The sequence below is a fragment of the Saccharothrix sp. HUAS TT1 genome (assembly GCF_040744945.1).
Lineage (GTDB): Bacteria > Actinomycetota > Actinomycetes > Mycobacteriales > Pseudonocardiaceae > Actinosynnema.
The window spans coordinates 1,303,714-1,360,767 of sequence record NZ_CP160453.1 but is presented as its reverse complement, the minus strand read 5'-3'; the positions used below and the strand labels follow the sequence as shown (position 1 = coordinate 1,360,767).

At 70.4% G+C, this 57,054-nt stretch carries 51 protein-coding genes and 1 tRNA gene (1 of these 52 only partly in view); 28 read left to right on the top strand and 24 right to left on the bottom strand.

What is annotated here, in order from left to right:
- Nucleotides 1-426, bottom strand: partial view of a hypothetical protein gene (locus AB0F89_RS06675; RefSeq protein WP_367133623.1) — the 5' portion only. Its footprint begins 339 nt before the window's first position; 426 of the gene's 765 nt are visible here — the first part of the coding sequence; its start codon is at nt 424-426; the stop codon falls past the left edge of the window.
- A gap of 95 nt (nt 427-521) precedes the next feature.
- On the opposite strand from AB0F89_RS06675, the gene AB0F89_RS06670 reads away from it, so the two are divergent.
- Nucleotides 522-1,367, top strand: coding sequence for a DUF5753 domain-containing protein (locus tag AB0F89_RS06670; RefSeq protein WP_367133622.1), 846 nt, complete (start codon nt 522-524; stop codon nt 1,365-1,367).
- Complete coding sequence (locus AB0F89_RS06665; RefSeq protein WP_367133620.1) at nt 1,364-1,555, top strand: DUF397 domain-containing protein; 192 nt, start codon at nt 1,364-1,366, stop codon at nt 1,553-1,555. The genes AB0F89_RS06670 and AB0F89_RS06665 overlap by 4 nt, the downstream gene beginning before the upstream one ends.
- On the opposite strand, the gene lhgO is transcribed toward AB0F89_RS06665, so the two are convergent.
- Both lhgO and AB0F89_RS06655 read right to left on the bottom strand, forming a co-directional pair.
- Nucleotides 1,542-2,729, bottom strand: coding sequence for an L-2-hydroxyglutarate oxidase (gene lhgO, locus AB0F89_RS06660; protein ID WP_367133618.1), 1,188 nt, complete (start codon nt 2,727-2,729; stop codon nt 1,542-1,544). The two genes, AB0F89_RS06665 and lhgO, sit on opposite strands and share 14 nt — an antisense overlap.
- A gap of 10 nt (nt 2,730-2,739) precedes the next feature.
- Entirely contained in the window at nt 2,740-3,615 is an 876-nt protein-coding gene (locus tag AB0F89_RS06655) for an LLM class flavin-dependent oxidoreductase (protein WP_367133616.1), read from the bottom strand.
- Nucleotides 3,616-3,663: 48 nt separating this feature from the next.
- Between AB0F89_RS06655 and AB0F89_RS06650 the strand changes: the two genes are divergently transcribed.
- From AB0F89_RS06650 to AB0F89_RS06635, 4 genes are all read left to right on the top strand, one after another.
- Nucleotides 3,664-4,482, top strand: a complete 819-nt coding sequence (locus tag AB0F89_RS06650) for an HAD family hydrolase (RefSeq protein ID WP_367133615.1) — start codon at nt 3,664-3,666, stop codon at nt 4,480-4,482.
- Nucleotides 4,483-4,567: 85 nt separating this feature from the next.
- Complete coding sequence (locus AB0F89_RS06645) at nt 4,568-5,503, top strand: NAD-dependent epimerase/dehydratase family protein (RefSeq protein ID WP_367133613.1); 936 nt, start codon at nt 4,568-4,570, stop codon at nt 5,501-5,503.
- Between the two features lie 88 nt (nt 5,504-5,591).
- A complete protein-coding gene (locus tag AB0F89_RS06640; RefSeq protein ID WP_367133611.1) occupies nt 5,592-8,240 on the top strand; it encodes an HAD family hydrolase in 2,649 nt (882 codons plus the stop codon).
- A complete protein-coding gene (locus AB0F89_RS06635) occupies nt 8,237-9,316 on the top strand; it encodes a class I SAM-dependent methyltransferase (RefSeq protein WP_367133609.1) in 1,080 nt (359 codons plus the stop codon). The genes AB0F89_RS06640 and AB0F89_RS06635 overlap by 4 nt, the downstream gene beginning before the upstream one ends.
- 86 nt (nt 9,317-9,402) lie before the next feature.
- On the opposite strand, the gene AB0F89_RS06630 is transcribed toward AB0F89_RS06635, so the two are convergent.
- The 7 genes from AB0F89_RS06630 to AB0F89_RS06600 form a co-directional block, all read right to left on the bottom strand.
- Nucleotides 9,403-10,887: a DUF2142 domain-containing protein gene (locus tag AB0F89_RS06630; RefSeq protein ID WP_367133607.1), complete on the bottom strand. Its 1,485-nt coding sequence runs from the start codon at nt 10,885-10,887 to the stop codon at nt 9,403-9,405.
- 88 nt (nt 10,888-10,975) lie between these two features.
- Entirely contained in the window at nt 10,976-11,551 is a 576-nt protein-coding gene (locus AB0F89_RS06625; protein WP_367133605.1) for an acyltransferase, read from the bottom strand.
- Nucleotides 11,548-12,663 (bottom strand): DegT/DnrJ/EryC1/StrS family aminotransferase, encoded by a 1,116-nt coding sequence (locus tag AB0F89_RS06620; protein ID WP_367133603.1) that lies wholly within the window; start codon nt 12,661-12,663, stop codon nt 11,548-11,550. The genes AB0F89_RS06625 and AB0F89_RS06620 overlap by 4 nt, the downstream gene beginning before the upstream one ends.
- 4 nt (nt 12,664-12,667) lie before the next feature.
- Nucleotides 12,668-13,390 carry a NeuD/PglB/VioB family sugar acetyltransferase gene (locus AB0F89_RS06615; RefSeq protein ID WP_367133601.1) on the bottom strand — a complete coding sequence of 241 codons (723 nt, stop codon included), beginning with the start codon at nt 13,388-13,390 and terminating at the stop codon, nt 12,668-12,670.
- Nucleotides 13,387-14,520 (bottom strand): DegT/DnrJ/EryC1/StrS family aminotransferase, encoded by a 1,134-nt coding sequence (locus tag AB0F89_RS06610; RefSeq protein ID WP_367133599.1) that lies wholly within the window; start codon nt 14,518-14,520, stop codon nt 13,387-13,389. Before AB0F89_RS06610 ends, AB0F89_RS06615 begins: the two co-directional genes overlap by 4 nt.
- A complete protein-coding gene (locus AB0F89_RS06605) occupies nt 14,517-15,479 on the bottom strand; it encodes an SDR family NAD(P)-dependent oxidoreductase (RefSeq protein ID WP_367133597.1) in 963 nt (320 codons plus the stop codon). Before AB0F89_RS06605 ends, AB0F89_RS06610 begins: the two co-directional genes overlap by 4 nt.
- The gene (locus AB0F89_RS06600; RefSeq protein ID WP_367133595.1) at nt 15,479-16,504 is read right to left on the bottom strand and encodes a Gfo/Idh/MocA family protein; all 1,026 of its coding nucleotides are present in this window, start codon (nt 16,502-16,504) and stop codon (nt 15,479-15,481) included. The genes AB0F89_RS06605 and AB0F89_RS06600 overlap by 1 nt, the downstream gene beginning before the upstream one ends.
- Nucleotides 16,505-16,674: 170 nt before the next feature.
- On the opposite strand from AB0F89_RS06600, the gene AB0F89_RS06595 reads away from it, so the two are divergent.
- From AB0F89_RS06595 to AB0F89_RS06585, 3 genes are read left to right on the top strand one after another with little or no spacing between them, the layout of a single operon-like run.
- Nucleotides 16,675-17,367 carry a glycosyltransferase family 2 protein gene (locus AB0F89_RS06595; protein WP_367133593.1) on the top strand — a complete coding sequence of 231 codons (693 nt, stop codon included), beginning with the start codon at nt 16,675-16,677 and terminating at the stop codon, nt 17,365-17,367.
- A gap of 2 nt (nt 17,368-17,369) precedes the next feature.
- On the top strand, nt 17,370-17,738 hold the full coding sequence (locus tag AB0F89_RS06590; protein ID WP_367133591.1) for a DUF2304 domain-containing protein: 369 nt from the start codon (nt 17,370-17,372) through the stop codon (nt 17,736-17,738).
- Nucleotides 17,735-18,622: a glycosyltransferase gene (locus AB0F89_RS06585; protein WP_367133589.1), complete on the top strand. Its 888-nt coding sequence runs from the start codon at nt 17,735-17,737 to the stop codon at nt 18,620-18,622. The genes AB0F89_RS06590 and AB0F89_RS06585 overlap by 4 nt, the downstream gene beginning before the upstream one ends.
- A 58-nt stretch (nt 18,623-18,680) precedes the next feature.
- On the opposite strand, the gene AB0F89_RS06580 is transcribed toward AB0F89_RS06585, so the two are convergent.
- Both AB0F89_RS06580 and AB0F89_RS06575 read right to left on the bottom strand, forming a co-directional pair.
- Nucleotides 18,681-19,985: a lipopolysaccharide biosynthesis protein gene (locus AB0F89_RS06580; protein ID WP_367133587.1), complete on the bottom strand. Its 1,305-nt coding sequence runs from the start codon at nt 19,983-19,985 to the stop codon at nt 18,681-18,683.
- Nucleotides 19,986-20,034: 49 nt separating this feature from the next.
- Nucleotides 20,035-22,095, bottom strand: coding sequence for a DUF6541 family protein (locus AB0F89_RS06575; protein WP_367133584.1), 2,061 nt, complete (start codon nt 22,093-22,095; stop codon nt 20,035-20,037).
- Between the two features lie 252 nt (nt 22,096-22,347).
- On the opposite strand from AB0F89_RS06575, the gene glf reads away from it, so the two are divergent.
- Both glf and AB0F89_RS06565 read left to right on the top strand, forming a co-directional pair.
- A complete protein-coding gene (glf, locus tag AB0F89_RS06570; RefSeq protein ID WP_367133582.1) occupies nt 22,348-23,532 on the top strand; it encodes a UDP-galactopyranose mutase in 1,185 nt (394 codons plus the stop codon).
- Nucleotides 23,533-23,672: 140 nt separating this feature from the next.
- Nucleotides 23,673-25,595, top strand: coding sequence for a glycosyltransferase (locus AB0F89_RS06565; protein ID WP_367133580.1), 1,923 nt, complete (start codon nt 23,673-23,675; stop codon nt 25,593-25,595).
- Nucleotides 25,596-25,646: 51 nt separating this feature from the next.
- On the opposite strand, the gene AB0F89_RS06560 is transcribed toward AB0F89_RS06565, so the two are convergent.
- From AB0F89_RS06560 to AB0F89_RS06540, 5 genes are all read right to left on the bottom strand, one after another.
- On the bottom strand, nt 25,647-25,859 hold the full coding sequence (locus tag AB0F89_RS06560; protein WP_367133578.1) for a hypothetical protein: 213 nt from the start codon (nt 25,857-25,859) through the stop codon (nt 25,647-25,649).
- An 82-nt stretch (nt 25,860-25,941) separates the two neighbouring features.
- Nucleotides 25,942-26,838 carry a glycosyltransferase gene (locus AB0F89_RS06555; protein ID WP_367133576.1) on the bottom strand — a complete coding sequence of 299 codons (897 nt, stop codon included), beginning with the start codon at nt 26,836-26,838 and terminating at the stop codon, nt 25,942-25,944.
- Between the two features lie 9 nt (nt 26,839-26,847).
- Entirely contained in the window at nt 26,848-27,663 is an 816-nt protein-coding gene (locus tag AB0F89_RS06550) for an ABC transporter ATP-binding protein (RefSeq protein ID WP_367133574.1), read from the bottom strand.
- A 19-nt stretch (nt 27,664-27,682) separates the two neighbouring features.
- Nucleotides 27,683-28,603, bottom strand: coding sequence for an ABC transporter permease (locus AB0F89_RS06545; protein WP_367133572.1), 921 nt, complete (start codon nt 28,601-28,603; stop codon nt 27,683-27,685).
- A 177-nt stretch (nt 28,604-28,780) separates the two neighbouring features.
- A complete protein-coding gene (locus AB0F89_RS06540; protein WP_367133570.1) occupies nt 28,781-29,329 on the bottom strand; it encodes a bacterial proteasome activator family protein in 549 nt (182 codons plus the stop codon).
- Between the two features lie 114 nt (nt 29,330-29,443).
- On the opposite strand from AB0F89_RS06540, the gene AB0F89_RS06535 reads away from it, so the two are divergent.
- Complete coding sequence (locus AB0F89_RS06535) at nt 29,444-30,643, top strand: cysteine desulfurase-like protein (protein WP_367133569.1); 1,200 nt, start codon at nt 29,444-29,446, stop codon at nt 30,641-30,643.
- A gap of 14 nt (nt 30,644-30,657) precedes the next feature.
- Nucleotides 30,658-31,308 (top strand): class I SAM-dependent methyltransferase, encoded by a 651-nt coding sequence (locus AB0F89_RS06530; protein WP_367133567.1) that lies wholly within the window; start codon nt 30,658-30,660, stop codon nt 31,306-31,308.
- A gap of 21 nt (nt 31,309-31,329) precedes the next feature.
- Here the strand turns inward: AB0F89_RS06530 and AB0F89_RS06525 are convergent, their stop codons facing one another.
- A complete protein-coding gene (locus AB0F89_RS06525; protein ID WP_367133565.1) occupies nt 31,330-32,298 on the bottom strand; it encodes an NAD(P)H-quinone oxidoreductase in 969 nt (322 codons plus the stop codon).
- 56 nt (nt 32,299-32,354) lie between these two features.
- Between AB0F89_RS06525 and AB0F89_RS06520 the strand changes: the two genes are divergently transcribed.
- The 4 genes from AB0F89_RS06520 (at nt 32,355) to AB0F89_RS06505 (ending at nt 37,338) form a co-directional block, all read left to right on the top strand.
- Nucleotides 32,355-33,002: a GNAT family N-acetyltransferase gene (locus tag AB0F89_RS06520; protein ID WP_367133563.1), complete on the top strand. Its 648-nt coding sequence runs from the start codon at nt 32,355-32,357 to the stop codon at nt 33,000-33,002.
- Between the two features lie 62 nt (nt 33,003-33,064).
- Nucleotides 33,065-34,591: a M28 family metallopeptidase gene (locus AB0F89_RS06515; protein ID WP_367133561.1), complete on the top strand. Its 1,527-nt coding sequence runs from the start codon at nt 33,065-33,067 to the stop codon at nt 34,589-34,591.
- A gap of 112 nt (nt 34,592-34,703) precedes the next feature.
- Nucleotides 34,704-36,638: a hypothetical protein gene (locus AB0F89_RS06510; protein ID WP_367133559.1), complete on the top strand. Its 1,935-nt coding sequence runs from the start codon at nt 34,704-34,706 to the stop codon at nt 36,636-36,638.
- Nucleotides 36,631-37,338 (top strand): hypothetical protein, encoded by a 708-nt coding sequence (locus tag AB0F89_RS06505; RefSeq protein WP_367133558.1) that lies wholly within the window; start codon nt 36,631-36,633, stop codon nt 37,336-37,338. Before AB0F89_RS06510 ends, AB0F89_RS06505 begins: the two co-directional genes overlap by 8 nt.
- A 916-nt stretch (nt 37,339-38,254) precedes the next feature.
- On the opposite strand, the gene AB0F89_RS06500 is transcribed toward AB0F89_RS06505, so the two are convergent.
- Genes AB0F89_RS06500 through AB0F89_RS06490 form a run of 3 tightly spaced genes read right to left on the bottom strand, consistent with a single transcriptional unit; the run spans nt 38,255 to nt 41,944 of the window.
- On the bottom strand, nt 38,255-40,375 hold the full coding sequence (locus AB0F89_RS06500; protein WP_367133556.1) for a P-loop NTPase fold protein: 2,121 nt from the start codon (nt 40,373-40,375) through the stop codon (nt 38,255-38,257).
- Between the two features lie 13 nt (nt 40,376-40,388).
- Nucleotides 40,389-41,105, bottom strand: coding sequence for an HAD family hydrolase (locus AB0F89_RS06495; RefSeq protein WP_367133554.1), 717 nt, complete (start codon nt 41,103-41,105; stop codon nt 40,389-40,391).
- Nucleotides 41,102-41,944, bottom strand: coding sequence for a GntR family transcriptional regulator (locus AB0F89_RS06490; protein ID WP_367133552.1), 843 nt, complete (start codon nt 41,942-41,944; stop codon nt 41,102-41,104). Before AB0F89_RS06490 ends, AB0F89_RS06495 begins: the two co-directional genes overlap by 4 nt.
- Nucleotides 41,945-42,191: 247 nt before the next feature.
- Here AB0F89_RS06490 and AB0F89_RS06485 point away from each other — a divergent pair, with 247 nt between their 5' ends.
- The 3 genes from AB0F89_RS06485 (at nt 42,192) to AB0F89_RS06475 (ending at nt 44,957) form a co-directional block, all read left to right on the top strand.
- On the top strand, nt 42,192-42,650 hold the full coding sequence (locus AB0F89_RS06485; protein ID WP_367133550.1) for a hypothetical protein: 459 nt from the start codon (nt 42,192-42,194) through the stop codon (nt 42,648-42,650).
- 623 nt (nt 42,651-43,273) lie between these two features.
- Complete coding sequence (locus AB0F89_RS06480; protein ID WP_367133548.1) at nt 43,274-44,113, top strand: helix-turn-helix domain-containing protein; 840 nt, start codon at nt 43,274-43,276, stop codon at nt 44,111-44,113.
- Between the two features lie 550 nt (nt 44,114-44,663).
- A complete protein-coding gene (locus tag AB0F89_RS06475) occupies nt 44,664-44,957 on the top strand; it encodes a hypothetical protein (protein WP_367133546.1) in 294 nt (97 codons plus the stop codon).
- Between the two features lie 166 nt (nt 44,958-45,123).
- Here AB0F89_RS06475 and AB0F89_RS06470 read toward each other — a convergent pair.
- Nucleotides 45,124-45,208, bottom strand: a tRNA-Ser gene (locus tag AB0F89_RS06470).
- Between the two features lie 17 nt (nt 45,209-45,225).
- Nucleotides 45,226-45,696: a MarR family winged helix-turn-helix transcriptional regulator gene (locus AB0F89_RS06465; RefSeq protein WP_367133544.1), complete on the bottom strand. Its 471-nt coding sequence runs from the start codon at nt 45,694-45,696 to the stop codon at nt 45,226-45,228.
- Between the two features lie 133 nt (nt 45,697-45,829).
- On the opposite strand from AB0F89_RS06465, the gene AB0F89_RS06460 reads away from it, so the two are divergent.
- The 3 genes from AB0F89_RS06460 to AB0F89_RS06450 all read left to right on the top strand — a co-directional run bounded on the left by AB0F89_RS06460 (nt 45,830) and on the right by AB0F89_RS06450 (nt 49,881).
- Nucleotides 45,830-47,560, top strand: a complete 1,731-nt coding sequence (locus AB0F89_RS06460; RefSeq protein WP_367133542.1) for a bifunctional UDP-sugar hydrolase/5'-nucleotidase — start codon at nt 45,830-45,832, stop codon at nt 47,558-47,560.
- 551 nt (nt 47,561-48,111) lie between these two features.
- The gene (locus AB0F89_RS06455; protein ID WP_367133540.1) at nt 48,112-49,014 is read left to right on the top strand and encodes a neutral zinc metallopeptidase; all 903 of its coding nucleotides are present in this window, start codon (nt 48,112-48,114) and stop codon (nt 49,012-49,014) included.
- 117 nt (nt 49,015-49,131) lie between these two features.
- Nucleotides 49,132-49,881 (top strand): sulfite exporter TauE/SafE family protein, encoded by a 750-nt coding sequence (locus AB0F89_RS06450; protein ID WP_367133538.1) that lies wholly within the window; start codon nt 49,132-49,134, stop codon nt 49,879-49,881.
- Here AB0F89_RS06450 and hisC read toward each other — a convergent pair.
- Nucleotides 49,871-50,938, bottom strand: a complete 1,068-nt coding sequence (gene hisC / locus AB0F89_RS06445) for a histidinol-phosphate transaminase (protein WP_367133536.1) — start codon at nt 50,936-50,938, stop codon at nt 49,871-49,873. The two genes, AB0F89_RS06450 and hisC, sit on opposite strands and share 11 nt — an antisense overlap.
- Nucleotides 50,939-51,059: 121 nt before the next feature.
- Between hisC and AB0F89_RS06440 the strand changes: the two genes are divergently transcribed.
- The 5 genes from AB0F89_RS06440 (at nt 51,060) to AB0F89_RS06420 (ending at nt 56,981) form a co-directional block, all read left to right on the top strand.
- On the top strand, nt 51,060-51,737 hold the full coding sequence (locus AB0F89_RS06440; RefSeq protein WP_367133534.1) for a dienelactone hydrolase family protein: 678 nt from the start codon (nt 51,060-51,062) through the stop codon (nt 51,735-51,737).
- Nucleotides 51,738-52,208: 471 nt separating this feature from the next.
- The gene (locus tag AB0F89_RS06435) at nt 52,209-52,886 is read left to right on the top strand and encodes a hypothetical protein (RefSeq protein ID WP_367133532.1); all 678 of its coding nucleotides are present in this window, start codon (nt 52,209-52,211) and stop codon (nt 52,884-52,886) included.
- Nucleotides 52,886-54,163, top strand: coding sequence for a PPE domain-containing protein (locus AB0F89_RS06430; protein WP_367133530.1), 1,278 nt, complete (start codon nt 52,886-52,888; stop codon nt 54,161-54,163). Before AB0F89_RS06435 ends, AB0F89_RS06430 begins: the two co-directional genes overlap by 1 nt.
- Nucleotides 54,160-54,924 carry an ESX secretion-associated protein EspG gene (locus AB0F89_RS06425; protein ID WP_367133528.1) on the top strand — a complete coding sequence of 255 codons (765 nt, stop codon included), beginning with the start codon at nt 54,160-54,162 and terminating at the stop codon, nt 54,922-54,924. The genes AB0F89_RS06430 and AB0F89_RS06425 overlap by 4 nt, the downstream gene beginning before the upstream one ends.
- 59 nt (nt 54,925-54,983) lie before the next feature.
- A complete protein-coding gene (locus AB0F89_RS06420; protein ID WP_367133526.1) occupies nt 54,984-56,981 on the top strand; it encodes an acetoacetate--CoA ligase in 1,998 nt (665 codons plus the stop codon).
- The last annotated feature ends 73 nt before the right edge of the window (nt 56,982-57,054 follow it).

Below are 57,054 nucleotides of genomic sequence, written 5' to 3'. Positions count from 1 at the left end.
CGCCACCCCGGCCCGGTCGCCGTGGTCGTACTGCCACTCGACCACCTCGGCCAGGAACGCGGCGGCGGTGTCCTCCTCGCCGAGGGCGCGTTGGACGCTCGCCAGCACGTCCAGGGCGGCGACGTGCCCGGACAGCGACTCGGGCGTCGGGTCGGCCTGGCACCGGGCCCGCCGGACGCCCACCTCCCGCTTGGCCAGCTCCACGGCCGCCGGCAGCCAATCGCGTTCGGCGCTGGTCACGGTCGCGCAGCGCAGCACCTCGGCCGCCGATTCGGACAGCGGGAACCGGTCCGCCAGTTCCACGCTCGTCTCGCGGAGCCCCGGCGTGGCCGGTTCCTCCGACCACAGGTGGAGCAGCAACGTCGCCGCGTCGTCCACCGCGCCCCGAGCCATGCAGGTCCGCACACCCTTCAACACCCTGTTCATCGGTACACAGTACCGTTTGCGTGACGCGAAACTGCGTTTACCAATTGGGTGAAACCGAACTAGGTTTGATTACAGAGAGTCGCTAAGGTGATCGAATGGCGGTAGGCACCACGCGCGGCAAGCGGAAGCTCGGCGCCCTCATGGAGGGCTACCTCGCGCAATCCGGGATCAAGGCAGACAAGGTCATCAAGGAAGTGCGCACCTCGCGCTCGACCTGGAACCGCATGATCGCCGGCGAGGCCCGGCCGAGGTGGGCGACCTTCATCGCGATACTCGCAGTGATGAAGGTGGGCGACGAGGAGCGCGACCGCGCCCTGGCGCTCTGGGAGGTGGCCGACGACGAGGCCGCGCCCATCGAGCACGCCGCCCTGCTGCCCAAGAGCTACCTGCGCTTCCGCCGCGACGAGGCGGAAGCCGTCACCGAGCGGTCGGTGGATGTCGTGCTGATCCCCGGGATGCTCCAGACCGCCGATTACGCGGCGGCCTTGGCGCTCGGCAACCAGGTGTTGCTGCCTGGTGAGAACTGGGAGGAGCGGGCCGCGCCGGAACGCCGCAACCGGCAGGAGCTGCTGCGCCGGCAACCCCGCCCGCTCACGCTGCACGCGCTGGTGGACGAAGCGGCGCTGCGGCGGGAGATCGGTGGCCCGGGGGTCATGCGGGCCCAGTGGGACCACCTGCTCGACGCGGCCCGGTTGCCGAACGTCACCATCCAGGTCATCCCGAACGGCATCGGCGCCTACGGCGCGCTTTCCGGCAACATGATCATCCTCGACTTCGCCGACGACCTCGGATCGGTCTACGTGGAGAACCTGATCGGCGGCAACTCGGTGGAAGATGAAGAGGGCGTCGCGAAACTGCGCGCCGTGTGGGACGACACCGCCGCCCGCGCACTCCCGGCCGGCGAGTCGGTCGAGTTCATCCGAGCGATGAGGGGATCATGAAGAAGCGACTGGTCCGTGACGGACGGGTGTTCGTCACTTCGAGTGCCAGCAACACCGCCAACGCCTGCGTCGGGGTGGCGGTCGGGGAGCGGGCCGGGGTCTTGGACACCAAGAACCCCGGCGGCGACGTGCTGGACTTCAGCAGGACCGCGTTCACCGCGTTCCTGCACGTCCTCAGGTCCAGCTGAGCTCGACCTCGCCGGCCACGTGCCGGCCGATCTCCAACGCCGACGTCGCGGCGGGTGAGGGTGCGTTGAGCACGTGCACCTGCCGCGGCGCGGTGTCGATCAGGAAGTCGTCCACCAGCGAGCCGTCGGCCCGCATGGCCTGCGCCCGCACGCCCGCCCCGGCCTTCACCAGGTCGTCCTCCCGGATCGCGGGCACCAGCCGCGCCAGGCTCGCCGCGAACCGCTTGCGCGACAGCGACCGCAGCACCTCCTCGGCCCCCGTCCGGGCGAACCGCCGCGCCAGCCGCCACGTGCCCGGGAACCGGGCCACGTCGAGCACGTCCGCCGCCGAGAAGTCACGCCACCGGTACCCCTCGCGCCGCAGCGCGAGCACGGCGTTCGGCCCCGCGTGCACGCTCCCGTCCAGCATCCGGGTCAGGTGCACCCCGAGGAACGGCAGCTCCGGGTCCGGCACCGGGTAGATCAGCCCGCGCACCAGGTGCCGCCGGTCGTCCCGCAGCTCGTAGTACTCCCCGCGGAACGGCACGATCGTCGCCGACGGCGCCACGCCCGCCAGCCGCGCCACCCGGTCGCTGTGCAGGCCCGCGCAGTTCACCAGCGCGTCCGCCCGCACCACCCCGCCCTCGGTGGCCACCTCGACCCCGCCGCCGCTCAACGCCCGCCGGATCGCCAGCGCGGACGTGCCCAGCCGCAGGTCGTGGCCGTCCAGGTCGCGCACCAGCGCCTCGCACACGGCCGGGAAGTCGATGATGCCGGTGCTCTCCACCCGCAGCGCCGCCACCGTCGCGACCTCGGGCTCGTACTCGCGGGCCTCGTCCACGCCGATCCGGCGCGCCGGCACCCCGTTCGCCTCGGCCCGCGCGGCCAGCGCCTCCAGGCGCGGCACCTCCTCGGCCGAGGTGGCGACGACGAGCTTGCCGCACACCTCCACCGGCACGCCGTTGTCCTTGGCGTAGGCGACGATCGAGGCGTTGCCCGCCACCGACATCCGCGCCTTCAGCGAGCCCGGCTTGTAGTACAGCCCCGCGTGCACGACGTTGCTGTTGTGCCCGGTCTGGTGGGCCGCCCAGCGCGGCTCCTTCTCCAGCACAACCACGTCGTGCCCGCGCCGCGCCAGCTCGCGCGCGGTCGCCAGGCCCACGATCCCGCCACCGATCACCACAACTCGTCGCACGGCGGGAACGCTAGCTGCCGACCAACTCCGGCAGCACGTCGGCCGCCACCTGCTCCAGCACCGCCTCGCTGCCCGCGTACACGCCGTCGGCGCGCGGCCAGTGCACGACCAGGTCGGTGAACCCGAGCGCCCGCGCCCGGCCGGCCACGTCCCGGAAGTGCTCGACGCTGGTCAGCGAGTACACCGGGCACGAGTCGGCGTTGAGGTGGAAGTCGATCGACCCCTTGGCCCGGCCGATGCCCTCCAGCACCTCGCGGAACCGCGCGGTCATCCGGGCGACGCCCTCCCACCAGGCCGCCTCGTCGTCGGTCTCCGGCCCGGTGGTGACCCAGCCGGTGCCGTACCGGGCCGCGACCGCCATCGCCTTCGGCCCGTTCGCCGCCACCACGAACGGCAGCCTGGGCCGCTGCACGCAGCCGGGCGCGCTGCGGGCGTCCCTGACCTGGTAGTACTCGCCGTCGAACGTGGTGCGCTCCTGCGCCAGCAGCATGTCCAGCGCGGCCACGAACTCCTCGAACCGCCGCTGCCTGCTGCGCGGGGGAGTGGTGCCCATCACCTCTGTGTCGTATCCCATACCGCCGGCGCCGACACCGAGCGTGAAGCGGCCGTCGGAGACGTCGTCCAGGGCGAGCAGGTCGCGGGCGAACGGCACCGGGTGGCGGAAGTTCGGCGACGCGACCAGCGTGCCGAGCCGGATCTTGGTGGTCGCCGAAGCCGCTGCTGCCAGCGTGGGAACGGCCCCGAACCACGGCCCGTCGACCAGCGACCGCCAGCCCATGTGGTCGTAGGTCCAGGCGTGGTGGAAGCCGTACTCCTCGGCGGCCTTCCACTTGTGTTCAGCCATCCACCAGCGGTGTTCGGGCAGGATCACAATCCCAGTGCGCACCCCGGCGACGTTAGCCGAGAACGTCCCCGGGGAGTGCACGATGGGGGTGTGCAGAGACCAACCCTGGTGGCATCCGACGTCGACGGCACCCTGCTCACACCCCTGGGGCGGGTGAGCCCGCGCACGGCGGGCATGGTCGGCCGGGTGCTGGCCGCCGACGTCCCGTTCGTGCTGGCCACCGGCCGCCCGCCGCGCTGGGTGCCGGACGTGGCCGAGGCCGCGGGCCTGTCCGGTTACGCCGTGTGCTCCAACGGGGCGGTGCTCTACGACATCGGCGCGGACCGGATCGTCTCGGCCGAACTGCTCTCGCCCCGGCAGCTGACCGACCTGGCCTCGGTGCTGGACGAGGCGCTGCCCGGCTGCGCGATGGCGTCCGAGCGGGTCGGCGAGTCCGGCCGCGACCCGGACGAGGCCGAGTTCATCGCCGACGAGCACTACCTGCACCCGTGGGACGAGGGCGCGCAGCCGCTGCCCGGCCACCAGCGGGCCCAGCTGCTGGGCAGGCCGGCGGTGAAGCTGCTGGTCCGGCACCCCGGCATGACCTCGGACGAGATGGCGCGGGCGGCCGGGCCGCTGGTCGGCGACTCGGTGGCGCTGACCTGGTCGACCAACGAGGGCCTGCTGGAGTTCGCCGCCCCCGGCGTGACCAAGGCGTCCGGCCTGGCCGCCGTCGCCGACCTGCTCGGCGTGCCCGCGAGCGGCGTGCTGGCGTTCGGCGACATGCCCAACGACGTGCCCATGCTCACCTGGGCGGGTCACGGCGTGGCGATGGCCAACGCCCACCAGGACGCCCTGGACGCGGCCGACGAGGTCACCGCGGCCAACGCCGACGACGGGGTGGCGCTGGTCCTGGAACGCTGGTTCTGAGCCGGGTTCTAGGCTGGCGGTGACCGATCGTGGTCGTCGCGTCCCGGTTCGTCCCGAATTTCCGCAGGTTGAGGAGAAGGCTCTCGTGCGCGCACTTGTGACCGGCGGCGCCGGTTTCATCGGTTCCACCCTGGTCGACCGCCTGCTGGGCGACGGGCACGAGGTGCACGTCGTGGACGACCTGAGCCGCGGCGCCCGGACCGCGCCCGCCGACCCGGCCCACGCCGACCGGTTCTCGTTCTCCCGGGTGGACATCACCTCGCCGGAGCTGGCCGACGTGGTCGCCGGGTTCGCCCCCGAGGTCGTCTACCACCTGGCCGCGCAGATCGACGTGCGGGTGTCGGTGGCCGAGCCGCTGCTGGACGCCACCAAGAACGTGCTGGGCACGGTCAACGTGGCCGAGGCGGCCCGCCGCGCGGGCGTGCGCAAGGTGCTGTTCGCGTCGTCGGGCGGCTCGATCTACGGCACCCCCGACGAGCTGCCGGTGGCCGAGACGACCCCCATCAACCCCAAGTCGCCGTACGCGGCGTCCAAGGTGTCCGGCGAGGTGTACCTGAACACCTACCGGCAGCTGTACGGCGTGGAGTGCACCCACCTGGCGCTGGCCAACGTCTACGGGCCGCGGCAGGACCCGCACGGCGAGGCGGGCGTGGTGGCCATCTTCGCGTCCGCGCTGCTCGCGGGCCGCCCGACGAAGGTGTTCGGCGACGGCGGCAACACCCGCGACTACGTGTTCGTCGAGGACGTCGTGTCGGCGTTCGTCGCGGCCTCCGGCGAGGCGGGCGGCGGGCGGCGCTACAACATCGGCACCGGGCACCAGGTGTCCGACCGCGAGCTGCACGCCCTGGTCGCCAAGGCGGCGGGCGCGGCGGACGCGCCCGAGCTCGCGCCCGCCCGGCTCGGCGACCTGCGCGCCTCCGCGCTCGACCCCGGCGCCGCCCGGCGCGACCTCGGCTGGGAGCCGCGGGTGGACATCGAGACCGGTGTCGCGCGCACCGTCGAGTACTTCCGCGGTCTCTGAGACAAGACGTCCGAGAGGGGAACCCCGGAAGTGGGTCCCCCGGTATGGTGATGCGGCCATCACGGCCGCGGAGCGGGAAAGAAGACTAATGACTGAGGTCGCGGACACGGGTCGTCACCCACTGCTCGAAGACGTCCACCGGATGCTGGCGGACCGGTCGTGCGCGGTGCTGTCCCTCGACATCTTCGACACCGTCCTCTGGCGCCGGGTGCCCCGCCCCGCGGACGTGTTCGGCATCCTCGGCGCCCGCCTGCGCGCGGCCGGGATGGCGCCCGGGTGGGTCACCGACGCCACCTTCCGGCGGATGCGGATCACCGCGGAGGACAAGGCGCGGCGCGGGCGCGACGCGCTGGGCACCGAGGTCTCGCTGTTCGACATCTGGCGGGCCATGCCCGCGAAGGTGTTCGACCCCTCCCGGCTGGAGGAGTTCGTCAAGGCCGAGATCGACGTCGAGCGCGAGTTCCTGGTGGTCGACCTCGACATCGCCGAGCTGATCCGGATGGCCCACAAGCACGACGTGCCGGTGGTGCTGGTGTCGGACACCTACTTCACCGAGGAGCACCTGGCGCACCTGCTGGACCGCCCCGAGCTGGGCTCCATGCGGGACGTGCGGGTGTTCCGCTCGCACCAGCACGGCCTGGACAAGGCCAACGGCCTGTTCGAGATCGTGCTGCGCGACCTCGGCCGCAGCCCCGAGCAGGTCGTGCACGTCGGCGACAACCTCGTCGCCGACCACGAGACGCCGTCCGAGCTGGGCGTGCGGACCGTGCACTACGTGCGGCTGGACGACTGGTACACCGAGGTGCTGGAGCGCGAGGACGACACCCCGGAGCCGTTCGCGGCGTACGCGCCGAACCTGGACGACGCCCAGGGCGACTTCGGCCTCACCAGCCTGCGCGCCAAGGCGCTCCAGTCGGCCAAGCCGCGCAAGGTCGCGAGCCAGGACACCGCGTGGCGCTACGGCGTCGCGGTGCTCGGCCCGGTGCTGACCGGCTTCGCCGAGTGGGTGGCCCGCAAGGCGCACGACGCCGGCACCAAGGTGCTGTGGTGCCCGATGCGCGAGGGCGAGCTGCTGTCCGCCCTGGTCAACAACGCCGCCCGGGCCCGCGGCTGGGACGTCACGGCCAAGCCGGTCTGGCTGTCCCGGCACGTCACCTCGCTGGCCGGGCTGACCGACTTCGACACCGACTCGGTGCACGAGTTCATCCGCCGCGGCTACCGGCTCAGCGTCCGCGAGCTGCTGTCCGTGCTGCACCTGCGCGCGGGCGACGTGCCGAGCCTGGCCGCCGAGCTGAACACGGTGATCGACAACGGCGGCATCGCCGAGCGGGTCGCGCTCGCGCTGACCGAGACGCCGCACCTGCGCAACCGGCTCAAGGTGACCGTCACCGCGGCCCGCGAGCGGCTGATCAAGTCGCTGACCGACGCGGGCGCGCTGAAGGGCCCCGACCTGACCCTGGTCGACCTCGGCTGGGGCGGCACCATCCAGTACCAGCTGGCGAAGGTGCTGGAGATCGTCGGCGTCGACCTGACCCCGTCGGGCCTGTACCTGGCCACCGACGACCGCACCGCCCGCGCCTACCTGGCCGGGTTGCGCTGCGAGGGCTACCTGGCGCAGGCCGGGCACCCGCGGGACATCGCCGCGACGCTCGTGCGCAGCCCCGAGGTGATCGAGCAGTGCGTGAACGCGCTGTGCGGGTCGCTCGTCGGCTTCGACGCGGACGGCTCGCCGGTGCTCGGCCGGGTGTCGGAGTCGCCGTCGCAGAACGCGGAGCGGCTGGCCGCCCAGGAGGGCGTGCTGGCGTTCCAGAGCACCTGGAACCGGTACGTGGACCACGCCGACGGCGCGTGGGCCGACCTCACCGACTCGCCGGCGGCCATCGCGCGGCTGGCGAACATCGCGGTCAGCGCCCTGAAGGCGCCCACGGCCGACGAGGCGGCGGTGTTCGGCAACTGGGTGCACGAGGACAACTTCGGCTCCACCGTCGTCACCAAGATCGTTCCCGAGGACCTGAGCACCGCGCTGCCGTACCTGTCGCCGGGCGACCTGGACGACCTGTCCATGCGCGACTCGTTCTGGCCCGCGCTGCTGGCCGCGTCCGACACCGGCCTCGGCGCGGCGGCCCGCGCGCTGGCCTCCGGCGCGGTGGACCGGGCCGCGTTCGAGCCCGCGGGCGAGCGGTTCGACACCTGGCTGCGCTACCGCACGGTGGACGACGAGTGGCACGAGGCCGACAACAAGCGGGTCCGGATCAACCACAACGGCCTGTCGTTCGCGCGGCTCACGTTCGAGCACCACGACACGGTCGACCTGACGCTGGCGCTGCCCGGCCGGCCCGCGATCGTGCGGGTCGACTGGATCGAGGCGCGGGTGATCGCGAACGGCAGGCGCCTGGAGCACCCGATCCGCTGGGAGACCGCGGACGACTTCGCGGGCATGACCTACCGGGACTGCCGCTGGCTGGGCGGCAACGTGGTCGAGTTCGACAACACGCACTCGGCCCTGGTGCTGCCCATCGCGCAGCTCGCCGGCGGGCTGGTGTCCTCGGGCCAGGTGACCGTGGCGTTCGCCGTGCTGCCGCAGTCGCTGTCCCACCTCTCCGGCCACCTGCCGCCGGCCCGTAGGATCGCGCGGATCTCGGGCCGCCTGCGGCAGGAGTACAGGACCCGCGGCGCCACGGGTGTCGCCGCGGGTGCGGTCCGGATCGCCATCCGGAAGCTGGGAGGCAACACGTGAACGTCGACGCGGAGATGACGGGCAGCAGGCAGGACCCGCACGCCCAGGCCAGGGCCGCCCGGCAGCAGCCGCTGCTGCTGCACTCGATGTCGGTGTTCCGCGAGATGTTCACGGTCGTGTTCGCGCACCGGCCGATCAAGACCGTGGTCGAGGTCGGCGTCGAGTCCGGCCAGGTCAGCTCGATCTACACCGAGCTCGGCGCGGAGCGGGTCTACTGCGTGGACCCGTACCCGAGCGACGAGCTGCGCGCGACGCTGGCGAAGAACCCGAAGCTGGAGCTGGTCGAGAAGCCCGCGCCCGCGGTGCTCGCCGACCTGCCGCCCGCCGACCTGTACGTGCTCGACGGCGACCACAACTACGCGGTGCTGCACGGCGAGCTGTCCTGGATCACCCGCAACGCGCCGGACGCGGTGATCGCGTTCCACGACGTGCTGTGGCCGTGGTCGCGCCGCGACCTGTACTACGAGCCGTCGCTGCTGGCCGACGACCAGCGCCACCCGCACTCCGACGACGGCCCGACGATCTGGCACGACGAGCTGACCCCGGCCGGCTTCGTCGGCCTCGGCTCGTTCACCGTGGCCGAGGAGGCGGGCGGCGAGCGCAACGGCGTGCTCACCGCGATCGAGGACGTGCTCGCCGAGGCGGGCGACGACTGGCTGTTCGACATCGTGCCCGCGGTGTTCGGCATGGGCGTGATGGCCCGCAAGGGCTCGCCCGGCGCGGCGAAGGTGTTCAACGGCCTCAAGCCGTTCACGTCGTCCAAGCTGCTCGCGAAGCTGGAGAACAACCGCATCGCGCTGTACACGCACGTGCTGCGGATGCAGTACGAGGCGGTCGCGGCGGCCGACAACGCCGACCGGATGGCCGAGGCCATCAGCGGCCAGCGGCACGAGATCGAGGAGCTGCGGGCCGAGCTGGCGCGCCGCGACGAGGCCATCGCCGCGCTGACCCACGAGAAGGAGCAGCTGGCGCGCGAGCTGCGCGACCCGCTGTCGGTGCAGCAGCCGAACATGGGCATCGTGCTGCACCAGCTGGGCCGGGTCGCGGCCAAGCAGCTGCGCAAGGCCAAGAACTAGCGCTGCCGAGAACCAGCGCTGCCCAGAACGCCGACGCGGGCCGTCGACACCACCCGGTGTCGGCGGCCCGCGTCCGTTCGCGGTGCTCAGGCGGCGGTGGTCGCCAGCTCCTGGGGCGCCTGCTCGCGCTCCGGCCCGGCCCCGACCTCGACCCGCGACGCCCGCCAGTACATGACCAGCAGCACGAGGACGCCGAGCGTCGCGGCGACCAGCGGCAGCAGCGGGCCGTAGGGCGGCATCCAGCTGCCGTTGAACGGGTTGACGCTCTGCAGCCCGGACTGCCAGCGGGTCATCGTGTAGGCCAGGCAGACCAGCTGGACCGGCAGCAGCAGCACGGCCAGCATCCTGGTCATCGTGCGCGTCTGAGGGCCGGTGAGCACGTGCTTGCCCATGATCAGCGCGCCCAGCATCGGGATCGCCACCGCGCCGGTGAGGTAGTAGCGGCCCTGGTTGAACCAGCCGGTCGTGTTCACCGTGATCAGCTCCATCGCGGTGAGCGGCACGGCCGTGCCGAGGAACAGGACGAGCGTGCGCCACTTGTCCACCCGGCCGCCGAACGCGAACCCGCCCAGCAGCAGCAGGCCGACGGCCATGAACCACACCACGTAGACCAGCCGCGGCATCAGGGTCTCGGCCCAGCCCATGACGCCGACCATCTGGTTGGCCATGTTCGGCCACGTGTCCAGGAACGCGGCGCGGAGGACGTCCTTGACCGCCCACCCGCGGTCCGCGCCGCTCAGGTCGGCGGTGCCGATCAGCAGCGTCCAGGCGACCGAGGCGACCGCGGCCACCACGACCAGCGCCGACCACCCGCGCACCGCGGGCGACTTCACCAGCTCGCGCAGCCGTGCCCGGGACGAGGGCACGAGCACCACGCCGAGGATGACGAACAGCCACATGATCCCGATGAAGCGCGGCGTGACCATGACGGCCGCGGACACGCCGGCCAGCGCCACGGCGGCCCGGTTCACGCCCTGCCGCTGCTCGTGCACGACCGCCACCAGCGCGGCGAACAGCGAGACGCCGGCCGCGATCTCCACCCCGTTCGGGTTCACCGCGCCGCCGAGGTGGGCGATCATCGGCGTGGCCGCGACCACCACGCCCGCGACCATCGCCCGGTGCCTGGTCCAGCGGGCCGCCACCACCACCGCGCACGCCAGCAGCGCCGCCATGGCCGCGCCGTTGAGCAGCCGGGACAGGACGATGCCGTGCCAGTTCGGCCAGACGCCGACCGGCCACGCGGTGACCAGGTAGTAGACCGGGTTGTAGCGCCCGGCGGTGGTGCCGACCGTCTTCTCGGTGTCCTCGTCACCGCCCGGCTGCCGGGAGCAGTCCGCCGCCACGGTCACCTTCTGCGGGAAGCACAGCCCGGTGTCCAGGCTCAGCGGCACGTCCTGGTAGGCGCCCCGGGGCGCCTCCCTGGCCACGATCTCGCCGTTCATCACGCCGGCGGCGCGGTGCACGTGCGCCTGCTCGTCCGGCGGTCCGTCGTACGGTGCGGCCAGGGCCCAGCCCGCGTGCAGCAGGCAGAACCCGACGAAGGCGAGGAGCCAGAGGCTACGGCTGGACATGGGTGCCATCCCGGGTGGAGGGAGCGGTCTGTGGGGGTGGAGCACGCCGGGGGAGGACGTCGGGGGGAGGACGTCCCCCCGACGCCGCCTAACCGGTGACCGCGGGCTTCGCCGCGAGCCCGGCGCCGTCCGGCTCGTGCTCGGCGCCGCACGCGGGACAGCGCAGGTCGTCGTCCAGCCGGGTCGCGCAGCGGCACACCCAGCCCTTCTGCCTGGCGGGGTTGCCCACCACGAACGCGTGCGCGGGCACGTCCCGCGCGACCACCGAGCCCGCGCCGACGAACGCGTTGCGGCCGATCGTCGTGCCGCACACGACGACCACGCCCGCGCCCAGGGTCGCGCCCTCGCGCACCAGCGTCGGCAGCAGCTGGTCGCCGCCGAGCTTCTGGTGCGCCCGCGGCCGCATGTCGTTGGTGAACACCGCGTTGGGCCCGAGGAAGACGTTGTCCTCGCACGTGACGCCGTTGTACACGAGGACGTTGTTCTTCACCGTGACGTTGTCGCCGAGCACGGCCTCGTTCTCGACGAACGCGCCGTCGCAGATGTTGCAGTCCCGGCCGACCTTCGCGCCCTTGAGCACGTGCGCGAACGCCCAGACGCGGGTGCCCGCGCCGACGGTGTCGCTCTCGCACAGGCCCATCGGGTGGACGAAGACCCCGCTCAACGGACGGCCTCGGCCAGCACCTCGACCACCCGCTCCTGCTGGGCGCGGGTGATGCCGGGGAACATCGGCAGGCTCAGGATCTCGCCCGCGACCCGCTCGGCGTTCGGGAACGAGCCGACGCCGTGCGCGTCCGAGGCGAACGGCGCGGTCAGGTGGATCGGCGTGGGGTAGTGGATCGCGCCGCCGACGCCGTTGTCCTGGAGGTGCTTGAGCACCCGGTCGCGCTCGGCGACCCGCACCACGTACAGGTGCCACACGTGGTCGTTGCCGTCGAGCGTCCTCGGCGCCACCACGCCCTCGACGCCTGCCAGCAGCTCGGCGTAGTGCTCGGCGGCGGCGACGCGCAGCCCGTTCCACGCCTCCAGCCGGCGCAGCTTGGCGTGCAGCACCACGGCCTGCAGCGTGTCCAGCCTGCTGTTGAAGCCCAGCGTGCTGTGCACGTACTTCTGCTGCGAGCCGTGCTGGCTCAGCAGCCGGACCCGGTTGGCCAGCTCCTCGTCCTGCGTGGTCACCGCGCCCGCGTCACCGTAGGCGCCGAGGTTCTTGCCGGGGTAGAAGCTGGTGCCCGCGAGGTGGCCGAGCGAGCCGGACGCCGCGCCGTTGCGCCGCGCGCCCTGCGACTGGGCCGCGTCCTCGACCAGGAACACGCCCTGCTCGTCGCACGCCGCCTTCAGCTCCTCGACCGGCGCCATCTGGCCGTAGAGGTGGACCGGCAGCACGGCCTTGGTGCGCTCGGTGAACGCCGACAGCGCCGCCTTGGTGTCGATCAGGTAGGTGTCCGGGTCGCAGTCCACGAACACCGGCGTCGCGCCCGTGCGGGCCACGGCCTCGGCGGTCGCGATGAACGAGTTCGTCGGCACCACGCACTCGTCGCCGACGCCGACGCCGACCGCGCGCAGCGCCAGCTCCAGCGCGTCGGTGCCGTTCGCGACGCCGACGCAGTGCGCGACGTCGCTGTACTCGGCGTACGCGCGCTCGAACTCGCCGACGGCGGGACCGCCGACGAACGCGGTCCTGGCGAGCACCGCGGCCCAGCCCTCGGCGACCTCGTCGGCCACTTCGGCGTGCTGGAACTTCAGGTCGACGGGCGGGATGGGGGCCGGGATCGTCATCTGCTCATCCTCGTGAGATCGCTTCACCAGCGGTGCTGGTCTCGCTGGGCTTGGTCTGACCGGGCGTGGTCTGGTCGAGCGCCCGCAGGCGCCGGGCGGGGGTGCCCGCCCACACCTCGAAGGGCGGAACGTCGGAGAGCACCACGGCGCCCATGCCGACCAGGGCGCCCGCGCCGATGGCGAGCCCCTCCCGGACCAGCGCGCCGCTGCCCAGGTAGGCGGCTTCGCCCACGGTCACGCCACCGGCCAGGGCGACCCGGGCGGCGAACGTGACGTGATCGGCGACGGAGTCGTCGTGGGTGATGGTCACGTGCGGCATGACCACCACGTGCGACCCGATCACCTGCGGCGCGGTGACCGCGACGAACGCGAGCAGCACCGAGCCGGAGCCGATCTCGACACCGGGCGCGACACTGGCCATCGGGTGCACGACGGTGGCGTAGCGCTCCGCGGGCAGGCCGAGCCGCGCGGCGATCTGCCGGCGGCTGGCCTGGTTGCGGGTGCTGGCCGTGCACAGCACGACCCGCGCGTCCGGGTGGTCGGCGACGGCGGCCGACGGCCCGAGCACGGGCACGCCGTCCACCAGCTCGCCGTGCCGCGCCTCGTTGTCGTCGAGCAGGCCGAGCACGGACCAGCGCGGGCTGACGGCGTTGACCGCGGCGACCGCGGCCAGCACCTCCCTGGCCAGTCCGCCCGCGCCGACGAGCAGCAGTGGCGCAGCGGTCACTTCGACCCTCGGAGCACCGCGCCCAGCGCGCCGACCACGGTGTCCTGCTCCGCCTCGGTCATCTGGTGGAACAGCGGCAGGATCACCGAGCGCCTGGTCAGGTGCTCGGTGACGGGCAGGTCGACGTCGCGCTGGGCGGCGTAGGCCGGTTCCAGGTGCGAGGCCATGATGCCCCGCCGGGCCGACACGCCCCGCTCGGCCAGACCGGCCAGCACGTCCACCGAGGCGCCGGCGAAGTCGTCCGGCAGCACCACCCAGAACGACTGGTAGTTGGTCGTGCCGTGGTCCGGGTCGCCGACGCAGCGCAGGCCGTCCAGCTCGCCCAGCAGCTTGTGGTAACGCCCGGCCAGCTCGCGCCGCTTGGCGATCACGTCGGCCAGCTTGCGCAGCTGGATCAGGCCGACCGCGGCCTGCATGTCGGTCATCCGGAAGTTGAAGCCGACCTCTTCGTACTCCTCCAGCTTCACGCCGCCGGCCGCGTGCCGGTCCGCGGCGGACATGCTCATGCCGTGCTCGCGCAGCTTGCGCAGCCGGGCCGCCCACTCGGCGTTCTCGGTGGTGACCATGCCGCCCTCACCGGTGGTGAGCAGCTTGCGCGGGTGGAACGACCAGGCGGCGAGCCCGGCGCCGGAGCTGACCGGCCGGCCGCGGTAGGTCGAGCCCGCCGCGCACGCCGAGTCGTGCACCAGCGCGATGCCGCGCTTGTCGCACAGCGCCTGCACCGAGTCCACGTCGAACGGCACGCCGCCCTGGTGCACCGCGATGACGGCGGCCGTGCGCGGCGTGACCACCGCGTCCACGGTCTCCGCCGTGACGTTGCCGGTCAGCGGGTCGACGTCGGCGAACACCGGGGTGGCGCCCACGTACTTCACCGCGTTCGCGGTCGCGATGAACGAGAACGACGGCACCACGACCTCGTCGCCGGGGCCGACGCCGAGCAGGTGCATCGACAGGTGCAGGCCGGTGGTGCAGTTCGACACCGCGACGCCGTGCGCGGCGCCCGCCGACTCGGCGAACGCCTGCTCGAACGCGGCGACCCGCGGTCCCTGCGCCACCCAGCCGGAGCGGACGACCTCGGCCGCGGCCAGGGCCTCCTCCTCGCCGAGGAACGGCCGGATCACCGGGATCATCGCTGCGCCTTCCACCACGTGACCAGGTCCGCCAGGCCCTCGTCCAGCGAGATGGTCGGCTTCCAGCCGAGGTCGCGCTCGGCGGCGGAGATGTCGGCCAGCCTGCGGGTGACGGAGTTCACCGACCGGGCCGGGCCGAACTCCAGCGGCACCGTGGAGCCCATCACCCGCTGCAGCGCCTCGGCCAGTTCCAGCAGCGAGGTCTCGGTGGCGGTGGCGATGTTGTAGACGGTGTCGGTGACGTCGGCCTCCGCGGCCAGGATGTTGGCGCGGGCGATGTCGCGCACGTCCACGAAGTCCATGGTCTGCTGGCCGTCGCCCAGGATCAGCGGCGGCTCACCGGCCTCGATCTTCTCCATCCACCGGATCAGCACCTCGGTGTACTTGCCGTGCGCGTCCATCCGCGGGCCGTACACGTTGAAGTAGCGCAGCGCCACGTAGTCGAGGTCGCTCATCGCCTTGAAGCTGCGCAGCATGCCCTCGTTGAACGCCTTGGCCGCGCCGTAGAACGTGTCGTTGTTGTACGGGTGGTGGCGCTCCGTGGTCGGGAACTCCTCGGCCAGCCCGTACACCGACGCCGTGGACGACGCGATGACCTTCTTCACTCCCGCCTCGACCGAGGCTTCGACGATGTTGAAGGTGCCGTCGACCAGCACCTCCAGCGCGACGCGCGGCTCGGCGGCGCAGCGGGTGATGCGCAGCGCGGCGAGGTGGAACACCAGGTCGGCGCCCGCGATCGTCGACTTGACGAGCGGGATGTCGCGGATGTCGCCCTCGACGAGCTTGACCCTGTCCGGCGCCTGCTCCAAGGCGGTGGCCAGGTTCTCCACCCGGCCCCGGCTCAGGTCGTCGATCACGACGACCTCGCGCGCGCCCGCGGCCAACAACTGGTCGACCACGTGCGAGCCGATCGTGCCCGCGCCGCCGGTCACCACGGCCCGCTGGTCGGTCAGGTCCATCAGAGAACTCCTCCGTTCACGTCCGACAGCGGCACGAACGTGCCACCGGCGGCAAGGCTGGCCGACGCGGCCTCCAACTGGGCCAGGACCCGCAGTCCCGAGCGCCCGTCGGTCAGCGGCGCCCGCTTCTCCAGGATCGACGCGGCGAACTCGGCCATTACTCCGCGCAGCGCCTCGCCGCCGGGGAGGGCGGGCGCGACCATGTCGCCGATGCGGTAGGAGACGCGCACGCTCTCGTCGTCGGGCCGCTCGATGCCGCGGTCGTAGACGGCCAGCGGCTGCGTCGGGTCGAGGTCGTTCCACACGGCCGTGCGGTTGGAGCCGCCGACGATCATCGTGCGGATCTTGGTGGGGGACAGCCAGTTCACGTGGGCGTGCGCGATGGAGCCGTTGGACAGCTGCACCGACAGGTACGCCACGCAGGCGCGGCCGACGCCCGCCGGGTCCGAGCCGTGCGCGGCCACGGCCACCGGGCGCACGCCCTCGGGCAGGATCGTGTCCAGGATGGACAGGTCGTGCGGCGCGAGGTCCCACAGCACGTCGATGTCGGGCTGGACCAGGCCGAGGTTGATGCGCACCGAGTCGATGTACTGGATGTCGCCCAGCTCGCCGCCGCGCACCAGCTCGCGCAGCCTGCGCACCACCGGCGTGTAGCAGAACGTGTGGTCGAGCATCAGCGTCAGGCCGCGCTCCTCGGCGGCCGTGACCAGCCGCAGCCCGTCGGCGTAGGACGAGGCCAGCGGCTTCTCCACCAGCACGTGCTTGCCCGCTTCCAGCGCGGCGAGCGCGACCCGGAGGTGGGTCGCCGCGGGGGTGGCCACCGCCACCGCCTCGACCTCGGGGTCGGCCAGCACCTCGTCGAGGGAGGCCGTCACCCGCACGGTGCTGTAGCCGCCCAGGACGCTGCGGGCGCGCTCGACGTCGAGGTCGCACAGCGTGACCAGGCGTAGCTCAGGGGTCGCCTGAACGTTGCGCACCAGGTTCGGGCCCCAGTAACCGGCGCCGATGACGGCCACACCAACCATCGAAATCCTTCCCGAGTTCGAGGATCACCAGCACGACCGCGGTCGGCGAAGACGCCGGGCACCTGTCCGTGCGGCGGCTGGGAGTACCCGAGGCAGTGTAGATGCCCGGCGTTGCAGTACTCTCCGAGCCATCTCGTCCACCCCCCTGCTGCGGTAACTGGAGACCTCTTGTGACCGACTGGTCGGAAGTGTGGCTCGTCGTCCCGGTCTACAACGAGGGACAGGTCATCGAGGACGTCGTCAGGCACGCGCGGCAGACGTTCCCGAACGTGGTGTGCGTGGACGACGGCAGCAAGGACGACTCCGCGGCGGGCATCCGGGCCGGTGGCGCGCACCTCGTGCAGCACCCGGTGAACCTGGGCCAGGGCGCGGCCATCCAGACGGGCGTCGAGTACGCCCGCAAGCAGCCGGGCGCCGAGTACTTCGTCACCTTCGACGCCGACGGCCAGCACCGCGTCGAGGACGTGCTGGCGATGCTGGAGCGCCTGCGCTCGGAGCCGGTCGACATCGTCGTCGGCACCCGGTTCCACGTGGACAGCGAGACCGCGCACATCCCGTGGATCAAGCGGGTGGTGCTGAAGACGGTGGTGATGCTCAGCCGCCGCACGCGCAGGCTCGGGCTGACCGACGCGCACAACGGCCTGCGGGTGTTCAACCGCACGGTCGCCGAGCAGATGAACATCACGCTGAACGGCATGGGCCACGCGTCGGAGATCGTGGAGATGATCGACCACCGCAAGTGGCGCGTGGTCGAGGAGCCGGTGACGATCCTGTACACCGAGTACTCGATGGCCAAGGGCCAGTCGCTCATCAACGGTGTGAACATCCTGTTCGACACCATGCTCAAGAGCAAGGCGCACTGATCATGCTGATCCAGTACATCCTGGTCCTGTTCTCGATCGCCCTCCTGCTGCTGTTCCTGCGCAAGAGGGGCACGTCGAAGTCGGCCGCGGGCGTGAAGCTCGCGTTCATGCTCTTCGTGGTGTTCGGGGTCTACGCGGTGCTGCGCCCCCAGGACGTGACCGTGGTGGCGGGTTGGCTCGGCGTCGGCCGCGGCACCGACCTGCTGCTGTACGCGCTGGTCGTGGTCTTCACCTTCGCCACCCTGAACGCCTACCTGCGGTTCAAGGAGCTGGAGCTGCGGTACGCGCGGCTCGCCCGTGCGATCGCCCTGCGCCAAGCCGAGCCCCCGGTGGCTGTCGGTGACAGCCCTGCGTCCGCGGAGAAGCCGTGAGCGTCCACTTCGTCGTCCCCTACTACCTCGACCCGCGGTTCCTGATCGAGCTGGTCGACAGCGTCCGCGCGCAGACCAGCGACCGGTGGCGGCTGACCATCGCCGACGACCGGTACCCGGACACCACGGCCGAGGAGTACGTGCGCGCGCTGGGTGACGAGCGCATCGAGTACACCCGCAACGAGCGCAACCTCGGCGCCACCGCCAACGTGTCCCGGTGCATGACGCTGGGCCGCGAGGAGTACCTGGTGGTGATGGGCGCGGACGACGCCCTGGAGCCCCGGTACGTCGAGGTGGTGCTGGACACGTTCGAGCGACACCCGAACGCGGTGATGGTGCACCCCGGCGTGATCGTGGTCGACGGCGAGGGCAAGCCGACCGACAGCCTGGCCGACAAGATCAAGCGGGTGGCCGCCCGGTCGGCGTGGAAAGAGGGCGAGCTGGACGGCCCGGCCGCCGCGCAGAGCCTGATGAACGGCAACTGGCTGTACGTGCCCGCCATGGCGTTCCGCAACGACGCCGTGCCGAGGATCAAGCGGCTCGGCGAGTTCGGCTCGATCGCGGACCTGGCGTGGTCCATCGACATGCTGATCGGCGGCGGCACGCTGGCGCTGGACCCGACCCCGGTGTTCCGGTACCGCAGGCACGCGTCCAGCCACTCCTCGATCGGCGCGCACGGCGTGCGGCGGTTCGACGAGGAGCAGCGCTACTACGCGGCGGCGGCCGAGCAGCTGGCCAAGGCGGGCTGGCACAAGGCGGCGCGCGCCGCGCGGCTGCACCTGCTGTGCCGGGGCCACATCACCAAGTCGGCGCTGGACGCCGCGGTGGCGCGGGACCTGAAGCTGGCCAAGTCGCTGGCGGGTCGGGCGATCCGCCGGGTCTGAGCCCGGTTGCGAGGCGCGGACCGGGCCGCTCGCCCGGTCCGCAGCACTTCCCGGTCGACTAGCTGTTCTCCCTGGTCAGCGGGGTCTCCTCGACCCGCTGCGCCGACGCCTGGCGCAGCGCGGACCGCAGGCCGAGCAGCATCACCAGCAGGGTCAGCGACGGGCCGACCGTCTGCGCCAGCGCCGCGATGAACGGCGGGTCGCCCGGCAGCGCCACCATGGCCAGCGTCACCGCCGACCCGACCGCCCAGCCGAGCGTGATGGTCTTGTCCCGGCGCAGCGCCACCAGCGCGGGCTGCGCGGCGAACGCGGCGATCAGGATGACCGTGCTGACCGCCAGCAGCACGGTGACCACGGTGTCCGGGTCGACCCTGGTCCCCATGAACGTGCGCAGCAACCACGGCCCGAGCAGCGTGAACCCCACCGCGTACACCACGCCGAGCCCGCTGAGCACGGCCAGCGCCAGCTTCACCCGGCGCGCCACGAACCCGTAGTCGCCCTTCGTGGCCGCCGCCGTCAGGCTGGGCAGCAGCATGGTCTGGATCGGGAACACCAGCAGCAGCGGGATGCGGGCGACCACCACGGCCTGGCCGAACGCCAGCGCCACCACGCTGTCCAGCGGCAGCCGCGAGCTGACCGCCAGCGGCGCCAGGTTGGGCAGCAGCTGGGCCAGCAGGGTGGCCACGGCCAGCGCCGCCAGGCCCTTGCCCATCGGCGGCACGGCGGCCGTCGCGGTGTCCGGCGCGGACCGCACGCCGCGCAGCCAGACGAGCCCGACCAGCGTCGCGAGCACCGATCCGCCCAGGTAGGCGAGCCCGAACAGCCAGGCGTCGGACACCTGGAGCACGACCAGCAGCCCGCACAGCGCGAGCCGGACGCCGCCCTCGACGGTGAGCGTCATCGCGTAGCCGCTGAACCGCTGCAGGCCCGCGAGCAGGCCGCGCACCACGCTCAGCGCCGCGATCAGCACCGGCGTGGCCAGCACCTCGGCGAACAGCGCCCAGTCGCCGCCCAGCGTCCGGTCCACCAGGAACGGGGCGAGCAGCAGGAGCGCCGCGACGACCACGGCCACCAGGCCGCCGCCCGACGCGCACACCCGGCCGACCACGGTCCGCACGGCCTGCCCGGAGGCGACGGCGCTGCTGGCGGCCCGGCTGGTCACCTGTTCGAGCGCGGCGAAGACGCCCGGCCCGATCACGTTGACCACGAAGTACAGGGTCACCGCGAGGTTGGCCTGGTCGGTGCTCAGCGTGTGACCCGTGAGCGCCACGAACAGGTAGCCGGCCAGGCCGAACACGCCGAGGCCCGCGGCCATCTGGACGGGTGGGCTGAAGAGCCGCCGGAGGCTCATCGACGTCGACACCCGGCACACGTTAAGGGGACGGGCCGGGCCGCCGACCGACCGGGTGCTCTCAGCGGGACGCCACCACGCCACCGGCGTCGCACGCGGCCAACCGGTACAGCTTGATCGAGCCCTGCTCGGCCACCAGTTCGAACGCCGGGTCCGCGGCCGAGACGCGCAGGCCCGGGTACTGCTTGGTGCGCGCGTCCCACGGCCAGAACGTGCGGTTGGCCATGAGCAGGTACTCCACGCCGAGCCGGTCGGCCGCCCGGCACACCTCGGGGTCGCGGCCGGCGTCGTCCAGGTTGTCCGCCAGGTACTTCTGGTCGGCGCTCCAGGCGATGTTGACGTGCGGGAACAGCGACCGGCGGCCCACCTCGGCGAGCATGGTGGCGCTGCCGTCCCACGGGTTGTTCGCCACCAGGGCGCCCTCGGGCAGCTTGTCCCGCAGCTTCGGCGTGAACGCCTGCTCGGCCGGGTCGACCATGGTGCCGGTCTTCGGCACCGGCTCGACCGCGTACGACCCGGCCACCGTGCGCACGTTGTGCCCGACGTAGAAGAACCTGGTCAGCGGCACCAGCGCGAGCAGCACCACCAGGCTCAGCACGGTGGGCGTGCGCAGCAGCGACCGGCGCGGGTCGACACCGGCGGCTTCGAGCTGCGCGGCCCCGGGCACCACCATCCCCGGCGGCACGGTCGCGGCGGGCGCGGGGACCTTGGCCAGCAGCGCGCCCAGGTGGTCGGCCAGCCGGGTGATGCCGAGCACGGCCAGCGGCACGGTGGTCAGCGGCAGCATCGCGGCCAGCCGGTACGAGTCGTTGTACCAGTAGCCGGTGATGAACTGGGTGCTCTGCCGGTTGAGCGAGGCGGTCACCAGGTAGAGGAACGCGGTGCCGGCGAACGCGACCACCAGCCACCGGCTGGTCCGCAGCCGCCACGCCACCACGGCGCCGACGACCGCCACCACGGACAGCGCCCACAGCGCGGGCTTGCCGTTCGGCGCGCTGAGCAGCACCTCGCCGATGGCCTGCGACGGCGTCTCGAACGGCGCCCAGTACTGGCTGCGCACGTCGGCGAAGGCCGCCGCGTTCGCCACGTACCACCAGGCGGCGGCGAAGAGGAGCACGGCGGTCCCGACACCGGCCAGCGCCCGGCCGGTGCGCCCGGCGCGGCGCAGCCTGATCGCCCACCGCAGGGTGCTGGTGGCGATCGGGAACACCGCCACCGCCACGAAGCTGAACACGGCGTTCGGGTGGGAGAAGCCGCAGGCGATGAGCACCAGCGGCGCCAGCGCCATGGCGCGGCGCCTGCCGATGACGTCCTCCCGGGCCAGCGACACGGCGGCGAGCACCATGGCGACGCCGGCGGGCGCGAGGCCGAGGCCGAGCAGGTTCGGCCACAGCACGCCGAAGCCGAGCAGGCCCCACGGGAACGCGGTGAACGCGACGCTGACCGCGCCGGTGACCGCCATCGCGGCGGTGGACCGGCCGATGAGCTGGCGCACCAGCAGCATGCAGCTCAGCGGCCACACCAGCACCGAGATGACGCCCGCGACGACGTTGGCCGCCGCCGTGATCGGCACGCCGGTGCTCAGCACGACCAGCGAGGTCAGCCCGTGCCAGCCCGCCGGGTAGAACGCGGGCGGGGTGGCCGGGTTGCCCAGCGTGCCCATGGTCAGCGACGAGGCGTCACCGGAGTCGAGGATGTACGCGAGCGCGCTGTAGTGGAAGACCGCGTCATAGGTCTGCGACAGCTGCTCGGGCTGGCCGACGCCCTTGACCAGCACGTAAGACCCGATCACGAACGCGGGCAGCAGGCCGAGCGCGGCGGCGGCCAGCACCCGCGGCGGGTCCGTCCGGCGCGGTGGCGCGACCCGCCGCAGCAGCAGCGACACCACCACGGCCAGCGCGACCACCACGGCGGTGGCGACCAGCACCACGAGCACCGACCACCGCACGCCCAGCTTGCCCGCGATCACCGCGGTGAACGACACGACGAGCATGCTCAGCGTCGGCGCCATCCCCCAGGCCGACAGGCCGCGCAGGCCGATCGCGTACGACAGCGCCGCCCCCGGGCCGACCAGCCAGGCCGCGGCGACGAACGCGGCCGGCACCACCTCGAACCAACTCATGTCCCCTGCTGCCCCACCGTCGTCGAGATGCTTGGAGGCATTCCACCGGTGGACGGACGTGCTCGAACACCGGACAGCGCGAAGGTGGCGGTGCACGGCGCTGTGACATGTGGTAAGCCCTCAGCGCGCAGTGTACGGACGCGGGTTCCCGCGCCGCCTCCAGGTCGCGCGGACCGGCGTGCCGCCCGCCCGTCCCGGTGAGGGGTGGGTCACCGCCGGACCGGACATCCGGCGCGACTACCCTCGGGTGGCGTGAGCTTCGCAGGGTATGACCTGATCGTGGTGGGTTCCGGTTTTTACGGCCTGACCGTCGCCGAGCGCGTCGCGAGCCAGTTGGGCAAGCGGGTGCTGGTGCTGGAACGCCGCTCGCACATCGGCGGCAACGCCTACTCGGAACCCGAGCCGGAGACGGGCATCGAGGTGCACCGCTACGGCGCGCACCTGTTCCACACCTCCAACCAGCGCGTGTGGGACTACGTCAACCAGTTCACCGACTTCACCGGCTACCAGCACCGGGTGTTCGCCATGCACGCCGGCCAGGCGTACCAGTTCCCGATGGGGCTCGGCCTGATCTCGCAGTTCGTCGGCCGCTACCTGTCGCCGGACGAGGCGCGGGCGTGGGTCGCCGAGCACGCCGCCGAGATCGACCCGCGCAACGTGCGCAACCTGGAGGAGAAGGCGATCTCGCTGATCGGTCGCCCGCTCTACGAGGCGTTCGTGCGCGACTACACGGCCAAGCAGTGGCAGACCGACCCGAAGGAGCTGCCCGCGGCGGTCATCAGCCGCCTGCCGGTGCGCTACAACTTCGACAACCGGTACTTCAACGACACCTACGAGGGCCTGCCCGTCGACGGGTACACCGCGTGGCTGGAGCGGATGGCCGAGCACCCGGGCGTCGAGGTGCGGTTGGACACCGACTTCTTCGACGTGCGCGACGAGATCCCCGAGGGCACGCCGGTCGTCTACACCGGACCGGTCGACCGCTACTTCGACTACAGCGAGGGCCGGCTCGGCTGGCGCACCCTGGACTTCGAGCAGGAAGTGCTGCCGACCGGTGATTTCCAGGGCACCCCGGTGATGAATTACAACGACGCCGACGTGCCTTTCACCCGCATTCACGAGTTCCGCCACTTCCACCCCGAGCGCGAATACCCGACCGACAAGACGGTCATCGTGCGCGAGTTCTCCCGGTCGGCGGACGCGGACGACGAGCCGTACTACCCGATCAACACCGCCGAGGACCGCGCCAAGCTGGAGCGCTACCGCGAGCTGGCCAAGAAGGAGGCGGCCGGGAACAACGTCCTGTTCGGCGGGCGCCTCGGCACCTACAAGTACCTCGACATGCACATGGCCATCGGGTCCGCGCTGACCGCGTTCGACAACCGGATCGCGCCGCACCTGGTCGACGGCACGCCGCTGGACGGCAGCCTCGACTGATCAACCCGGTCACCGGGCGGCGGGCGGGATCGGCGGGACGCGGTATCGTCGATCCCACCCGTGGCCGCCTCGACCGGTGGTCGGATTCGCCCACAGCTGATTCGAACCGCCGCCCCCGCGCGGTTCGCCGGAGGAAACCCGTGACCGAGCAGAGTGCCGTCGATTCGGCCTCCCCGACCACTGAGCACAGCGGCGGTTTCGCACCGGCGCAGGTCCTCCAGCGGGTGATCCTCCCGCGTGACGAGGACCCGCTGGACGTCCGCCCGCTGTACCTGGACGAGCCGGACAGCGTGCACTCGCACGTGTCCTCGCGCCGGGCGGTGACCGTGCCGCCCTCGGCCAAGGTGTCGTTCGCCTCGTACTTCAACGCGTTCCCGGCCAGCTACTGGAAGCGGTGGACGGTGGTGGAGGAGGTCGTGCTCCGCCTGTCCGTGCGCGGCGCCGGCCGGATCGACGTCTACCGCTCCAAGCCCAACGGCGACAGCATCCACCTCGACGGCAGGCCGGTCCGCGCCGAGGGCGGGCCGAGCACGCTGGAGTTCCGGATCAGCCTCAAGCCGTTCGAGGACGGCGGCTGGATCTGGTTCGACGTCTTCACCGACGACAGCACGCTGGAACTGGTCGAGGGCGCCTGGACGACCGACTCGCCGCTGCCCGCGCAGAAGGTGGCCATCGGCATGACCACCATGCGCCCGGTGGACGCGGTCATCGCGCTGCGGGCGCTGGGCGAGGACCGGGCCGTGCTGGACGTCGTGCAGAAGGTGTTCGTCGCCGACCAGGGCGCGGTCAAGGTGCGCGACACCGAGGGCTACGCCGAGGCGGTGCGCCTGCTCGGCGACAAGCTGGAGGTCATCGAGCAGGAGAACCTGGGCGGCTCGGGCGGCTTCACCCGCGGCCTGTACGAGGCGATCGAGCACACCGACGTCGACCAGATCATGCTGATGGACGACGACATCCGGCTGGAGCCGGACGCCGTGCTGCGGTCCAACGCGTTCGCCCGCGCGGCGGCGCAGCCGGTCATCGTCGGCAGCCACATGCTGAACCTCCAGGCCCGCGCCCGGCTGCACAGCATGGGCGAGGTCGTGGACCTGGCGAGCTGCTTCTGGCGGGCCGCGCCCGGCGCGGTCACCGACCACGACTTCGCCACCGAGTCGCTGCGCGACACCGAGGAACTGCACCTGCGCATCAACTCCACCTACAACGGCTGGTGGATGTGCCTGTTCCCGCGCGAGGTGGTGCAGCGCACCGGCTACCCGCTGCCGCTGTTCATCAAGTGGGACGACGCGGAGTACTCGCTGCGCGCCCTGGAGAACGGCTACCCGACGGTGTCGCTGCCCGGCTCGGCCGTGTGGCACATGCCGTGGACGGACAAGAACGACGCCACCGACTGGCAGGCGTACTTCCACACCCGCAACCGGCTGGTGATGGCCGCGCTGCACAGCCCGTACGACATCCGCTCCACCCTGGTGAAGCAGGGGCTGAAGCTGTCGCTGCGGCACCTGCTGTCGATGGAGTACTCGACCGTCGCGGTGCAGCAGAAGGCGATCGAGGACTTCATCGCCGGGCCGGACAAGCTGTTCGAGTCGCTGCGCACCGCGCTGCCGGAGATCCAGAAGCTGCGCAAGACCTACAGCGACGCCCAGGTGTCGGAGTCGGCCCGGGAGTTCCCGCCGCCCACGTTCGACATGGTGCGCGCGGAGGCGATGCTCAAGCCGCCGCTGGGCACCGCGGCGACCGCCGCCAAGGCGTCCAAGGCGCTGCTGCACAACCTGCGCGCGCCGCAGCAGGAGGCCGGGCACCGGCCGCAGATCAACGTGCCCGCGACCAGCGCCCGCTGGTTCCTGCTCGGCAACCTGGACAGCGCGACGGTGTCCAGCGCCGACGGCAGCGGCGTCGCGTTCCGCAAGCGGGACCCGAAGGAGTTCCGCCAGCTCATGGCCAGGGTGGTGCGCAACTACCGGCGCCTCGGCCAGGAGTGGCCGCGGCTGAAGAAGGTCTACCGGGACGCGCTGCCCGAGCTGACCTCGGTCGAGTCGTGGCGCAAGGTGTTCGAGAACAGCTGAGCCGGAGGGCCGGGCGGTGCGTGCGGTCGACGCGCGCACCGCCCGGCCCGCTCACTCGAAGTGCGCGGCCACGACGTGGCTGAAGTTGACCACGAACTCCTTGCCGTCCGCAGTCTGCACGGCTTGCGTGTGGCCGTTGCGCACGACCTGGATCAACCGCGACCCGAGGTCGGCGGCGGTCTCCTCGGACACCTTGATCGAGATCGGGTTCGGGTTGGCCGCCAGGTGCAGCACCAGCGAGGTCTTACGCGCTTCAGAAGTCATGCCGCACAGCCCACCAGCGCCCGTCTGACCAGGCAAGACGGGTTCGCCATCAGCGATTCCGCGCGGAGCTGAACGCGAGCGGCTACTTGCGGAAGAACCGCTCCCGCTGACCGAGCCGGACCAGCTTCAGCCACTCCGCGAACGCCTTCGGGTCCCGGCGCACGCCGATGAAGTACAGCCCGAACCGGAACGCCTCCAGCAGCCCCAGCTTGCGCATCCCCGGCTGGGACAGCAGGTAGCCGCGGTTGCGGTAGGTGTAGTACCGCTTGACCGCGTTCTCCGGGTCCTGCGCGTGGAACCGCCCGCCGAGCATCGGCTTGAACTCGTCCGAGCCGTCCGGGTGCAGGTAGGTGACCCGCAGCGAGGTGCCGAACGGCAGCCCGGTGCGCACCAGCCGGCGGTGGATCTCCACCTCGTCGCCGCGGAAGAACAGCCGGTAGTCCGGCACGCCGATGACGTCGACCGTGGACGCCCGGAACAGCGCGCCGTTGAACAGCGACGCGATGCCGGGCAGGAAGTCGGAGCCCAGCTCGGCGGCGTTGCGCTTCCAGGTCAGCCCCCGCCGCAGCGGGAACGCCAGCTTCTCCGGCCGCTCGATGTTCGCCACCACCGGCGAGATCGCGGCCAGGTCGCGCCGCTCGGCCTCCTCTAGCAGCACGGCGAGCACGGTCTCGTCCGCGGGCCGCCCGTCGTCGTCGGCCAGCCACAGCCAGTCCGCGCCGAGCGAGAGGGCGTGCAGCATCCCGAGCGCGAACCCGCCCGCGCCACCGAGGTTGCGGTGCGAGGCCAGGTAGGTGGTGGGGATGGGGGACTGCGCGACCAGGTCGTCCACCGGCTGGTCCGGCCCGTTGTCCACGACCACCAGGTGGTCCAGCGGCCGGGTCTGCGACGCCAGCACCTTCAGCGAGTCGGCCAGCAGCTCGCGCCGGTGCCGGGTCACCACGACCCCGACCACGGAGCCCTTCGGCAGTGCGCTCACCAAGCTCACCTACTCGCCACCGTTCCCGCTCAGCACCCTCGGCTGACCGATCCGCTCCAGCGTCTGCGCGCTCAGGTGCTCGAACGGGTCACGGCCCTTGTAGGAGGTGACCACGTCGCGCAGCGAGCCGTGCATCTTGACCTGACCCTCGTCCATCCAGATGGCCGTGCTGCACAGCTCCACCAGGAAGTCGTCGGAGTGCGAGGCGAACACCAGGATGCCCGACCGCTTCACCAGGTCGTTCAGCCGGTCCCGCGCCTTCTCCAGGAACGCCGCGTCGACCGCGCCGATGCCCTCGTCCAGCAGCAGGATCTCCGGGTCGATCGAGGTCACCACGCCCAGCGCCAGCCGCACCCGCATACCGGTCGAGTAGGTGCGCAGCGGCATGGACAGGTAGTCGCCCAGCTCGGTGAACTCGGCGATGTCGTCGACCCGCTTCTCCATCTCCTTGCGGCCCATGCCGAGGAAGAGGCCGCGGATCATGATGTTCTCGTACCCGGAGATCTCCGGGTCCATGCCCACGCCGAGGTCGAACACCGGCGCGACCTTGCCGATGATGCGCGAGCTGCCCCGCGTGGGCTCGTAGATGCCCGCGAGCAGCCGCAGCAGCGTGGACTTGCCCGCGCCGTTGTGGCCGACGAGGCCGACCCGGTCACCGTGCTGCAGCGAGATGTTGATGTCGTGCAGCGCTTCGATTATCGGCACCCGGCCCTCGGAGCCGATCTTGCCGCCGACCTTGCCCAGCGCGAGCTTCTTCAGCGACCTCGACTTGGCGTCGAAGATCGGGAAGTCGACCGAGGCGTTCCAGACGTCGATGCTGACCATGATGTGTTTGCGGCCTCACTCAGACCCAGTAGGAGACGCGGGCACGGTAGTTGCGCATGGCGACCAGCGCCAGCGCCCACCCCACGACGGTGAACGCGCCGACGACGACCCAGTGGTGCCAGTCCTGGGCGTGCCCGAGCAGGGGCGCCCGGACGATCTCCACGAAGTGGAAGATGGGGTTCAGCTCGGCGATCAGCACCCGCCAGTCGTTGCTGCCGCCCTCGCCGCCGGTGACCTTGTTGAGCACGCCGACGTGCCAGACGATCGGCGTCATGAAGAACACCAGGTTGATGAAGCTGTTGATGACCGGCGGGATGTCCCGGAACCGGGTGCTGATGATGCCGAACAGCAGCGCCACCCACACCGAGTTGACCACGACCAGCGCGAAGGCGGGCACGGCCAGGAGCATGGTCCACGACAGGCCGGGCTGGTCGGTCGTGTCGCCCGCCATCCGGTACCCGTCCGCGAGCGTCGGGAAGTAGATGGCCAGCACGATCAGGTAGACCACGAGGTTGTGCGCGAAGAACAGCACCTGGCGCCACACCATGCGCAGCACGTGCACGGTGATCGGGGAGGGCAGGTGCTTGATCAGCCCCTCGTTGGAGATGAACACCTGGGTGCCCTCGGTGACCACGCCCAGGATGAAGTTCCAGATGACGAACCCGGCCGTCACGTACGGCAGGAACGTGGCGATCTCCTGGTTGAACAACTGCGAGTACAGCAGGCCGAGCGCGAGGGCCGTGGTGCCCATGGAGATCGTGATCCACAGCGGGCCGATGACCGACCGGCGGTACCGCTGCTTGATGTCCTGCCAACCGAGGTGACCCCACAGCTCCCGCTGTTGCCACGCGTCCCGCACGTCGCCGAACGCTCGGGCGAAGGTGCGCGAGTTGGGCGCCAGGGGAGCGGTTGGCCGCTCGACCGTACTCGTGGGTTGCACGAGTGATGAGACTACCGGCGGCGGGGTGGTGACCCTGTCGCCGGGCTGTCACGGTGCGGTCACCGCTGCGCGTCGGGGTGCCGTTCCGGTCGCCCCGAGGTGACCCTTTGGTAGTTGGGTGCTCACGCGCGGTAGTCGGTCGGGTCGGCGGGGCTCCCGGCGCGACCCGACCGACCGTCACAGGTACTGGCCGGTGCCCCTGATGTGCGGGGTCTCCGGGCCGTCGGCCGCGCCCGAACCGGCGGGCAGCGCCCGGCCGCGCATCTGCTCCAGCTGGACCCTGGCCGCCATCTGCTGGGCGAACAACGCCGTCTGGATGCCGTGGAACAGGCCCTCCAGCCAGCCGACCAGCTGCGCCTGGGCGATCCGCAGCTCCGCGTCCGAGGGGGTGCCCTCCTCGGTGAACGGCAGCGACAGCCGCTCCAGCTCGTCGCGCAGCTCCGGCGCCAGGCCGTCCTCCAGCTCGTCGATCGACCGCTTGTGGATCTCCTTGAGCCGGTTGCGGCTGGCCTCGTCCAGGGGCGCCGCGCGCACCTCCTCCAGCAACTGCTTGATCATCGTGCCGATCCGCATGACCTTCGCCGGCTGCTCGACCAGGTCGGTCACGTCCTGACCGGGGTCGTCGCCCGCCGGCACCCGCGCGGCGCCGACCGGCGCGCCGTCCGGGCCGACCACGACCACGTGCCGCTCGTCGTCCACCTGATCACCTCGGTGTGCCTCGCTCATGCCCCCCATCCTGGCCCGATCGGGTGGTCCGCGCCGAACCGGGTCGCGGATCGGGTGGTGAACCGCCGGCCCCTGGCTGTCGCGCGCGCCGACGTCCTCCGTACGGTGTGGGGCATGGCGTTCGACGTCGCCCGGGTCCGTGGGCTGTTCCCCGCGCTCGGCGACGGCTGGGTTCACCTGGACGCTCCGGCGGGGATGCAAGTACCCGAACAGGTGGCCACGGCCGTCTCCACCGCGCTGCGCGCACCCGTCTCCGGGCCGGGTGGCATCTTCCCCGCCTCGCAACGCGCCGAGGCCATCGTGGACGCGGCCAGGCGGGCCGTCGCCGACCTGGTCGGCGCCGACCCGGCGGGCGTCGTGCTCGGCCCCAGCTCCGCGGTGCTGCTCCAGCGGCTGGCCGACGCGCTGTCCGAGGGCTGGTTCCTCGGCGACGAGGTCGTGGTGTCCCGGCTGGACCACCCGGCGAACATCGCGCCGTGGCAGCGGGCGGCGCAGCGCACCGGCAGCGTGGTCCGGTGGGCCGAGGTCGACATCGAGACCTGCGAGCTGCCCGCGTGGCAGTACGACGAGCTGGTCACGCCCAAGTGCAAGCTGGTCGCGGTGACCGCCGCGTCCGGCTCCGTCGGCACCCGGCCGGACCTGCGCAAGATCGCCGAGGCCGCGCGCCGCACGGACGCGCTGGTCGTGGTGGACGCCTCGTCGGCCGCGCCGTTCGTGCCGCTGGACATCACCTCCATGGACGCCGACGTGGTGGCCGTGTCGGCGAACAACTGGGGCGGCCCGCCGGTCGGCGCGCTGGTGTTCCGCGACCCGTCGATGCTCGACCTGCTGCCGTCGGTCGCGGTCGAGCCCGGCGCGCGGGGTCCCGAACGCCTCGAACTGGGCCCGCACGCCTACCCGCTGCTGGCCGGTCTGGTGGCATCGGTGGAGTACCTGGCCGGTTTGGACGACGCCGCGGTCGGCCCGCGCCGGGAGCGGGTGCTCACCTCGCTCGGTTCGGTGAAGGCCTACCAGGCCGGACTTCTGGCTAATCTCATCAACGAACTGCGATCGCTCCGTCACGTCATGGTGATCGGCGACGCCATGCGCCGGGTGCCCGCGCTGGCGTTCACGGTGGCCGGCGTGAAGTCGACCGACGGCGTCGAGCACCTGTCCGAGCGCGGCGTGTGCGCGTTCGCCGACTCGGGGCAGCACGGGGTGTTCTCGGTGCTGGGGGTGGGCGAGGTCGGCGGCGCGATCCGCGTCGGCCTGGCGCACTACACGAACGCGGTGGAAGTGGACGAGCTCGTGCGGGCGGTCGCCGAGCTGGGGTGAGACCGGGGGGCTCGGTGGACGACCTGCTGTCACGGGAGCTCGCCGACCTCGCCGCACTGCACCGCCTGGCCCCGCTGATGTCGGAGTACCTGCCCAACACCGCGCACGAGCTGCGCCCGGCCGCGCTGGCGGCCGTGGTCGACGAGGTGCTGCTCGGGTCGCGGACGGTGCTGGTGGAGTGCGGGTGCGGCGCGTCGTCGGTGGTGCTGGCCCGGCTGCTGGCCCGGCGCGGCTTCGGCCACCTGCTGTCGGTCGAGCACGACGAGCGCACGGCCGCGTTCGTGGCCAGCCAGCTGCGCCGGGAGGGGCTCGGCCACGTGGCGCGCGTCGTGCACGCGCCGCTGACCCCGCACCCGGCCGCGCTCGGGAACGCCCAGTGGTACCACCCGCAGCTCGTGCACGACGAGGTGTCGGCCTACGTGGAGCGGTTCGGCCTGGTCGACCTGCTGCTGGTGGACGGCCCGCTGCCGGCCGACGCCCGGTACCCGGCGCTGCCGGTGCTGCGCGGCGTCCTCGCGCCGGGCGCGGCGGTGCTGGTGGACGACGCCGAGCGGCCCGGCGAGCAGACCGTGCTGGTGCGGTGGGCCGAGGAGTTCGCGCTGCGCTTCCGCACCACGCCCCGCACCTTCCTGGCCACCGCGACCGCGTTGGACCCGACGTCGTGACGCCCGGCCCCGACGTGGCGCTCAGACCTTGAGCACGACCTTGCCGAACACCCCGCCGCCCTCCAGCGCGCGGTGGGCGTCGGCGGCCCGCTCGATCGGCAGCACGTCGTGCACGATGGGCTTGACCTGCCCGGACGCGATCAGCGGCCACAGCCGCTCGCGCACCTCGGCGACGATGCGGCCCTTGCCGCTGGGCCCGTCCACCGGCCGGAACCGCAGCCCGGTCGCCGTCACGGTGGCCCGCTTGGACAGCAGCTTGCCGATGTTCAGCTCGCCCTTCACCCCGCCCTGCATGCCGATCACGACCAGCCTGCCGTCCGGCGCGAGCACGTCGACGTTGCGGTCCAGGTAGGCGCCGCCCATGTTGTCCAGCACCACGTCGGCCCGGCCGACCTCGGCCACGAAGTCCTGCTCGCGGTAGTCCACCAGCACGTCCGCGCCCAGCTCGGCGCACCGCCGGAGCCGGTCGGCCGAACCCGCGGTGACCGCGACCCGCGCGCCGAGCGCCTTGGCGACCTGGATGGCGTGCGTGCCGATGCCGCCCGCGCCGCCGTGCACGAGGAACGTCTCACCGCTCTTGAGACCCGCGACCATCACGACGTTCGACCACACGGTGCACGCGACCTCGGGCAGCGACGCCGCCGTCACCAGGTCGACGCCCTCGGGCACCGGCAGCAGCTGGGCGGCCGGGACGACGACCCGCTCCGCGTAACCGCCGCCGGCGAGCAGCGCGCACACCTCGTCGCCGACGCCCCACCCCGTCACGCCCTCGCCGAGCGCGGCGACCGTGCCCGAGCACTCCAGGCCGGGCACCTCCGACGTGCCCCTCGGCGGCGGGTAGTGGCCCTGGCGCTGGAGCAGGTCCGCCCGGTTCACCGCGGTCGCGGCCACGTCCAGCAGCACCTCGCCCGGCCCCGGTTCGGGATCCCGAACCCCGGTCCACGTCAGCACGTCCGGTCCGCCGGGTTCCCGAATGGTGATCGCGCGCATGGCCCCGACGGTAATCCGGTCGCACGACGGCCGCGCGGTCGCCACCATCGACGGGCATGGACCACTGGCCGCTCCGGGACCTGGTGCTGCGGACGCCGCGCCTCGAACTGCGCCCGGACGACGACGAGGGCCTGGCCGAGCTGGCCGACCTGGCCCTCGACGGCGTCCACCCGCCCGACCGGATGCCGTTCGGCGTGGAGTGGACCGACGCGCCGCGCGACCGGCTCGGCGTCAACACCCTCCAGCACCACTGGCAGGCGCGGTCGGCGCTGACCGCGCAGCGGTGGACGGTGAACTTCCTGGTCCGGCTGGCCGGCCGGGTGGTCGGCGTGCAGTCGCTCGGCGCCGACGGCTTCCCGGTGCTGCGCGAGGTCACCAGCGGGTCGTGGCTCGGGCTGCGGCACCAGGGGCGCGGCATCGGCACGGAGATGCGGGCGGCCGTGCTCGCGTTCTCGTTCGACCACCTCGGGGCGGTGCTGGCGCGGTCGAGCGCGTTCGACGACAACCCCGAGTCGCACGGCGTCAGCCGCAAGCTCGGCTACCTGCCGGACGGCACGTTCCGGCAGGTCCGGCGGGGTGAGGCGGCCCAGCAGACCCGGCTGGTGGTGACGCCGGGCACGTTCCGTCGGCCGGGGTGGGAGTTGGCGGTGGAGGGTGTCACGCGGTGCTTGCCCCTGCTCACTGGGTGCGAACCCACCGAGTGACGGATTGCGCTCGTCCGCGTGACTTGTGAGGGTTCGGCATCCGAGTGAAGGGGAACTCGATCATGTCAGCAAGAACCGGGATTCGACGCGCGGCCATCCTCGCGGCGTCCGCATCCCTCGCGCTGGTGGCCGTGCCCACCGTCAACGCCGCACCGGCGAAGTCGCTCGACGGGCCGAAGCTCGCCAAGAACCTCGTCAAGGACGTGACGCTCGAAGGCGTCAACCGGCACCTGATCGCCTTCCAGCGCATCGCCGACCGCAACGACGGCAACCGGGCCGCCGGCACGTCCGGCTACGACGCCAGCGTCGAGTACGTGGCGGGCAAGCTGCGCGGCGCGGGCTTCGAGGTGTCGACGCCGGAGTTCACCTACCCGGTCCAGATCACCGACGCCGCCGTCGCCGAGGTCGGGGCCACCACCTACGAGAACATCCCGCTGGAGTTCTCGCCGCAGACGCCCGCCGGCGGTGTCACCGGCCCGCTGCGCGTGGTGCCCGAGGACGCGACGCCGGGCTGCGAGGCGACCGACTTCGCCGGCCAGGACTTCACCGGCTCGATCGCCCTGATCCGCCGCGGCGCGTGCACGTTCGACATCAAGCACCGCAACGCGGCCGCCGCCGGCGCCATCGCGGTGATCATCTCGAACAACGCCGAGGGCCCGCTGTCCGGCGTCACGCTCGGCTCGCCGGGCGTCGTGCCCACCGGTGGCGTCAGCCGGGCCGACGGCACCGCGCTGGCCCAGCTCGGCGGCCAGCCGGTCACCGTCGACCTGCGGTACCACGAGGAGGACCGGGTCTCGCGCAACGTCATCGCGCAGACCAAGACCGGTCGCAAGGACAACGTCGTGATGGCGGGCGCGCACCTCGACAGCGTCGAGAACGGCGCCGGCATCAACGACAACGGCACCGGCTCGGCCGGCCTGCTGGAGACCGCGCTGCGGCTCGGCGGGTCGCCGAAGGTCAACAACGCGGTCCGGTTCGGCTGGTGGGGCGCGGAGGAGCTGGGTCTCGTCGGCTCCACGAAGTACGTGCAGGCGCTGACGTTCGAGCAGCAGCTCGACATCGCGCTGTACCTGAACTTCGACATGATCGGCTCGCCGAACGCGGCGTACTTCGTCTACGACGGCGACGACTCCGACGCGGTCGGCGCGGGCGCGGGCCCGTACGGCTCGGGCCAGATCGAGCAGGCGTTCACCGACTACCTGACCGTGGCCAAGGGCGTGCAGACCGAGGGCACCGACTTCACCGGTCGCTCGGACTACGGCGAGTTCATCGCGCAGGGCATCCCGGCCGGTGGCCTGTTCACCGGCGCCGAGGGCGTCAAGACCGAGGCGCAGGCGGCGAAGTGGGGCGGCACGGCGGGCGTCGCGTACGACCCCAACTACCACGGCTCGGGTGACAACCTGGGCAACGTGGACCGGACCGCCCTGGACCGCAACTCCGACGCGGTGGCGTGGGTGACGGCGTCCTACGCGATCAGCACGGAGAGCGTGAACGGCGTCCCGTCGCGGGCCAAGCGCGCCGACGCGCGTGCCGCGGCGAAGCGCTCGCTGCACGTGGCGGAGCACCACTCGCACGCCGACGTGGCGTAAGGCACGAGGTCCGGATCGGGGCGGCCCACCACGCGGTGGGCCGCCCCGATCCGCGTCGCGAACCCGGTCGTCGTCCGCCATGCCGTGCCGTGGACGTCCCTACACTGTGAAGATGCTGAACGAGCAGGGGCTGAGCGTCGAGAGCATCATGAAAACGCCCGCTGCTTCGGGCGCTCCCAACGGCTGGGTCGTCATGACCCCCGACGACTTCTCGGACATCACCCCCGACAAGGACCTGACCGGTTTCTTCAACGGCGGCGAACCGCAGTGGGAGGCCGTGGTCCACCCGCGCCTCCGGCGGCTCCAGATCACCGATTCGCTGCTGGACCGGACCCGGCGGAGGATCAGGGAGGGTCGGGCAGGCATCGAGCTGGTGATCGGGCCGACCGGGGAGGGCAAGTCGACGGCCCTCCGCCAGGCCGCCGCCGTGCTGGCCCGGGACGACGGGCGCACGGTCCTGTGGCGGCAGCGGCACGACGCCGTCCTCACCCAGCAGGTGCTGGACGCGGCGAGGGACCACGGCCCGGGCGCCGTCCTGGTCTCGGACCACGCGCAGCTGCTGCTGGAATCGCTGCACAAGCTGGTCAAGGGCGACCACATCCCGGCGTCCAGCGGCCTGCAACTGCTGCTGGCGAGTCGCGACACGGACTGGACCCGGCGGGTCCGCGAACTCGGCTTCAAGATCAACCCCGTCGAGGCGTGGAAGAACAAGGGGCCGCTGATCTCGACCAAGCACCCCTTCGGCCGGGTGTCCGAATCGGATGCCCGACGGATAATCCAGAGCTGGCGCGCTCTCGAACCGGTCGAGCCCGACGTCATCCAGGGCTTATCGGACGGCGACGCGGCCAAGCTGCTCAGCGAGCGGAGCGCTCACGCCTCTTCCCGTTCCGGGGCGCTGCTCGGCGGGCTGCTCGCCGTCCGGTACACGCCCGAAGAACTGCGGGCCCACCTCGTCGACCTGCTGGAGTCCCTGTCCCAGGACGTGACCCCGGGCGACATGACGCTCGCGGACGTGGTCATCGTCCTGTCCCTGGTCGACGTCGCCGGGCTGGACGGCATCCCCAGCAGCGTGATCGCCGGCTTCTGCGACGTCGAGGAGTCGAGCTTCCGCAGCAAGGTGGCCAACCGGCTGGGGCGGGAGGCCGTCGCCAACTACGGCGACGACATCATGCGGCCCCGGCACCCGATGGTGTCGGAGGCGGTCTACGGCATCGCCATGTCGGACGAGAGCGACCTGGCGGTCGAATCCGCGGGGTTCCACCTGCTCGAGGTGATCGAGCGGTTGGGCGGGGGCGGGAACCTGAAGGACGGGGCCGGCCAGGTCTTCGGGATCGGCCGCGAGCTGTACAAGGCCGCGGTCCCGCGAAGCCTCGGCCCCCGGTCGCGCCTGTTCGGCATCGCCCTGGCGCGCCGGGCGTGCGAGCTGAGACCGCAGGCCCTCGCGAACCACATGGCCCTGTCCGAGTGCCTCCGCCTCGACGGCCAGGCCCGGCGGGCGGTCATCGACGTCTGGACCCCGCTGGCCCCGCTGCTGCTCCAGAAGAAGAAGTGGCTGGACTGGAACAAGAACTCGCGGACCGCGCTCAACGAGTTCGCCATCACCGCGAGCCTGGCGGGCGACGAGGTCGAGGCGGCGATCCTGCGGATAGCGGCGCTGTCCGACGAGTTCCGCGGCAACAAGGTGCTGGAGGAAGGTGAAGCCTCGTTCTCGCTGGCCGGGCTCACGCTGCACCTGTCCAGGCTCTACGCGGAGCACCGGGAGCCGTGGCTGGCCGAGGCGCTGGCGAAGGTGCACGGTTGCGTCCTGGCCTGCTTCCCGTACGACGACAGGGCCGTCAAGATGGCGGAGGACAGCCTGCGCGACGCCGGCGTGAGGACGAGGTCCTTCAGCGCTCCCGGCGACTTCCCGGAAACCCTCGACCTCACCATGGCGCGGATGTCCTCGTTCGAAAGCGACTACCTGGACATCCAGGAGTGGAACCTGCACCTGAACTTCACGGACCTCCGCAAGCTCCTGGCGGAGAGCTTCGAGGAAGGCGATGCCTGACCCGTTCGGCGGTCCGGCACTCACCGGCCTGGCCGTGGCCGCGCTGAGCGGCTTCGCCGCCGTCGCGTTCTCCTTCACGGCAGCGACGAGCACGACAGCCCCCACCCCGACCGGCGCCGCTCCGACGCCCGCCGTGCCGATCCAGGTGGTGGTGCCGACAGCGACCACCCCCTCCGGCTCCATCACGCCCAAAGACTTGTTGGTCCCCCTCGGCACCCTCCTCGGCGCGGCCCTGGGCTTCGGCGGAGCCGTCACAGGAGCCCGCTTGAGCGCCAACGCGCAGGACCGGCGCGCGCGCCAGGACGCCGAGGTCAAGCGGCAGGAGGAGGAGCGGGCCCGCACCGTCAAGCGGCTGGAAGCCTTCGCCGAGCAGGCCAACACCCTCATGGGCGACGCCGCCACGCTCGCCAACTCCGAAGCCGAGGAGTGGAACGGTCCCACCACCGCGACCCGGGAGGCCCTGCGACTGCGCGCCGCCCAGATGCTCGGCACCGGCCACCTCCTGGACCCCACCGTCGAGGAGCCCGTCCGGAAGTTCATCGTCTCGGTGCTGGAAATCGGCAACTCCCCCACCGCCGCCCAGGCGAGGCAGGCGGCCCAGCGCTGCGGCGCCAACTTCGAAGCGCTCATGCGCGTCATCGGCGGCGAACTGAAATCCGCAAAGACCCCGACCGGTGCGGTCGAGAAGACCCGGGGGTGAGCCTCCCGCGAGGCGGCGGTGGCTCCCGTGGACCCACCGCCCTCCTCGCGCTCGCGGAAGCGGAGGGATTTGAACCCCCGGACGGTTGCCCGTCTCCCGCTTTCAATGCCGGCCCTCCCCGTCCAGGACCGTTCAGATTCCACCGTTCCCGCAGCTCACGGGGCTAGGACCGTTCATCGTGGTTCATGCCAGTCCAGCCCTGTTGCTACACCGGTAGCTACACCTGGCCGGTACCTCCCGTGCAGCATCGGCAAGGCATCCAGCCTCCCCGGCGAGCCAGCACCCGGTCCCGCACGTGGCTGAAGTGAGCGCGTGCCTCGTTGCGAGCGCTGAGCCCGCGACGAGCCTCGGGATGCGGTGCAGGAGTCTCTTCTCCGTGGCGTAGCGGCGCCGCACTTGCGACCGCCGTGTACGCCCGCTGTGCCGCGTCCCTCCTGGCGGCTGCGTCGGCCAACGCCCTCAGGTCTTCTGCCTCACTCATGTCCAGCCCTCCAGCCCTCCAGCTCGATCGCGCCCAGCCGTTCGACTGAACCCGCGCGTCAAGTGGAGCAAACGGGCAACAGACCGCCCCCTCAAGCGACCAGCCACCACCGCTGGCCGCAGGCGCGAAGCGTCGGCGGGCGTCGATCGCCGCGCCCAGCCACGTCGGCTGTGCGACCACGCGATCGTCACGGAGCCCAGCGGCCGGAAGCAGCTCCGCGGCTCACTTCCCCACCATCAGCGCGCCGCCGTCCCAACCACGTGCACCGACTCCGCGCGCGGCCGACGGGCGGAGCGAAGCGGGAGCCCGGCGTGCCGCGATGCGGGGAGTCGGTGCCAACGTGCACCGGACGGCACCGCGCGCCGCCGTAGGCGGCGCGCCTTGATCCCATAGAGCTAACTTCGGCAACGCATATGAGACGAACTGATTGATTGACTAGTCGGCAGGCGTATGGTGATTTTTGAGGAACGACAATATGTAAGCCTGGCGGTTTTCGCGAGTCCCTACTTGGTCTTCGATGGTTCTCGGAGAAGGCTGATCAACGCGCAATTCGTCCCGCAGGTGGTCCTTAGCGTATTCAATTCCAATCAATCGGTCAATCCGATCAGGATCAACATCGGAAACGCGCCATACATTATCGACTCCTCCATAATAAGTTCGCAAAGGGACCATGAGTGTCAAAACGTCCAGTACTGTCCATGGTCCAGACTCAATCTTTTGATGGAGCCAGGATTTCACCGATACGGCATCCGTCAGTTCTGCCAAGTAGGTTACGAAGTGAAACTCGTCATCACTGACTTCACTCATAGGACGCATAGCAACCGCTTCAACTGCCGACCATAGTCTAGGCACCAGTTCCACAACGAACCTCTGATGCCAGTCTTTCCGGTCTTCTCTTCTACTATTTCGACAGGCCATTCTTGCACTAAGATGCAAGTTCTCTCCCTGTGTAAGAATACTAAAACAGCGAAGAACTTGCACAGTTGGAGCCATATCCAAAAGTCTAATCACCATTCTTTCTATAAGATCATGCGGAGATCCGAACAACTTAGGAACATCTTTGACATTTATATAAATGGAAACAAGCCAGCGGATCAATGCGTCAAGTGTCTGAATGTCGACGCGATCCACGACTTCATCGACCTTTATAAGTACTTCTCTCGGATGCTCCATGGCACGCCGCTTGAGAACCTCAACCTCTGAAACGGGTTCCCGTCCCCCCAATATAGAACAAAGGGCCCGTATCGTCATTACGTCTGAAACGTCGGAATCCGGAACACTGAAGTGAAAGTAACGATCGAAGTAGCTGGAACTGCCCACACGCTGTTTCTCGACAAGTTCATCGACGAACCTACTGCCGTAGGGCATGTTTTCGACAATAGACCTAATAGGCAAGAATATCTGCCCTAGAAACTTTAGGATCGAAGTTGCCCGAACTTCTCCTGCTACTTCACTGAGGCGGTTGAGCCAATCTTGCCTTTCTTTCGCCAGATCATTTCCGTCCATCGAAAACCCGCCAGTATCAACGAGTTTTTCTCGGTGACGAGGAAGCAGATGGTAGATCGGACTTTCAAAGACCCGCATATAAGTCAGAAACAATAGATCCAGGTAGTTAACTTCGCCTCTGAGGGGTGGGAATGTTGCATCTATTTGACCGAAAAGCTTACGGATACTGCGCGGGGTGGTAAGTTTCTCACGCATGAGGTAGTCGAGACACGTCCGCAATCTCGCAAGCTCTGTATTGTCAAGTACTTGAGCATGCTTTACTAGCGAACGATCCAAATGTGCCTGGAAAAATCTATTGATTATTCCAGTATCCAGTGAAGGCAAGTCAAATCTGACTTGTACGATTTTCTCCAGGTAAGCTTGTGCGCGTGCAACATTATTTCGTGCAATCTCTGTACTGGACAGAACGTCGAGCAGAGTTGATTCGTCGTAAGAAAGAACGTAGTATACGTTCGGGAATTTCGCTACGGCACGGACCATTTTGAGTACTAGAAGTAGCTCGTCAGGCTGAAGGCGATCAACATCGTCAATCACCACCAGAAGGCGCGACTCAAATTTCCCGGTCAGGTCTTCGATTACCTTTCCGGTGTGTTCGATCGACTCATTACCGCGGATTGCGTTCGATAGCGCTTCCAGCACCTTGTCCAGCCCTGTGAGAGGCACGGCTTTACCTGCTGGTGAGACATTGCGAAGATGGCGTGCCAGGGAAATCCTAGTTCGCCTACGCCTCTTTCCCGGTAGCTCGTCAGACAGGGTGGTAAAAAATTCTCTGAGTAGCGATTCGGTGTCTACGAACAACCAAGGTCGGAACCAGGAGACCTTCCAGGTAGTTGCCTCTGCACTTCTCAATTCATGACTGATCAAGTTTACGAGAGATGTTTTTCCACTGCCCCATGGACCAACTACTCCGATGACCGCGCTTCCGCTTTGCTCAGCTATATCATTTATAACGGATGCTACGCGTACGGCGAAACTGGAGCGGTGCAATTGGTCCGCGACAGGATCAACGATCGGCTCATCGGAATATAGCTTCGAAACGTCAACAAGCATATTTTTCCTACAGTCAAATAATGGAAGAGTCTAGTGCGCGCTGAACACTTTCGAGCTGTGTGACCACAGCATCGGCACCTGCCTGAAATAGGGTTTGAGCTTTGTGCGGCTTATTCGCGTAACCGAGAGCAAGTGATGACGCTTTTTTGGCAGCCACCATATCCGACGCAGAGTCACCGATGAGTAAGCAACTGTGTGGAAGCCGACCGATATCGTGCATTGCCTTGAGGATTGGTGTAGGTGCGGGCTTCAAGTTCTCTGGGCCGCCTTCGCGCCCCGTAATGCACTTAAATGCTTTAACTAGCCCGTGTCGGTTCATGTAGGAACGGATCGCATCAGCGCTATTGTTGCTAACAATGGCCAAATCGAAATGTCGAGCCGCGAGAGATTCGATCAGCTTTTCAGCTCCGGCAGTCGGCGTCGCTGTCTCGCTAGCGGCTACTTCGCATTCGGTTAGCGCTTGCTCCACTTCATGAAATTCTTCCATGCCCAGTAGTCGCGCATATCGAAGGACATCGAACGGGTCATCACTGGTCGATACTTCTTGAGGTAGAACTTTGTGGCCGCAACGCATCAAGACACTTCTGAGTTGATGGGCGACGTAAGAGGCTGAAAGATTTGCAAATATGGAGCAGATCGGCCCATCGAAGTCAAACAGAAATCCGCGAGTAGTATTCAGTATGCGCTGCAGCATGTCGATGTCATCTACGCGGCCTATGATTTCCTTCATGGTCGGTAGTCCGTCGAAATGGTGTTCCAAAGGCTATTGAACCAAGTGCGGGCTTGAGTGACGTATTGGCTGCCGGTGCTGGTGTCGTCGTCGGTGGTGCTGTGGTGGAAGAGGATGGCGTCTTTGCCCATGAGGTCGTAGATGGCTTGGGGTTGGCCGTCTAGGGATAGGACGTGTTCGCGGACGGGGTAGAAGCCGAAGAAGGCTTCGTCGTTGTTGATCAGGTAGAGCTTGAACAGTGGGGCGGTTCGGTGGACGCGGACTTCGGCGGTGGCGTCCTTGACCAGGCCGAGGGCGCCCAGCTCGGTGACGTTGTCCACGATGGCCAGGGTGTGGCGGCGCATGATCTCGGCGGCGCGTGCGCGGAAGGCCGGGCTGTCGGCCTGGTCCTCGACGGTCACGGGGACTGACCACGGGACGGTGGGATCCGGGACGAGGATGCGGACGTGGATCGCTTCGGGGGTGAGGCGGCCGATGCGGATCTTGTCCAGTGGTTCTTGGAGGATGCCGTGCAGGGTCTCGCCGGAGAAGCCTGAGAAGTCGATGGTGACGCGGTCGGACTCGAAGGCTCGTTCGATGTGGGGGCGCAGGCCGACCGGCCGTTCGGTGCGCTCGCGGACGAAGACGCCGCTGCCCTGTCGGGAGACGATCAAGCCTTCGTCGCGTAGCTCGCGTAGAGCGTTCTGCACGGTCATCGGGGCTACGTCGTACTTCTTCGCCAGTTCGGCGCGCGATGGGAGCTTGTCTCCGGCCTTGAAGACCTTGGTCAGGATAGCGGCGCGCAGAGCGTTGGCCACCTGCATGTACGGCGGTCGTGGATCGTCGGGATCAAGTGCCATGTGGGCCCCAAGCTTGCTTGCGTGACAGCTTGGTTGCTGTCACGGGTGAAGGTCGTTGGGTGCGTCCATCCAACGTTGGGTGTGTTCGCACAATGTTCGCAGCGCATGTTCGCACTTGGCTAGACCGCCTAGGGAGCTAGCTCGATCGGCTGACACAGGCCCCTTACTTGACTTGGCTAGCCAAGCTGTCTTACTGTCAAGTTGTCTAGCTCAGACAGGCGGGCTGGCAAGGTGACGGAGGTGGCTGGTGGCGGTTCCGTACGGGACTCGGTTCGAAGCGGCGTTTGACCAGGTGTTTCCGATGGGAGCGCTGATGGTCGGTGAGGTCGCGCCGGACATGGAGTACATGAGCGTGGAGGACAAGGGGCGCGGTCGGCAGGCGAAGCAGCGGGTGGACGAGCGCACGGGCAAGCGTCAGTGGAGGGTCGTGGTGACCGATCCGTCCGCAGAGAAGGAGCGGGACGCATCGGTGACAGTGACGCTCCTGGCTGACGTGCAGCCGGTGCCGCCGCAGGCTGTGGAGGTGATGCCCGGTGTCGAGGTGTGGCCGGTGGCGTTCGAGGGGCTGACGGTTGAGCCTCGGGTGATGGGGGATCGGTACAAGTACCAGGGGTTCGCGATCCGGGCTACCGGTCTCGTGTCGCCGCAGACGGGTGCTGCTCCCAAGCGGGTGGAGAAGCCCCAGGGTGAGCAGAAGGCGGCCTGAGGTGGCGCGGCCGTCTGGTGAGGCGGTCGCCCGGTGGAACCTCGCGTACGCGGAGCAGGTCACTGCGCTGTTGCTGGCGTCCACTTCGGACGAACCTGCGGTGCTGTTCCGGTTGGCGGTCGGTTATTCCGCTGTGGCGCAGGCGTGGCGGGTACTGGGTGGCGATCTTGCGGTACCGGTCTGGGCTCGCCATGCCTGTGCTGTCGCTGCCGTGGAGTTCGAGCGGCGGGCGGAGATCCAGCGCGCTCGTGTCGGTGTGGTGGGAGCGGCGTGTGAGTGAGGTAGTACGCGTCCCGCGATTGGCGACGGGTACACCGTCAAGCTTCGCCTCGGCTTTTTCGACAAGGCTACGGCGCTGGCGGGGTTCAGGTCTGACTATGCCCTTGCGAAAGGAATGCGCCTGCACCGTTCGACGGTGGTGCGGGTCCGGCGAGGTGAGTTGCAGCCAGGACCCGCATTCATTGCAGGAGCTTTGAAGGCGCTGCATCCTTTGAAGTTTGAGGATTTGTTCGAAATCATTTAGTCCGCTACCTGGATCGGTGCGTGTTTGTGCGTGCTAGAACGGGTCTCTTTGGTGTGGAGAAGATATGAGCCACGGGCGGTATGCGCGGTCGGGTTCGACCGTGAAGAGCAGGGCATTGGGGGCCGAGTTGCGATCGGCCCGAAAACAGTCCGGTACGGACGTCGATGAGATGGCGGAGGTGCTTGGGCTCTCGGCCGGGTGGCTGTCGAAGCTGGAGGCCGGGACGCGAGGCACCGACACGGGCAACATCGCTCGGCTACTGGGCTTCTACCGGTCGGACCAGGCCACGGTGGACCGAGTCATGAGCCTGCACGCCGACCCGCGCGACTGGTTCGTCGGGAGCGGTCACGGGCCTGGTGGGGTGGACGAGTTGCCGGTGTTGCTGCGGCACGAGGCGGCGGCGCGGGAGGTGTTCGCCTATGAGACGGTCGCGGTGCCTGCACTAGCGCAGACCTCGGCATACGCCCGTGCGGTCCTGCAACGTGACCCGCTCGCCACGCCGGAGGAGATCGAGCAGAGGTCGCAGGCGCGTGCGCAGCGGCAGCGGGTACTGAAGGGAGAGGCGAGGTTCGTGTTCGTGGTGCGTGAGATGACCTTGCGCAGCTTGGGCACGGACCGGCGGACGGCGGCTGAGCAGTTGCGTCATCTCGCCACGCTGCCCAACACCGGCAGGATCGGCTTGCGGGTGCTTCCTCGGTTGATGGCTGGGCCCTATTGGGATCGCTACCCGTTCACGTTGATGCGGTCGGACGACTACCGGCCGGTGGTGCACGTCGACGCGATGTACCACAGCATCCTTCTTGATGACCCTGACAGCGTTGGCGCGTACCAGGGTGCGATGGAGTCGATTCTTTCCAACACGCTGAGCGTGGAAGAGTCGCAAGCCATGATCTTGCACCTCGCCAACAACGCCTCTGCGGTTGCGGGCAAGACGAGCTGACAGTTTCGACACTTCGCCGGTTGGTGTGAGTCGCGGGGAAACAGCCCTAAAGTCTTGGCGGGCCTTGGTCTGCTTCTCCGCGACTCACTCGACCGGATTTCTCCTGCACATTCTGCGAGCGCAAGGGATTTCGGTCATGGCAAGGGTATCTGTGGTCGGGGGACGTGCGTCAAGACGTGCGGTTGCCCCGTCAGTGTGGAAGCTGACCAATGGTCGCCCCTGTGGGACATGCGGGCGGTTCGGGGTCTACGCGCCCAACCAGCTCGTTTGCTGTGCCTGCTTGGGCTGGCTGCCGCTGATCTTCGCCCCGGTGGGGCGTGCGCGGTGAACGGCGGCAAGTGGGTCGACCCGGCTCCGTTCGAGGGCGTCCGGCCTCGGGTGCCGTGGTGGGTGTTGGTGCCGGGCAAGGCGAAGTGGATCGCGGCACTGGTGGCCCTGGTGTGGCTGGCGGTCGTCGGGGTCGTGCGCTTGGCGCTCGTCGTGGTCCGGTACCCGGTGGTCATGTTGGTGCCGGTGTCGTCGGCCTGGTCAGGACCCGCGCAAGGAGGTCGTGTCCTTCCTGCACCTGTTCACCGCCCGCGTCGCCCTGCGGCTGGATGAGCCACAGCAGGTGGACATGGTGCTTGGTGACGATGTCCGGCAGTGTGGCGCGGCTGCTCACGAGATCGCGGAGAACACGCCCGGTGTCGCGTGGGTCAAGCAGGACGGGCAACGGGAACCGGAGCGTGCTCGGGCCTTTCACATGACCGATGCGGACCTGGGGAAGCTGCGGGACTACTTCCGGCCTGCCGATGTGCGGCCGTTCCCGATCAAGCTCAGTGGTGCTGAGGGGGTGGCGGCGTGATGAGCGGTACGCGGGCAGAGCGGATGCGTCAGCCGATGGCGCTGGACGTGGCCAAGGCTATTGAAGAAGCTCACGGCCGAACTCGGCTGAGGGCGTTGCTACACCCGTTGCTACACAGAGGGGGTGCGACCCGGCGTCAGAACCGGGTCACACCCCATCCGACCTGCGGAAGCGGAGGGATTTGAACCCCCGGACGGTTGCCCGTCTCCCGCTTTCAAGGCGGGTGCATTCGGCCGCTCTGCCACGCTTCCCGGTGTGCCGGAGCAGGTTACCCGTCCACCTCGCGCAGGTGCGTGATGACCCGCTCGAACACCCGCGCCACCACCTCCTGCTCCTCCCGCGACAGCAGGTCGACCATGTGCTCCCGCACCCCCTCGACGTGCGTCGGCGCGGAGCCCTCCAGCAGCGCCATCCCCTCGTCGGTCAGCTCCGCGAACACCCCGCGCCCGTCCTCCGGGCACTCACGCCGCCGCAGCAGCCCCTCCCGCTCCATCCGCGCCACCTGGTGCGACACCCGGCTCTTCGACGACGCCACCTCGTCCGCCAGCTGCGACATCCGCATCCGCCGCCCCCGCTGCTCGGACAGCCGCACGAGGACCTCGTAGTCGGCGAGCGACACCCCGTGCCCGTCCTGCAGCTCGCGGTGCAAGCGGTCGGCGAGCATGGACGCCCCGACCACGTAGTTGCGCCAGGCGCGCATCTCCCCATCGTCCAGCCAACGCGGCTCGTGCTCAGTCACCTCCCCAGGCTATGCCGCACATCTCCGTTAACGGACGATCCACGAACATGTCTGGTGCCGGACAGCTCCGGAAGGCAAACTCCTGCGCCGTACCGCGCCCTCCTACCGGGGCGCCGCAGGGAGGAACCACCCCATGACCTCGTTCAGACGCACCGCGCAGCGCTCCGCCGCGCTCGCGGTGACCGCGGCGGCAGCGCTGGCGGTCACGCTGGTGCAGAACCCCGCGCAGGCCGACAACAAGCAGCCCTCGCGCACCGTCGACGTCCGCCTGATCGGCATCAACGACCTGCACGGCAACATCGAGCCCCCCACGGGCTCCTCCGGCCGCGTCACGCTGTCCGACGGCACGCAGGTCGAAGCGGGCGGCGCCGCCTACAACGCCACCCACATCCGCAACCTCCAGGCGCAGGCCCGCAACTCGGTGATCGTCGGCCAGGGCGACCTGATCGGCGCGTCCCCGATCGTCTCGGCCCTGTTCCACGACGAGCCGACGATCGACGTCCTCAACCACGTCGGCATGGACACGACGGCGGCGGGCAACCACGAGTTCGACGAGGGCTACCAGGAGCTGCTGCGCGTGCAGCAGGGCGGCTGCCACCCGGTCGACGGCTGCCAGTTCCGCGACTCCTACCGGGGCGCGGACTTCCCGATCCTGGGCGCGAACGTCACCAAGGCCCGCAACGGCCTCCCCGCGCTGCCGCCGTTCTGGGTGGAGTTCCGCGACGGCGTCCCGATCGGCTTCATCGGCATGCCGCTGAAGGACGTGCCGATCCTGGTCGACCCGAACGGCATCAAGGAGCTGAAGTTCGGCGACGAGATCGCGGCCGCCAACCGGTACGCGGACCTGCTGAACTGGCTCGGCGTGAAGTCGATCGTGCTGCTGATCCACCAGGGCGACAACACCGCGGGCGGCGGCCCGGACGACTGCCGCACGGTCGAGGGCGGTCCCGGCCGCAAGATCGCCGAGCAGGTCAGCCCGAAGATCGACGCCGTGTTCTCCGGCCACAGCCACCAGCACTACAACTGCACGGTCACCGACCCGGCGGGCAACCCGCGCCCGTTCATCGAGGGCCTGGCGTTCGGCCGCGAGCTGTCCGTGGTCGACCTCAAGATCGACAAGCGCACCCGCGAGGTCGTCCGCTCCGCCACGGTCGCCCGCAACCACGTGGTGACCAAGGACGTCACCCCGGACCCGGAGGTCCAGGCGATCATCGACCTGGCCAAGTCGAAGTCCGGCCCGATCGCCAACCGCCAGATCGGCACGATCGCGCAGGACGTCCCGCGGGCGCAGAACCCGGCGGGTGAGTCCCCCCTGGGCAACCTGATCGCCGACTCGCAGCTCGCCGCCACCACCGGCAACGGCGCGGTGCTCGCGCTGATGAACCCGGGCGGCGTCCGCGCCGACCTCACCTACGCCTCCTCGCCCGCGGGCGAGGGCGACGGCGTGGTGACCTACGGCGAGGCGTTCACCGTGCAGCCGTTCGGCAACATCCTGCAGACGGTGACGTTGACCGGCGCGCAGCTCAAGGCGGCGCTGGAGCAGCAGTGGCAGGTCGTCAACGGCCAGCAGCGGCAGATCGTCCTGCAGCCGTCCAAGGGCCTGTCCTACTCGTGGTCGGCGTCCGCGCCGATCGGCTCGAAGGTCTCGGCCATCGCGCTGAACGGCGTGCCGCTCGACCCGGCCGCGAGCTACCGCGTCACGATCAACAGCTTCCTGCAGGGCGGCGGTGACGGCTTCAGCGCGTTCACCGGCGGCACGGAGATCACCGGTGGCGGCATCGACCTGGACGGCTTCACGGCCTACCTGACGGCCAACCCGAACACGGTCCCGCCGGCCCTCGGCCGGATCACCACCACCCCGTGATCGAAGCGCTGTGAGCGGGCGCCCCGGGTGCCCGCTCACAGCGCGCTCATCCGCGCCGCGGACGTCCCACCGAGCCGGATGAATTTCGTTTCACCAGTTCAGGGGCTTCCGCTCCGGTTGTGCACCGCGCCGATCAGGCGCATGCTCGATGCAGGACCTGCCACCGGCGGAACCCGAGCCGACCCGCCGCTGGCACGCCCGGAAGGGGTAGGTGGTGCGGTGCAGGTAAGTCCTCGCGGTGACGAATCGCGTTCGAGCCGCAACCCCGCGGGCGGAGCGGTCAGGAGACCGACCCGATCGCGAACGTGAGCGGTTCCGACGAGGTTTCGAGCGCACGGCGCCACCGGCGCCATCGCCGCGCTTGACGATGTTGACCCGGTAGTTGTCAGGGCGCCGTCTCCACCGTCGGCGCCGACCGCGGTCCACGCCGACCCCGTCACGCAGGTTTCGTCACTTCCACATGGGAAATCCCGGGTGCGGTGCCCTGTACGTTCGGGCCCGCACTCGGGGCTTTTCCGGGGCCGGTGCTTCTGCTGCTGGGAGGACGCGCGGTGCAGTTCAACGAGAACGCGGAGCTGGACACGTCACAGGTCTCCGACCAACGCGGTGTCGGTGGTCGGGTAGCGCTGGGCGGCGGTGGGCTCGGCATCGTCGGCCTCATCATCTACTTCGTGCTCTCGCAGCTCGGCGGCGGCGGGCAGCTGCCGTCCGGCGCCGGGTTCGGCGACGTCGGCCAGAACCAGCAGGTCGGCTCCGAGGCGATCAAGGAGAAGTGCCGGACCGGCGCGGACGCCAACCGGGAGTCCGACTGCCGCGCGGTGGCGTTCATCAACTCGATCCAGGCGTACTGGACCGACCAGTTCGCCCGGTCGGGGCGCACCTACCAGGCCGCGCAGACCAACTTCTTCTCCGGCGGCGTGCAGACCCGGTGCGGCAACGCGACGTCCGCGGTCGGGCCGTTCTACTGCCCGGCGGACTCCGAGGTGTACATCGACCTGGGCTTCTTCCAGGAGATGCAGCAGAAGTTCGGCGCCACCGGCGGCCCGTTCGTCGAGGCGTACATCCTGGCGCACGAGTACGGCCACCACATCCAGAACCAGCTCGGCACGTCCGACCGGGTCGGCCAGGGCTCCGGGCCGAAGTCGGACTCGGTGCGGCTGGAGCTGCAGGCCGACTGCTACGCGGGCGCCTGGGCCAACCACGCGCAGACCGTGCCGACGGCGTCCGGCCAGCCGCTGATCACCGGGGTGACGCAGGACGACGTGAACGCGGCGCTGGACGCGGCGTCCCGCATCGGCGACGACTTCATCCAGGGCGAGCTGGGCGGCGGCCACGTCGACACGACCCAGTTCACCCACGGCACGTCGGCGCAGCGGCAGAAGTGGTACACCACCGGCTACGAGACCGGCGACCCGGCGCGCTGCAACACGTTCGACACCGACAACCTGGGCTGACGACCGCGGTCGAGCCGCGCCGGACCGGGCCGGCTGCGGTGTCGCGAGTCCCACACCGCGGCCCGCCCGGCGCAGTGTTAGCGTCGCTAACCAACTGCGAGCTCGGGGAGTGTGGCCGTGACGACGCTGGAAGCGGTCATCGTCGTCCTGGCCGGTGTGTTCGCCGGTGGGATCAACACGGTGGTGGGCTCCGGCACCCTGGTGACGTTCCCGGTGCTGCTGGCCGTCGGCTACCCGCCGGTGGTGGCCAACGTGTCCAACAGCCTCGGCCTGGTGCCCGGCTCGCTCAGCGGCGCGTTCGGCTACCGGCGCGAGCTGACCGGCCAGGCGCCCAGGGTGAAGCGGCTGCTGCCCGCCTCGATGCTCGGCGGCGTGGGCGGCGCGATCCTGCTGGTGGTGCTGCCGGAGGACGCGTTCTCGGCGATCGTGCCGGTGCTGATCGCCATCGCGCTGGTGCTGGTGATCGCCCAGCCGTGGCTGAACAAGAAGCTCGCCGAGCGGGAGCGGCAGGAGCACGGCGGCCTCGCGCTGTGGATCGGCGTGTTCCTCGCGGGCATCTACGGCGGCTACTTCGGCGCGGCCCAGGGCGTGCTGGTGATGGGCCTGATGGGCGTGCTCATGAGCGAGCACATCCAGCGGATGAACGCCCTGAAGAACGTGCTGACCGCGTTCGTGAACCTGGTCGCGGGCGTGCTGTTCATCTTCATCGCCGACGTGGCGTGGCTGGCCGTGCTGCTGCTGGCGATCGGCTCGGTCGTCGGCGGCCAGATCGGCGCGAAGGTCGGCCGCCGACTCCCACCCACCGCGTTGCGCGCGGTGATCGTCGTGGTGGGAGTCGTGGCCATCGTTCAGCTGCTCACCCGCTGAACGACCTGGCAGCGGCCAGGAACGCGTCGTTCTCCTCCGGCTCGCCGATCGTGACGCGCGCGCCGTCGCCGACGAACGCGCGCACGACCACCTTGTGCGCCAGGCAGTGCTCGTTGAACGCCGCCGTCCGCTCACCCAGCGGCAGCCACACGAAGTTCGCCTGCGACTCGGGCACCTCGAACCCGGCCGCCAGCAGCTCGCCGCGCACCCGCGCCCGTTCCGCCACGATCGCCCGGCACCGCGCCATCAGCTCCGCCTCGGCGTCCAGCGACGCCAGCGCCGCCACCTGCGCCAGGGCGTTCACGCTGAACGGCACGTAGACCTTGCGCAGCGTCTCGGCCACCGCGGGCGACGCCACCGCGTACCCGACCCGCAGCCCGGCCAGGCCGTACGCCTTGGAGAACGTCCGCAGCACGGCCACGTTGTCCCGGCCCGCCGCCCACTGCGCCTTCGCCAGCTCCACGCCGTCGGGCACGTCGGGGTCGTCCACGAACTCCTTGTACGCCTCGTCGACCACCACGAGCACGTCGGACGGCACCCGCTCGATGAACCGCTCGACGTCCGCCCGCCGCAACGCCGTCCCGGTCGGGTTGTTCGGGTTGCAGACGAACACCAGGCGCGTCCTCGGCGTGATCGCCGCGGCCATCGCGTCCAGGTCGAGCGCGTGGCCGGGGGTCAGCGGCACCCGGTCCTGGCCCGCGCCGACGACCGCGGTGACGATCGGGTACGCCTCGAAGGAGCGCCACGGGAACACCACCTCGTCGGCCTCGGTGCAGGTCGCCTGCACCAGCTGCTGGCACAACGTCACCGAGCCGCAGCCGACGGCCACCTGCTCGACCGGCACGCCGAGCTTGGCACCCAGGCGCGCCACGAGGTCGGTGGCGGCGGTGTCGGGGTAGCGGTTCACGGCGGTGGCCGCGTCCGCGATCGCCCGGACCACGCTGGGCAGCGGTCCGGCCGACACCTCGTTGCTGGCCAGCTTGATCGCGCCGGGGACGGTCCTGCCGGGCACGTATCCGGGCAGGGCAACGAGGTCGGCTCGGGTTCGCACGGTCATCCAAGGGCTCCCTTCGGGGTTCTGAGCTGGACGTTATCCGGTGAAAGACCCGGATGGGGCATACCTGCCGTACGGATGCTCACGTTGACTGCCGTTCACCCCCACGTGGAAGGGTTGGTCCATGACTCCTACCCGCACCGAGACGATCTCCCTCACCGACGGCCGGGAACTGCGGTTGACCGTCGCCGAGCCGGAGAACGCCGTCCGCGGCGGCTTGGTCGTGCTGCACGAGGCGCGCGGCGTGACCGACACCGTGCGCGGTCTGGTGAGCGGACTGGCCGCCGAGGGGTGGTTGGCCGTCGCCCCGCACCTCTACGACGAGGTGTCCGGCGACGAGGCCCCGGCCATGGTGAGCGGGTTGTCCGGCGAGGCCGTGCTGGCCGACACCGACGTCGCGTTCGTGTGGTTGGGGCAGCGGGGCGTGAGCCAGGACCGGATGGGCGTCATGGGCTTCGACCTGGGCGGATCGGTCGCGATGGTGGTTGCGGGAAGCCGCACCATCGGCGCCGCGGTGACCGTCGGGGGCGGCGGGATCCTGGAACCGCTGGCCGCGGGGCTGCCGTCGCTGGTGGAGGTCGCGGAGGAGCTGACGTGCCCGTGGCTGGGCCTGTACGGCGACGACGACACCGACATCCCGTTCAGCGATGTGGAGAAGTTGCGCGACGCCGCGGCGGCCGCGCCGGTGGCCACCGACGTGGTCCGGTTCTCGCACACCGGGCACCGGTTCGACAGCACGCCGGACGCCGGCGCGGAGGCGTGGCAGCGGGCGTTGAACTGGTTCGACTCACATCTTCGCTAAGCCTCTGCTCGGAGGCTTGGAACCGAACGGGCTTCCCGGTACATCTAAAGAGGGCGTCCGGAACGCCTGATTTCGGTCGTCGCGGGCTAACGCGCGGAGCGCCCGCGGCGAATCGCAGTGCAGGGGGTAGTGATGAGCGACGGGAACACGGTCTCATTCTCGGCGGCTGCGCACACGGTGCAGGTCCCGCCGGGTTTCACGCCGTCCGCGGTGGGCCGGCCCGAGGTCCCGGCCGCGGCCGATCCACCGGTGGTCCCAGCGGTTCCACCGCCCTCACCGGCCCAGGTAGACCCGATGGCCGCGCCTTCACCGGTGCCGATGCCGCCTTCCCCCCTGCCGCCGCCCGCGTCACCGCCGCTCGCACCGGCGCCGCCGCTTTCGTCGGCACCGCTTTCGTCGGCACCGCCGCTTTCGTCAGCACCGGCACCGGCACCGGCACCGGCTTCGCCGACGGCCGACCCGAGCCCCACCGTGACCCTGCCCGCCGGCGCGGTCCCACCGCCACCGGCTGCCGCGGGCCCCACCGCTCCGCCGTCACCGGCTGACGCGGCCCCAGCCGTCCCGCCGCCCGCCGTCGACGCGGGCCCCGCCGTCGTGCCGCCGCCCGCCCCCAACGCGGGTCCGGCCACCGCGCCGCCACCGGCGTCGGCCCCGGCCCCGGACGGCGGCGCCACCGTGACGCTGCCCGCCTCGGCGGTCGCCGACGCCACCGCCGGCGCGCCCGTGCCCACGCCCGTGCCCGCCGAGAGCTTCGCCAAGGCCGCGCAGACCGACCTGGACAAGGCCAACACGGCGCTGGACGCGGTCGACAAGCAGTCCGTCCAGCTCGACCTGGACAAGCAGGGCGTCGAAGACCTGGTCAAGCTGATCGCCCAGGCGCGCAGCCTGGTCGACAACGTGCACAGCCGCGCGGTCAACAACCTCGACGTCGAGCTGAAGTTCGGCAACAACTGGGTCAGCGACGCGATCAGCCGCCGGCTGCGCGAGGTGGCCGTGGGCAACGAGGAGTCGGCGGTCTACGTGATCGGCGACTTCATGCAGGTCCTCTTCGAGGTCGAGGAGACCATCCGCGACGCGGCGCGGAACCTGGAACGGGCCGATGACGATGCGGCGGACGCCTTCGGCGCCGCGGGGGAGGCCAAGGGCTGATGGGCGACAACAAGCACGACGGCGACAAGGGCAACAACGGCGGCGGTCAGGGCAACGACAAGCCCACCGACCTCGGCCAGAAGGTCGACTGGATGACCTACAGCCACCAGCAGCTGTGGGACATGGTCAACACCGGCGTCGACCTCAAGGCCGCGGGCAGCGCCCAGGCCGACTGGGCGACCGTCGGCAAGGCGCTGGCCGAGGTGCAGGAGCTGCTGGCCAAGGCGATCAGCCAGTCCAGCCAGGCGTGGACCGGCGACTCGGCCGAACGCGCCCGCAACGCGCTGGAGTCGGTGGAGAAGTGGGCGCTGAACACCAGCGAGCACGCCGAGAACGTGGCCACCTGCATCGCCACCGAGATCCAGCACGTGCAGACGGCGCGCGAGATGATGCCGCCGCCCGCGCCCGCGCCGCCGGTCGTCACGCCGGTCGCCGACGCGGTCGCGTCCCCGGTCGCCACCCCGACGCCCGTCGCCACGCCCCGCACGTCGTTGATCGCGGACCGCGCGGTCGACCACAGCGGCACGCTGTCCCCGACGCCGGAGGTCGGTTCGGTGGCGAACACCCGGCTGCCGGCCACCCGGCCGCACAACCCGTTCACCGGCATCGACTCCATCGCCGCGCCCGCCGTCGGCTCGGTCGTCGCCGCGGACGCGACGCACCGGCAGGCCGCCGAGGTCATGGCGATGTTCCAGCTGAACTCCTACGAGGTCGACCGGACCGTGCCGTCGTTCAGCCCGCCGACCAACCCGGTCGCGCCGCCGCCACCGCCGGCCCCGGTGATCACGCCGAGCCCGTCCGTCGGCGACGGCCCCGGTGGCGCGGGCAACCAGGTCGTGGTCAACAACAACAACACCGCCGGCGCGGCCAACCCCGCGGCGAACCAGCGTCCCGGCGGCACGTCGGCCCAGTTCGGCCGCGGCGGTTTCGCGGGCGGGCGCGGCGGCGGGTTCGGCGGTCGCGCGGTCATGCCCACCCCGGTCGGCTCGGCCGGTGGTGGTGGTGGTGGTGGTCCGGTGGCCGGTCCCGGCACCGCCACGGGCGCGCTCGGCGACCGCGGCGCGGCCAACCCGGGCAGCGTGACCAGCCAGTTCCAGGCGCCCAAGTCGGTGACGCCGCAGTCCGGCATGATCGGCGCAGCGCCGATCGCCGCGCCGCCGCCCGTCGCCGGTGGTGGCGGTGGTGAGAAGGACCGCAACCGCCCCGGCTACCTGGAGGACGACGACAACGTCTTCGGCCTCGACCGCAAGGCAGCACCCCCGGTGATCGGCCTGTGACCGAACGCGTCTTCCGGCTGAGCGAAGTGGAGTTCTTCCTGCTCTGGCAGGCGGTCCACCGCGACGCCAACCCGGTGCCGCTCGGCGTCCGGCACTTCGGCCACACCCAGCAGGAGCGCGCACGGCTGGTCGAGACCGCGTCCCGCGACCTCGCGGCCCGCGGTCTCGGCACCGTGCAGCGGCCGGACGAGGAGCTGTACGGGCTGCTGCGCGGCCTGGCCGAGTTCGAGGTCGGCCTGGAGGTCTTCTTCACCCTGCGCGGCGAGCAGGCCCGCGGCCTGGCCACCGCCGCGTGGCACGGCGCGTTCGCGGGCCGGCTGGGCGGCCAGGTGCAGGTCGCGGGCTTCCGGCCGACCGCGCTGGCCGCCACCACGGTCAAGACCCTGCCGCCCGCGCCGCCCGGCAGCGGCCGGTCGGTGAACGTGCGCTGGGACGACTACCTGGCCGCCGGCAGGGCGGGCGAGGACGACGGCAGCGAGGGGTTCCTGGACGCGCTGCGCGCCGTCGGCCTGCGCGAACCGGAGGCCAACACCCTGATGCGCGCCGTGACCACCCGCAGCGGCGGCGGCCAGGTCGGCGTGATCGCCCGCAACCGGGCCGGCTACCTGCACCCCACCGGCGAGGTGCTGTCGTGGCTGGACACGGCCGACGGCCGGTACCTGGTCCGGCGGGACGGCGGGTGGCTCGTGGTGGCGCCCACGGACGCGCCGCGGCTGATCACCGCGGTCGAGGCACTGGTGGCGAACGCCTCCCGGAACTGACCCGGTGTGTGGTTGCCGACTGTGGTTACCGGCCGTCCGATCGGCTAGGAACTTCAGGTATGACCGAGATGCGTGCCGGCACCGCCGCCGGCGAGGCGGAAGTCCTGTGGCGCCCGGACCCCGATCGGGTCGGCGACAGCCGGATGGCCGCGTTCCGCTCCTGGCTGGCCTCGTCGAAGGGTTTGGACCTCCCCGACTACCCGTCGCTGTGGGAGTGGTCCACGTCCGACCTGGAGGGGTTCTGGGGCGCTGTCGCCGAGTTCTTCGGGGTGGTGTTCCACAGCGCGCCCACGCGGGTCCTGGAGGCCCCGGTGATGCCGGGGGCGTCCTGGTTCCCCGGCGCCACGCTGAACTACGCGGAGCACGCGCTGAGGGGCGCGGACGGCGACCTGGCGGTGGTGTTCCACCGCGAGGACGGGCTGGCGTCCCAGCTGACCTACGGCGAGCTGCGCCGCCGGGTGGCCGCCGTGCGCGCCGGCTTCGCCGCGCTGGGCGTGCGGCCCGGTGACCGCGTGGTGGCGCTCGTGCCGAACTCGCCGGAGGCGCTGATCGCGTTCCTGGCGGCGGCGTCGCTCGGCGCGACCTGGTCGTCGTGCTCGCCGGACTTCGGCGCGCGGGCCGTCGCGGACCGGTTCGCCCAGATCGCGCCGACCGTGCTGGTGACCGTCGACGGCTACCGGTACAACGGCCGGGCGTTCGACGTGCGGCCGGCGGTGGAGGAGCTGAGGGCGCGCATCCCGTCCCTGCGCGCCACCGTGATGATCGACTACGTCGGCGGGACCCCGCTGCCGGGAGCGGTCACCTGGGACGCCCTGCTGGCCGAGCACGCCGACGCCGACCTGGCCTTCGAACCAGTGCCGTTCGACCACCCGCTGTGGGTGCTCTACTCGTCCGGCACCACGGGGCTGCCGAAGGGCATCGTGCAGGGGCACGGGGGGATCGTCCTCGAACACCTGAAGATGCTGGCGCTGCACAGCGACCTCGGCCCCGGCGACCGGTTCTTCTGGTTCACCACCACCGGCTGGATGATGTGGAACTTCCTCGTCTCCGGCCTGCTGGTCGGCTCGACCGTCGTGCTGTTCGACGGCAGCCCCGCCCACCCCGACCTGAACGTGCTGTGGCACCTGGCCGAGCAGCACCGCGTGACCTACTTCGGCACGTCCGCGCCGTACATCCAGTCGTGCCTGAAGGAGGACGTCCACCCGGCCGCCCGGTACGACCTGTCGGCGTTGCGGGTGGTCGGGTCCACCGGCGCGCCCCTGACCCCCGAGGGCTTCCGCTGGATCGCGGCGGAGGTCGGCGCGGGCGTCCAGATCGCCTCGGTGTCCGGCGGGACCGACCTGTGCACGGCGTTCGTCGGGGCGGCCCCCGACCTGCCGGTCTGGCTGGGCGAGCTGTCGTGCCGCGCCCTGGGCGCCGCCGTCGCGGCGTACTCCGAGGACGGGCAGCCGGTGGTCGAGCAGGTGGGCGAACTGGTGATCACCGAACCGATGCCGTCCATGCCGGTGTTCTTCTGGGGTGACGAGGACGGCTCGAAGCTGCGTGAGGCGTACTTCAGCACGTTCGAGGGCGTCTGGCGGCACGGCGACTGGATCCGCCTCACGGACCGCGGCTCGGCCGTCATCTACGGCCGGAGCGACTCCACCCTCAACCGCGGCGGGGTGCGGATGGGCACCAGCGAGTTCTACCGCGTGGTCGAGGGATTGGAGGGCGTCGCGGACTCCCTCGTCATCGACACGTCCGGAGCGGGGCAGGCGGACGGCGAGCTGCTGTGCTTCCTGGTCCTGGACCAGGGCGTCACCCTGGCCGACCTCGAACCGACCCTGCGCTCGGAGCTGAGGACCAACCTGTCCCCGCGGCACGTGCCGAACCGCTTCGTGGCCGTTCAGGAGATCCCCAGGACCCTGAACGGCAAGAAGTGCGAGGTGCCGGTGAAGAAGATCCTGGCCGGCACCCCGCCGGAGCGCGCCGTCAGCCTGGACGCCCTCCGCAACCCGGCCGCCCTGACGCCATTCCTCGACCTGGCACGAGACGAACCTCACGTCTCGCCCTCCTGACCCCCCTCAAGACGCCCCCCTGCCCCAACTGCACCCCCCTTGACCAGGCCGGATGCAGTTAGGAGGGGGGCGT

Bases quoted from the DNA above. Each gene is read 5' to 3' on its own strand.
- AB0F89_RS06510 (WP_367133559.1), top strand. From the start codon at position 34,704: ATGCTGAACGAGCAGGGGCTGAGCGTCGAGAGCATCATGAAAACGCCC.
- AB0F89_RS06420 (WP_367133526.1), top strand. From the start codon at position 54,984: ATGACCGAGATGCGTGCCGGCACCGCCGCCGGCGAGGCGGAAGTCCTG.
- AB0F89_RS06495 (WP_367133554.1), bottom strand. From the start codon at position 41,105: ATGAAGGAAATCATAGGCCGCGTAGATGACATCGACATGCTGCAGCGC.
- AB0F89_RS06590 (WP_367133591.1), top strand. From the start codon at position 17,370: ATGCTGATCCAGTACATCCTGGTCCTGTTCTCGATCGCCCTCCTGCTG.
- AB0F89_RS06440 (WP_367133534.1), top strand. From the start codon at position 51,060: ATGACTCCTACCCGCACCGAGACGATCTCCCTCACCGACGGCCGGGAA.
- AB0F89_RS06630 (WP_367133607.1), bottom strand. From the start codon at position 10,887: ATGTCCAGCCGTAGCCTCTGGCTCCTCGCCTTCGTCGGGTTCTGCCTG.
- AB0F89_RS06525 (WP_367133565.1), bottom strand. From the start codon at position 32,298: ATGCGCGCGATCACCATTCGGGAACCCGGCGGACCGGACGTGCTGACG.
- AB0F89_RS06670 (WP_367133622.1), top strand. From the start codon at position 522: ATGGCGGTAGGCACCACGCGCGGCAAGCGGAAGCTCGGCGCCCTCATG.
- AB0F89_RS06620 (WP_367133603.1), bottom strand. From the start codon at position 12,663: ATGACGATCCCGGCCCCCATCCCGCCCGTCGACCTGAAGTTCCAGCAC.
- AB0F89_RS06430 (WP_367133530.1), top strand. From the start codon at position 52,886: ATGGGCGACAACAAGCACGACGGCGACAAGGGCAACAACGGCGGCGGT.
- AB0F89_RS06460 (WP_367133542.1), top strand. From the start codon at position 45,830: ATGACCTCGTTCAGACGCACCGCGCAGCGCTCCGCCGCGCTCGCGGTG.
- AB0F89_RS06575 (WP_367133584.1), bottom strand. From the start codon at position 22,095: ATGAGTTGGTTCGAGGTGGTGCCGGCCGCGTTCGTCGCCGCGGCCTGG.
- AB0F89_RS06515 (WP_367133561.1), top strand. From the start codon at position 33,065: ATGTCAGCAAGAACCGGGATTCGACGCGCGGCCATCCTCGCGGCGTCC.
- AB0F89_RS06560 (WP_367133578.1), bottom strand. From the start codon at position 25,859: ATGACTTCTGAAGCGCGTAAGACCTCGCTGGTGCTGCACCTGGCGGCC.
- hisC (WP_367133536.1), bottom strand. From the start codon at position 50,938: ATGACCGTGCGAACCCGAGCCGACCTCGTTGCCCTGCCCGGATACGTG.
- AB0F89_RS06610 (WP_367133599.1), bottom strand. From the start codon at position 14,520: ATGATCCCGGTGATCCGGCCGTTCCTCGGCGAGGAGGAGGCCCTGGCC.
- AB0F89_RS06540 (WP_367133570.1), bottom strand. From the start codon at position 29,329: ATGAGCGAGGCACACCGAGGTGATCAGGTGGACGACGAGCGGCACGTG.
- AB0F89_RS06600 (WP_367133595.1), bottom strand. From the start codon at position 16,504: ATGGTTGGTGTGGCCGTCATCGGCGCCGGTTACTGGGGCCCGAACCTG.
- AB0F89_RS06505 (WP_367133558.1), top strand. From the start codon at position 36,631: ATGCCTGACCCGTTCGGCGGTCCGGCACTCACCGGCCTGGCCGTGGCC.
- AB0F89_RS06665 (WP_367133620.1), top strand. From the start codon at position 1,364: ATGAAGAAGCGACTGGTCCGTGACGGACGGGTGTTCGTCACTTCGAGT.
- AB0F89_RS06535 (WP_367133569.1), top strand. From the start codon at position 29,444: ATGGCGTTCGACGTCGCCCGGGTCCGTGGGCTGTTCCCCGCGCTCGGC.
- AB0F89_RS06490 (WP_367133552.1), bottom strand. From the start codon at position 41,944: ATGGCACTTGATCCCGACGATCCACGACCGCCGTACATGCAGGTGGCC.
- AB0F89_RS06640 (WP_367133611.1), top strand. From the start codon at position 5,592: ATGACTGAGGTCGCGGACACGGGTCGTCACCCACTGCTCGAAGACGTC.
- AB0F89_RS06550 (WP_367133574.1), bottom strand. From the start codon at position 27,663: ATGGTCAGCATCGACGTCTGGAACGCCTCGGTCGACTTCCCGATCTTC.
- AB0F89_RS06605 (WP_367133597.1), bottom strand. From the start codon at position 15,479: ATGGACCTGACCGACCAGCGGGCCGTGGTGACCGGCGGCGCGGGCACG.
- AB0F89_RS06520 (WP_367133563.1), top strand. From the start codon at position 32,355: ATGGACCACTGGCCGCTCCGGGACCTGGTGCTGCGGACGCCGCGCCTC.
- AB0F89_RS06500 (WP_367133556.1), bottom strand. From the start codon at position 40,375: ATGCTTGTTGACGTTTCGAAGCTATATTCCGATGAGCCGATCGTTGAT.